This window comes from Hoyosella levis (assembly GCF_026008515.1).
Classification (GTDB): Bacteria; Actinomycetota; Actinomycetes; order Mycobacteriales; family Mycobacteriaceae; genus Lolliginicoccus; species Lolliginicoccus levis.
This window is the reverse complement of the sequence record NZ_BQYM01000001.1, coordinates 224450-281839: the sequence shown is the minus strand read 5'-3', so window position 1 is coordinate 281839 and position 57390 is coordinate 224450. Positions and strand designations below refer to the sequence as shown.

At 68.6% G+C, this 57390-nt stretch carries 54 protein-coding genes and 2 pseudogenes (2 of these 56 only partly in view); 31 read left to right on the top strand and 25 right to left on the bottom strand.

The window, feature by feature from the left end:
* Nucleotides 1-1340: the 3' portion of a succinic semialdehyde dehydrogenase gene (locus QC765_RS01335; protein WP_278312613.1), read on the top strand. Its footprint begins 214 nt before the window's first position; the window shows 1340 of its 1554 coding nt (coding positions 215-1554); the start codon falls outside the window, past its left edge; its stop codon occupies nt 1338-1340.
* A gap of 122 nt (nt 1341-1462) precedes the next feature.
* On the opposite strand, the gene QC765_RS01330 is transcribed toward QC765_RS01335, so the two are convergent.
* Nucleotides 1463-2122: a hypothetical protein gene (locus QC765_RS01330; RefSeq protein WP_278312612.1), complete on the bottom strand. Its 660-nt coding sequence runs from the start codon at nt 2120-2122 to the stop codon at nt 1463-1465.
* A 272-nt stretch (nt 2123-2394) separates the two neighbouring features.
* Between QC765_RS01330 and QC765_RS01325 the strand changes: the two genes are divergently transcribed.
* From QC765_RS01325 to QC765_RS01315, 3 genes are all read left to right on the top strand, one after another.
* Nucleotides 2395-2766 carry a hypothetical protein gene (locus QC765_RS01325; RefSeq protein ID WP_278312611.1) on the top strand — a complete coding sequence of 124 codons (372 nt, stop codon included), beginning with the start codon at nt 2395-2397 and terminating at the stop codon, nt 2764-2766.
* Between the two features lie 97 nt (nt 2767-2863).
* A complete protein-coding gene (locus QC765_RS01320) occupies nt 2864-3748 on the top strand; it encodes an NUDIX hydrolase (RefSeq protein WP_278312610.1) in 885 nt (294 codons plus the stop codon).
* Between the two features lie 140 nt (nt 3749-3888).
* The gene (locus tag QC765_RS01315) at nt 3889-4557 is read left to right on the top strand and encodes a hypothetical protein (protein WP_278312609.1); all 669 of its coding nucleotides are present in this window, start codon (nt 3889-3891) and stop codon (nt 4555-4557) included.
* Between the two features lie 11 nt (nt 4558-4568).
* On the opposite strand, the gene QC765_RS01310 is transcribed toward QC765_RS01315, so the two are convergent.
* Together QC765_RS01310 and QC765_RS01305 are read right to left on the bottom strand one after the other, a co-directional pair.
* Entirely contained in the window at nt 4569-6308 is a 1740-nt protein-coding gene (locus QC765_RS01310; protein ID WP_278312608.1) for a DUF2339 domain-containing protein, read from the bottom strand.
* A 46-nt stretch (nt 6309-6354) separates the two neighbouring features.
* Nucleotides 6355-7110: a hypothetical protein gene (locus QC765_RS01305; RefSeq protein ID WP_278312607.1), complete on the bottom strand. Its 756-nt coding sequence runs from the start codon at nt 7108-7110 to the stop codon at nt 6355-6357.
* 284 nt (nt 7111-7394) lie between these two features.
* Between QC765_RS01305 and QC765_RS01300 the strand changes: the two genes are divergently transcribed.
* The 4 genes from QC765_RS01300 (at nt 7395) to QC765_RS01285 (ending at nt 12260) form a co-directional block, all read left to right on the top strand.
* Nucleotides 7395-9527, top strand: a complete 2133-nt coding sequence (locus QC765_RS01300; RefSeq protein WP_278312606.1) for a transglycosylase domain-containing protein — start codon at nt 7395-7397, stop codon at nt 9525-9527.
* A gap of 67 nt (nt 9528-9594) precedes the next feature.
* Nucleotides 9595-11325, top strand: a complete 1731-nt coding sequence (locus QC765_RS01295) for a patatin-like phospholipase family protein (RefSeq protein ID WP_278312605.1) — start codon at nt 9595-9597, stop codon at nt 11323-11325.
* 75 nt (nt 11326-11400) lie between these two features.
* Complete coding sequence (locus QC765_RS01290) at nt 11401-11952, top strand: small multi-drug export protein (protein WP_278312604.1); 552 nt, start codon at nt 11401-11403, stop codon at nt 11950-11952.
* 128 nt (nt 11953-12080) lie between these two features.
* Complete coding sequence (locus QC765_RS01285) at nt 12081-12260, top strand: DUF5302 family protein (RefSeq protein WP_278312603.1); 180 nt, start codon at nt 12081-12083, stop codon at nt 12258-12260.
* Between the two features lie 72 nt (nt 12261-12332).
* Here the strand turns inward: QC765_RS01285 and QC765_RS01280 are convergent, their stop codons facing one another.
* Entirely contained in the window at nt 12333-12506 is a 174-nt protein-coding gene (locus QC765_RS01280) for a hypothetical protein (protein ID WP_278312601.1), read from the bottom strand.
* A 176-nt stretch (nt 12507-12682) separates the two neighbouring features.
* Here QC765_RS01280 and QC765_RS01275 point away from each other — a divergent pair, with 176 nt between their 5' ends.
* Complete coding sequence (locus tag QC765_RS01275) at nt 12683-13111, top strand: Rieske (2Fe-2S) protein (RefSeq protein WP_278312600.1); 429 nt, start codon at nt 12683-12685, stop codon at nt 13109-13111.
* A 17-nt stretch (nt 13112-13128) separates the two neighbouring features.
* Here the strand turns inward: QC765_RS01275 and QC765_RS01270 are convergent, their stop codons facing one another.
* Entirely contained in the window at nt 13129-14019 is an 891-nt protein-coding gene (locus QC765_RS01270) for a haloalkane dehalogenase (RefSeq protein ID WP_192039319.1), read from the bottom strand.
* A 257-nt stretch (nt 14020-14276) separates the two neighbouring features.
* Here QC765_RS01270 and QC765_RS01265 point away from each other — a divergent pair, with 257 nt between their 5' ends.
* The 3 genes from QC765_RS01265 to ppc all read left to right on the top strand — a co-directional run bounded on the left by QC765_RS01265 (nt 14277) and on the right by ppc (nt 17674).
* Entirely contained in the window at nt 14277-14474 is a 198-nt protein-coding gene (locus tag QC765_RS01265) for a hypothetical protein (protein WP_192039318.1), read from the top strand.
* Between the two features lie 145 nt (nt 14475-14619).
* The gene (locus tag QC765_RS01260; protein WP_278312599.1) at nt 14620-14838 is read left to right on the top strand and encodes an RNA-binding S4 domain-containing protein; all 219 of its coding nucleotides are present in this window, start codon (nt 14620-14622) and stop codon (nt 14836-14838) included.
* A 40-nt stretch (nt 14839-14878) separates the two neighbouring features.
* Complete coding sequence (ppc, locus tag QC765_RS01255; protein WP_278312598.1) at nt 14879-17674, top strand: phosphoenolpyruvate carboxylase; 2796 nt, start codon at nt 14879-14881, stop codon at nt 17672-17674.
* 97 nt (nt 17675-17771) lie between these two features.
* Here ppc and QC765_RS01250 read toward each other — a convergent pair whose 3' ends face one another.
* The 3 genes from QC765_RS01250 to QC765_RS01240 form a co-directional block, all read right to left on the bottom strand.
* On the bottom strand, nt 17772-18281 hold the full coding sequence (locus QC765_RS01250; protein WP_278312597.1) for a hypothetical protein: 510 nt from the start codon (nt 18279-18281) through the stop codon (nt 17772-17774).
* Between the two features lie 75 nt (nt 18282-18356).
* Entirely contained in the window at nt 18357-19412 is a 1056-nt protein-coding gene (locus tag QC765_RS01245) for a DNA polymerase III subunit beta family protein (protein WP_278312596.1), read from the bottom strand.
* A gap of 68 nt (nt 19413-19480) precedes the next feature.
* Entirely contained in the window at nt 19481-20125 is a 645-nt protein-coding gene (locus QC765_RS01240; RefSeq protein ID WP_278312595.1) for a class I SAM-dependent DNA methyltransferase, read from the bottom strand.
* 89 nt (nt 20126-20214) lie between these two features.
* On the opposite strand from QC765_RS01240, the gene QC765_RS01235 reads away from it, so the two are divergent.
* The 3 genes from QC765_RS01235 to QC765_RS01225 all read left to right on the top strand — a co-directional run bounded on the left by QC765_RS01235 (nt 20215) and on the right by QC765_RS01225 (nt 22002).
* Nucleotides 20215-20565, top strand: coding sequence for a hypothetical protein (locus QC765_RS01235; protein ID WP_278312594.1), 351 nt, complete (start codon nt 20215-20217; stop codon nt 20563-20565).
* Between the two features lie 283 nt (nt 20566-20848).
* The gene (locus QC765_RS01230) at nt 20849-21457 is read left to right on the top strand and encodes an FMN-binding negative transcriptional regulator (RefSeq protein WP_278312593.1); all 609 of its coding nucleotides are present in this window, start codon (nt 20849-20851) and stop codon (nt 21455-21457) included.
* 269 nt (nt 21458-21726) lie between these two features.
* Nucleotides 21727-22002 (top strand): hypothetical protein, encoded by a 276-nt coding sequence (locus tag QC765_RS01225; RefSeq protein WP_278312592.1) that lies wholly within the window; start codon nt 21727-21729, stop codon nt 22000-22002.
* A gap of 8 nt (nt 22003-22010) precedes the next feature.
* Here the strand turns inward: QC765_RS01225 and QC765_RS01220 are convergent, their stop codons facing one another.
* Together QC765_RS01220 and QC765_RS01215 are read right to left on the bottom strand one after the other, a co-directional pair.
* Nucleotides 22011-22859 carry an SAM-dependent methyltransferase gene (locus QC765_RS01220; RefSeq protein WP_278312591.1) on the bottom strand — a complete coding sequence of 283 codons (849 nt, stop codon included), beginning with the start codon at nt 22857-22859 and terminating at the stop codon, nt 22011-22013.
* Nucleotides 22860-22981: 122 nt separating this feature from the next.
* Nucleotides 22982-23308: a hypothetical protein gene (locus tag QC765_RS01215; RefSeq protein ID WP_278312590.1), complete on the bottom strand. Its 327-nt coding sequence runs from the start codon at nt 23306-23308 to the stop codon at nt 22982-22984.
* Between the two features lie 63 nt (nt 23309-23371).
* Between QC765_RS01215 and QC765_RS01210 the strand changes: the two genes are divergently transcribed.
* Nucleotides 23372-24856 carry an amidase gene (locus QC765_RS01210; RefSeq protein WP_278312589.1) on the top strand — a complete coding sequence of 495 codons (1485 nt, stop codon included), beginning with the start codon at nt 23372-23374 and terminating at the stop codon, nt 24854-24856.
* Here QC765_RS01210 and QC765_RS01205 read toward each other — a convergent pair.
* On the bottom strand, nt 24825-25298 hold the full coding sequence (locus tag QC765_RS01205; RefSeq protein ID WP_278312588.1) for a hypothetical protein: 474 nt from the start codon (nt 25296-25298) through the stop codon (nt 24825-24827). The genes QC765_RS01210 and QC765_RS01205 overlap by 32 nt on opposite strands.
* A gap of 198 nt (nt 25299-25496) precedes the next feature.
* Between QC765_RS01205 and QC765_RS01200 the strand changes: the two genes are divergently transcribed.
* The gene (locus QC765_RS01200; protein ID WP_278312587.1) at nt 25497-25808 is read left to right on the top strand and encodes a hypothetical protein; all 312 of its coding nucleotides are present in this window, start codon (nt 25497-25499) and stop codon (nt 25806-25808) included.
* A 178-nt stretch (nt 25809-25986) separates the two neighbouring features.
* On the opposite strand, the gene QC765_RS01195 is transcribed toward QC765_RS01200, so the two are convergent.
* Nucleotides 25987-26256, bottom strand: coding sequence for a hypothetical protein (locus tag QC765_RS01195; protein ID WP_278312586.1), 270 nt, complete (start codon nt 26254-26256; stop codon nt 25987-25989).
* A gap of 162 nt (nt 26257-26418) precedes the next feature.
* Between QC765_RS01195 and uraH the strand changes: the two genes are divergently transcribed.
* Complete coding sequence (uraH, locus tag QC765_RS01190; RefSeq protein ID WP_278312585.1) at nt 26419-26742, top strand: hydroxyisourate hydrolase; 324 nt, start codon at nt 26419-26421, stop codon at nt 26740-26742.
* A 62-nt stretch (nt 26743-26804) separates the two neighbouring features.
* On the opposite strand, the gene htpG is transcribed toward uraH, so the two are convergent.
* From htpG to QC765_RS01170, 4 genes are all read right to left on the bottom strand, one after another.
* The gene (gene htpG / locus QC765_RS01185) at nt 26805-28724 is read right to left on the bottom strand and encodes a molecular chaperone HtpG (RefSeq protein WP_278312584.1); all 1920 of its coding nucleotides are present in this window, start codon (nt 28722-28724) and stop codon (nt 26805-26807) included.
* Nucleotides 28725-28774: 50 nt separating this feature from the next.
* The gene (locus QC765_RS01180) at nt 28775-29269 is read right to left on the bottom strand and encodes a DUF6174 domain-containing protein (protein WP_278312583.1); all 495 of its coding nucleotides are present in this window, start codon (nt 29267-29269) and stop codon (nt 28775-28777) included.
* Between the two features lie 60 nt (nt 29270-29329).
* Nucleotides 29330-29563, bottom strand: a complete 234-nt coding sequence (locus QC765_RS01175) for a hypothetical protein (protein ID WP_278312582.1) — start codon at nt 29561-29563, stop codon at nt 29330-29332.
* A 116-nt stretch (nt 29564-29679) separates the two neighbouring features.
* Nucleotides 29680-31542: an ABC transporter ATP-binding protein/permease gene (locus QC765_RS01170; protein WP_278312581.1), complete on the bottom strand. Its 1863-nt coding sequence runs from the start codon at nt 31540-31542 to the stop codon at nt 29680-29682.
* 232 nt (nt 31543-31774) lie between these two features.
* On the opposite strand from QC765_RS01170, the gene QC765_RS01165 reads away from it, so the two are divergent.
* Nucleotides 31775-32521 carry a GNAT family N-acetyltransferase gene (locus QC765_RS01165; protein WP_278312580.1) on the top strand — a complete coding sequence of 249 codons (747 nt, stop codon included), beginning with the start codon at nt 31775-31777 and terminating at the stop codon, nt 32519-32521.
* Here QC765_RS01165 and QC765_RS01160 read toward each other — a convergent pair.
* Nucleotides 32518-32784: a DUF1876 domain-containing protein gene (locus QC765_RS01160; RefSeq protein ID WP_278312579.1), complete on the bottom strand. Its 267-nt coding sequence runs from the start codon at nt 32782-32784 to the stop codon at nt 32518-32520. The genes QC765_RS01165 and QC765_RS01160 overlap by 4 nt on opposite strands.
* Nucleotides 32785-32882: 98 nt before the next feature.
* Between QC765_RS01160 and QC765_RS01155 the strand changes: the two are divergent.
* Together QC765_RS01155 and QC765_RS01150 are read left to right on the top strand one after the other, a co-directional pair.
* A pseudogene (locus QC765_RS01155) lies at nt 32883-34628 on the top strand (cation:proton antiporter); the annotation flags it as partial.
* Nucleotides 34629-34787: 159 nt separating this feature from the next.
* The gene (locus QC765_RS01150; RefSeq protein WP_278312773.1) at nt 34788-35030 is read left to right on the top strand and encodes a UBP-type zinc finger domain-containing protein; all 243 of its coding nucleotides are present in this window, start codon (nt 34788-34790) and stop codon (nt 35028-35030) included.
* Between the two features lie 137 nt (nt 35031-35167).
* Here QC765_RS01150 and QC765_RS01145 read toward each other — a convergent pair whose 3' ends face one another.
* Nucleotides 35168-36835: a DUF7800 domain-containing protein gene (locus tag QC765_RS01145; RefSeq protein ID WP_278312578.1), complete on the bottom strand. Its 1668-nt coding sequence runs from the start codon at nt 36833-36835 to the stop codon at nt 35168-35170.
* A gap of 96 nt (nt 36836-36931) precedes the next feature.
* Between QC765_RS01145 and QC765_RS01140 the strand changes: the two are divergent.
* Nucleotides 36932-37357, top strand: a pseudogene (locus QC765_RS01140) (ribonuclease H family protein); the annotation flags it as partial.
* Between the two features lie 17 nt (nt 37358-37374).
* Here the strand turns inward: QC765_RS01140 and QC765_RS01135 are convergent.
* The 3 genes from QC765_RS01135 to cobG form a co-directional block, all read right to left on the bottom strand.
* Nucleotides 37375-38679, bottom strand: coding sequence for a TMEM143 family protein (locus QC765_RS01135; RefSeq protein WP_278312577.1), 1305 nt, complete (start codon nt 38677-38679; stop codon nt 37375-37377).
* Nucleotides 38680-38855: 176 nt separating this feature from the next.
* Nucleotides 38856-40265, bottom strand: coding sequence for a S8 family serine peptidase (locus tag QC765_RS01130; protein ID WP_278312576.1), 1410 nt, complete (start codon nt 40263-40265; stop codon nt 38856-38858).
* A 283-nt stretch (nt 40266-40548) separates the two neighbouring features.
* Nucleotides 40549-41697, bottom strand: a complete 1149-nt coding sequence (cobG, locus tag QC765_RS01125; RefSeq protein ID WP_278312575.1) for a precorrin-3B synthase — start codon at nt 41695-41697, stop codon at nt 40549-40551.
* 406 nt (nt 41698-42103) lie between these two features.
* Between cobG and cobN the strand changes: the two genes are divergently transcribed.
* The 4 genes from cobN to QC765_RS01105 all read left to right on the top strand — a co-directional run bounded on the left by cobN (nt 42104) and on the right by QC765_RS01105 (nt 48168).
* A complete protein-coding gene (gene cobN / locus QC765_RS01120) occupies nt 42104-45718 on the top strand; it encodes a cobaltochelatase subunit CobN (RefSeq protein WP_278312574.1) in 3615 nt (1204 codons plus the stop codon).
* Nucleotides 45711-46550, top strand: a complete 840-nt coding sequence (locus QC765_RS01115; RefSeq protein WP_278312573.1) for a shikimate 5-dehydrogenase — start codon at nt 45711-45713, stop codon at nt 46548-46550. Before cobN ends, QC765_RS01115 begins: the two co-directional genes overlap by 8 nt.
* Before the next feature lie 143 nt (nt 46551-46693).
* On the top strand, nt 46694-47770 hold the full coding sequence (locus tag QC765_RS01110) for an ABC transporter ATP-binding protein (RefSeq protein ID WP_278312572.1): 1077 nt from the start codon (nt 46694-46696) through the stop codon (nt 47768-47770).
* Between the two features lie 17 nt (nt 47771-47787).
* The gene (locus QC765_RS01105) at nt 47788-48168 is read left to right on the top strand and encodes a PPOX class F420-dependent oxidoreductase (protein WP_278312571.1); all 381 of its coding nucleotides are present in this window, start codon (nt 47788-47790) and stop codon (nt 48166-48168) included.
* Nucleotides 48169-48308: 140 nt separating this feature from the next.
* Here the strand turns inward: QC765_RS01105 and QC765_RS01100 are convergent, their stop codons facing one another.
* From QC765_RS01100 to QC765_RS01085, 4 genes are all read right to left on the bottom strand, one after another.
* Nucleotides 48309-48503 carry a hypothetical protein gene (locus tag QC765_RS01100; protein WP_278312570.1) on the bottom strand — a complete coding sequence of 65 codons (195 nt, stop codon included), beginning with the start codon at nt 48501-48503 and terminating at the stop codon, nt 48309-48311.
* A 261-nt stretch (nt 48504-48764) separates the two neighbouring features.
* On the bottom strand, nt 48765-50156 hold the full coding sequence (locus QC765_RS01095; protein WP_278312569.1) for a metallopeptidase TldD-related protein: 1392 nt from the start codon (nt 50154-50156) through the stop codon (nt 48765-48767).
* Nucleotides 50153-51670: a TldD/PmbA family protein gene (locus QC765_RS01090; RefSeq protein ID WP_278312568.1), complete on the bottom strand. Its 1518-nt coding sequence runs from the start codon at nt 51668-51670 to the stop codon at nt 50153-50155. Before QC765_RS01090 ends, QC765_RS01095 begins: the two co-directional genes overlap by 4 nt.
* A 235-nt stretch (nt 51671-51905) precedes the next feature.
* Nucleotides 51906-52235 (bottom strand): hypothetical protein, encoded by a 330-nt coding sequence (locus QC765_RS01085; protein WP_278312567.1) that lies wholly within the window; start codon nt 52233-52235, stop codon nt 51906-51908.
* A 49-nt stretch (nt 52236-52284) separates the two neighbouring features.
* Between QC765_RS01085 and QC765_RS01080 the strand changes: the two genes are divergently transcribed.
* The 5 genes from QC765_RS01080 to lnt form a co-directional block, all read left to right on the top strand.
* Nucleotides 52285-53442, top strand: coding sequence for a sensor histidine kinase (locus QC765_RS01080; RefSeq protein ID WP_278312566.1), 1158 nt, complete (start codon nt 52285-52287; stop codon nt 53440-53442).
* Between the two features lie 46 nt (nt 53443-53488).
* Nucleotides 53489-54148, top strand: a complete 660-nt coding sequence (locus QC765_RS01075; RefSeq protein WP_278312565.1) for a response regulator — start codon at nt 53489-53491, stop codon at nt 54146-54148.
* Between the two features lie 104 nt (nt 54149-54252).
* Nucleotides 54253-54837 (top strand): FxsA family protein, encoded by a 585-nt coding sequence (locus QC765_RS01070; RefSeq protein ID WP_278312564.1) that lies wholly within the window; start codon nt 54253-54255, stop codon nt 54835-54837.
* Nucleotides 54834-56444, top strand: a complete 1611-nt coding sequence (locus QC765_RS01065) for an amidohydrolase (protein WP_278312563.1) — start codon at nt 54834-54836, stop codon at nt 56442-56444. Before QC765_RS01070 ends, QC765_RS01065 begins: the two co-directional genes overlap by 4 nt.
* 56 nt (nt 56445-56500) lie before the next feature.
* Nucleotides 56501-57390 carry the 5' portion of an apolipoprotein N-acyltransferase gene (lnt, locus tag QC765_RS01060; protein WP_278312772.1) on the top strand. 652 nt of this gene lie beyond the right edge of the window, so the window shows 890 of its 1542 coding nt (coding positions 1-890); its start codon is at nt 56501-56503; the stop codon falls past the right edge of the window.

Sequence of the window (57390 nt, the reverse complement as noted above, 5' to 3'; positions counted from 1 at the left end):
CGGCGATCTTCCGCCGCTACCACCGGCTCGTGCTCGCCCATCGCGACGAGCTGATGGACATGGCCCAGGCCGAGACCGGAAAGGCGCGCGTCGCGGCGCAGGAGGAAGTGCTCGACATCGCGCTGAACGCCCGTTACTACGCCGTCCGCGCTCGCCGGCTGCTCGCCCCCCGTCGCGCGCAGGGACTGTTCCCCGGCCTGACCCGCACCATCGTCAACCACGTGCCCAAGGGGGTCGTGGGAATCATTTCGCCCTGGAACTACCCGATGACCCTCGCGGTCTCCGATGCGATTCCTGCCCTGATCGCGGGAAACGCGGTCGTGATCAAGCCGGACAGCAGCACCCCGTACTGCGCGCTGGCCTGCGTCGAGCTGCTCTACGAGGCAGGCGTGCCGCGCGAGCTCTTCGCGGTGGTGCCCGGTCCCGGTGCCGTGGTGGGTGGCGAGATCGTGCGCGGCTCGGACTACGTCATGTTCACCGGCTCCACCGCCACCGGCCGGACGCTCGCGACCCAGGCCGCCGAGCGGCTGATCGGCTTCTCCGCGGAGCTGGGCGGCAAGAACGCCATGATCGTCGCCGAGGGTGCTGATCTGCGTGCCGTGGCACAGGCCGCGACCCGCGCATGCTTCTCCAATGCCGGGCAGCTGTGCATCTCGATCGAGCGCATCTACGTCGAGCATGGCGTCGCCGACGAGTTCACCAAGGCATTCGCTGATGCGGTGGCGACGATGCGGCTCGGCGCGGGCTACGAGTTCGGCCCCGCCATGGGCAGCCTGGTCTCCCAGGCCCAGCTCGATACCGTGCAGGAGCACGTCCGCGACGCGCTCAACAAGGGCGCGACGGTGGTGGCTGGTGGCCAGCACCGCCCCGATCTCGGCCCGTTCTTCCATGAGCCCACTGTGCTCGCGGGCGTCACCGAGGACATGACCTGCTACGCCGAGGAGACCTTCGGGCCGCTCGTCTCCATCTATCCGGTGGCCAGCGTCGATGAGGCGATCGAGCGCGCCAACTCCACCGAGTATGGCCTCAACGCCAGCGTGTGGGCAGCGACGGCGAAGGAGGGCGAGGCCATCGCGCGCCGGGTCCACGCGGGCACCGTCAACGTCAACGAGGGCTACGGCCCGGCGTTCGGCAGCACCGATGCCCCTATGGGCGGCATGGGCTCCTCGGGCATGGGTCGCCGTCACGGCGCGGACGGATTGCTCAAGTACACCGAGGCGCAGACGGTGGCCACGCAGCGGCTGATCGACCTCGGTGGGCCATCCTGGTTGCCCGATAAGGCCTGGAACGCCGTGCTGCCCCACGCGGTGCGGGCGATGTCGCTGCTGCCCGGGCGGTAGGCGGGCTGCCGGAAAGCCGGCTAGAGAAAGGCAAGAGCACCGGAGAACGTCAAACGCGATAGAAGCCTTCCTGGATCTTCCACGGCTTCTATCGCGTTTGGCGTCTGCCTAGGTGACGCTGCCTAGTCGATGTTGTGCAGCGCGAAGTACCCGATCTTGTGATAGCGGCCGGAGACTCGGAACAGGATCTTGCCCAGGTAGACGCCGGGAACGAGCTCCACGAGCTCGTCGCGGACGCTACGGATGAGCAGCCTCGGGTTTGTCTCCACGGACTTGTAGTCGATGACCAGCACATCCTGCTCGCCACCGTCCTTGTCACGGCTCGCCTCGACGTGGGTGGTGAAGTCGAACGCGAGCTTGCCGTCCTCGGTCTGGGTCATCGAGTACAGCGGCCACAGCAGGCGCAGCGGCATCGAGGCGCGCGAGGCGATGCGGTTGGCGCCGGTGCCCTCAGCGTTGAACCGCTTGCCCTCCCAGGGCATCCACAGGTCGGTGACAGCCGTGACAGTGCGGTCGAGGATCGGCATGGTGGTGGTCATGACGAGCAGGCCCTCGGTCTGGCCCTCGAGCTTGCGCGGCGGCGCGCTGGCCCGGAAGAGCGACTCGAGGGTCGTCACCGCCTGGTCGTACTCGCGCAGCTCGCTATCGCGTAGTTCCTTCAGCCATGCCCAGGCCTGCGTGGCGGCGCCTGACGAATCCTTCTTCGACTGCGCGCGCAGCTCGTCGAGGCGTTCCGTGGGCGCCGAGGTCGTGGTGGTCGTGGGGTCCTCTGTGGGTGCCATGGGCGCTTCCGATCCTTCGTTGGTGAGCTTCGTCACTAGTCTACGGCCCGGATGCGACGGGCAGCAGGGTGTTTCCCCACGCGCGAACGGTGCGTCGCGGCTGGCACGATGCGAGCGGGCGCGGCCACTGCCGTCCTCGCCCCCGGCCGCGAGCGTGCGAGATACGACAGGCCCAGCGCGAGTACCTGTCGTTTTCTGCGCATTCACGGCGGATCATTCGCGGGAGCACCATTCGCGAGCCACGGATACGCGTTAGTGTGGTAAGCGTGCGTGTGACAGGAGTGTCAGATGATGCGCTCGCCGAGGCCGGCGAGACGCTGACCGACACCATCGACCGCTGTATCGACAAGCTCACCGCGCACGCGACTGGCTCGCCCGCTCCCGGCACGCCACGGTGGCACCGGCTATGGAATGCCCGCGACTCGGGGGAGGGCGCCGCGTGGTGGAGGCAGCAACTGCTCACGCGCATCGCCATCGCCGACATCGCCGGAGTGGATCCCGCGCCTTACATCACCCAGGCCCGCGAGCATGGGATCAGCACTGCCGAGATCCGCACCGCCCGCAAGGCCCGCATCGCCACCGGCCAGCGGCGCGACAGCGCGCGTGGCCGCACGATCAGCGTCGACCAGCTCGCGATCTTCTAGCGGCCGCGCCGCGCGGCGCGGCCCGGGTGGCGACACGCAGCGCCGCGAAGCACGGGTATCGTCGAGTTGACCGACAGCACCGCAGAAGGAGCCCCGCATGACCCCAGCTGCCCGGGACCAGAACGACATCCCGATCCGCGACGCCGCAACGATCATCCTCGTCCGTGATGCCCCCAGCGATGCCTCCAGGGTTGCGCCTGACCACGGTCCCGGCGGGATCGAGGTATTCCTGCAGCGCCGCACCCGGACCATGCCCTTCGCCCCCGGCATGACCGTGTTCCCCGGCGGCGGGGTGGACGCGACCGATCGCGCTGCGGCGCTCGCCTGGCATGGCCCCGCGCCCGAGTACTGGGCGAGCGCTTTCAGCACGAGCGCAGCGACGGCACGAGCACTGGTGGTCGCAGCGGTCCGCGAGCTCTACGAGGAATGCGGCGTTCTGCTCGCGGGCCACCTCGACGGCAGCATCGTCACGGGCGAGTGGATCGCCGGGACGCTAGGGGACTCCCGCGACCACCTCGTTGCCCGCTCCGTATCCTTCGCCGACCTCCTGCGCGAGCATGACCTCGCGCTTCGCGCCGACCTCCTTGTCCCCGTCGCCAACTGGATCACCCCGACCGGGAACGCGCGCCGGTACGACACCCGCTTCTTCCTCGCGCTGCTCCCGCCGGGCCAGGAAGCCGATGACCAGACACCGGAGGCCGACGAGTGCTTCTGGCGCGCGCCGCGGGCCGCGCTCGAGTCCTGGAGCCGCGGGGAGGCCATCCTGCTGCCACCGACGTGGAGCCAGTTGCGCGGGCTCGCTCACATCGCATCGAGCAGCGAGCTCCCGCTGCCAGCGGATCCCGGCGGGCAAGCGCTGCCCATCCCGCCGATCGAGTCCGCGCCGATGGACCATCCCGATGGCTGGCGGCTGGGCTTCCCCGATTGCGACGACTACTACGCGAGCGCGCCCCCAGGCCTCGGCCGCACGCTGCGACCCTAGAGCTGGCATGCCCCAGCCCATCCCTCCAACGGCATGCCCCTAGCCCTGGGGGCATGGACGGGGCGCTGGGACTGGTCAAGATCGCCAGGAAGAGGCATTATTAAGGCACGCGCCCCCGTGCGCGAGCCGGAGGAACAACCATGAGCACTATCACGATCGCGAGACTGCCGCGCGCCACCGTCCTTGTGGCGGCCGCCACGCTGATCTCTGTACCGCTCGCGGTGCCCGCCCACGCGCAGGACACCGCTGAGCTCCGTGTGTCCGCGTCCAGCGCCAGCGGATCGCCGGTCGCCGATGTCTCGGTGAGCATCACCAGTGGTTGTGGCGGCGCGGACCCGACCGTCAGCACCTACCGAGTGATCGACCTCGGCGACTCCGGCGCCGCGACGGTCCCGGTTGCCCCGGGCTGCTACACGGTGGCACCGGTCCGCCACCCCGTTGACTATGTGCCCGCTAGAGCGACTCCTGTCACCGCAGTGGTCGGCGAGTCAAGCGGAATCGCAACGGTGCGGTTCCGGCCCTTCATGGAGGGCTCCTATGATCTTGGCGCCGCCATGATCACCCTGGTCGGCGAGGACGGCACCACTCCGATCGCCAATCGCCCGATCGTGATCCGGCCCTGCGACGGCAGCGGCGCCGAGCTCGTCTCCCATCCCAGCGATCCCAGCGGGCGGATCGCTACCATGCTTCCGGCCGGATGCTGGAATGTCATCGAGCCGAGCCCGCTGGGCGGCCAGGCCGCAGGACCAGTCTCCTTCGAGGTGCTTCCCGGCCAGACCGCCCCCGTGCGCCTCGTGGTTGGCGCCTGAGCCTCGTCGGCCTATTCGGGCGAGGTCGCCCGGATCCGAGCGACCCGCGCCCCCGCGAGCAGGAGCAGGACGCCTACCACCAGGAATGCCAGCACGCGGTACAGCCCGTCGAGCGCGGCGAGGTCGAACACCATCAGCTTGGCAACCGTCGCGGCGGCCATGACCACCCCTGCCGCGAGCATCGCGTTCCGCCGCGCGCCAACCACCAGCAATGCGATCGCCACGGCCATCCACAGCACCGTCACCAGCGCATGGCCCGCCACGAAGCCCGTCCGGCCCCCGAACGCCAGGACTCCAAGGGCGACGATCGCGACCGCTGACCCATAGAGCGCCGCGGTCGTCGCGATCAGGCGAAGCAGCACGGGCATCCCCACGGCGCTGGCCACTAGTGCCGCCGCTGCCACCAGCAGCGCCCCTCCGGCCACGATCAGCATGCTCGCCCGCTCCGTAGTCACCGACGAGGACACCAGCAACCCAGGCGACGCGGCATCGGCGAGCAGGACGGCGCCCGCGAACCCGAGCAGAGCACCACCAGCCCCCGTCACCGGACCGCGGGCCCGCGACCAGCCCAGCAGCACCGCGCAGGCGACCCCCAGCACGATCACCTCCGCGCGGCTCCCCGGCGCCCACGCCGTGATGGCCAGGATCCCGGTGAGGACACCGATCCCACCGACGAGCAGGCGCGAGGCCACCGGAATGCCCGGGACGAGCGCGGCCACGGCCAGCAGCACGGCCCCGGCAACCACGCATACCAGCGCGTACGGACCCGCGGCGAGCAGTTCCCGGACGAACAACACCGGGAGGGAGGCGGCGGCGATCCCCAGCATCACTGCGCCCTGATCGACCCGGTCAGCCTCGCGCAGCATGACCACGCCGGACCCCACTGCGAGCACGAGCAGGACGGCCGCGAGAGCCACGGCCTGCCAGGCAACGGTCAGTCCCGCTTGATCACCAGGCGAATGCACAGCGACCAGGAGTGCCAGCACTGGCGGGCCCACTCGGGAGGCCATTAGCCAGGGCCATTGCCGGGCACGCTGCGCCGGGAAGGTCGCCGCCATCAGGGCGACGAGGAACGCCGCGACGGCCGGTGTGACACCCCCGGCCGCGAACGGTGCCAGCGCCGCGGCGCCAAGCACCACCATGTGCGCGAGCCAGCGGGAATCCCACCTCACCGCGAGCAAGGCTCCTGCGGATGCCACCCCGAACGCGACAGCCAGGCCCACCACCACGGGTGCTAGGTCATAGAGCGCGGTCGCGGCGACGATATCGAGATACAGCCCCGCGATGCCGGTCGCGGCCAGCGCCACGATCCCGGCGTTCACCTCATCGCGCCGCGATCGCCACAACGCCAGTCCCAGCAGGCTCGCCGCGAGCAGGGCTCCCGCGACAACGCGCCCAACGGGCCCGAGCAGCCCCGACTGGATGGCAAGCACTAGTAGCAGCGCCACGCCGATCAAGGTGATGGCGGTGCCTGCTGTGGCCAGCACCCTGCCGAGGGTGGCATCTTGCTCCCACCACGGCGTGCGGACCGGCTTGGCAGGGCGCGGGGGGAGCGGGCGCGCCGAAGGCTGGCCGGGCGCGCGATGGTCGGCTGCGGCCTGCGTTCGAGCAGTGGCAGGAGCCGCCCCTCGTGCACTACCGCGCAGCATCTCAAGCTCGTGGCGGGCATAGTCGAGCTGCGTGCTGATCTGGGCCAGCCTGGCCGCGAGGACATCCGCGACATCCCTGCCCGGCGAATCTCTGTGTTCCACGCCTACATCATCCGCGCATCCCAGTCGATCCGCGCGGGATGGTTGCCTAGAGCATCGCGCGGCGCGCCTCCGAGAACTGGTACACGCGCCGGGTGAGCACCTCCGCGAGCACGAACATCAGCAAGGCCGAGATCAGCACCTCGGGAGGCGCGACCGAGTCGAACGCGAGGCCGGCGGTGAGGTACATGCCCGCGATGGTGCGGTACGCGACGTAGAACGCAGCGCCGGGAAAGCGCAGCAGCGCCGCGCCGAGAAGACCGCCCAGCCCCACCGCGATTGCCCCAGCGACCACCGGCAGTGGCAGCAGCCCGATGATCGCGTCGCGCGCGTCCGGATCCATCCGAAGCAGGCCGACGATATGGAGCAGCTCAACGCCGAGCAGGCATCCGGCGAGCGTCCAGATGCGCAGCGCCTGCGCGGGATGCTCCGGGACGACCAGCGGAACCAGCTGCTCCCGTGCCCGTACCGCGAGCCTCGTGGCGAGGACCAGCACTGCCACCGAGATGGCGATGCCCATGATGCTGCCGTCGAGCAAATAGCACAGCACCAGGAACAGCCGGATCGCGACATACGCGTGCGCGGCCCAAAGCTGGTCGAACAGCACGCACAGCAGGGCCCCGAGGCCGAGCGCATAGGTGACGAGCTCGATGGGCACGAGCCACTGCGCGGCCTCCGCGGGCCAGGCGGTCAGCAGCCACATCGCGAGCGCCGCCTCGATGGCGAGCAGCAGCACCGCGAGCGCGGTGGGCCTGCTCCCCGGCGTGGCCGGGGGGTTCGAGCCAGCGGTGCTTCGTGCGGCCACGAGGGGATCTCCTTGGGACGTGCTGAGCGGGTGCTTCCTGCTGGAGGCGGGCCCCAGGCTATCAAGGGCGGGCTCGCCGGGCGTCACTGTGGAACACTATCCGGAGCACCCCGCCCGGGCCGCGCGCCAAGAATGCCGGCCCCGCATTCGCGCGGGCGTGTGATCTGGTGCGTACATGTGGTGGGGCTGGCGCGGTCGGCGCTACCCTTGGCGACGAGACAACGTAGTTGTTGCCGGACTATGAGGCTAGCGGCATACAGGCCGGGCTCCGAAGGAATGTGACTGTGGGTTCTGAGCACACTGGGTCGTCGCGGTCCGCGGCGGGACGAGGCAAGGCGCGACGCAAGCGGTCGCGCCTGCGATCCGTCCTGCTCGCAGCATTCGTCCTGCTTCTGGTCCTCATCATCGTCCCTGTCGGCTACTTCGCCTACAGCTACCGCAATGCCGAGGTGCCGCGGCCCGAGGCCCTGCGCAACGATCAGATCGCGACGATCGTCGCGGCGGACGATGCCAGCGTCATCGCTCAGGTGGTGCCACCCGAGGGCAATAGGGTCAACATCAGCCTCGACCAGGTCCCGCCGCACGTCCGTGACGCCGTGCTCGCCGCCGAGGACCGTAGCTTCTACGACAACCCGGGGTTCTCGGTGCGCGGCTTCACGCGCGCCGCGTGGGACAACCTCACCGGCAAGGAGGACGCGGGCGGCGGCTCGACCATCACCCAGCAGTTCGTCAAGAACACCGTGGTGGGGTCCGATCGCACATACACGCGGAAGTGGCGCGAGCTCGTGCTCGCGGCCCGGATGGCCCGCGAGTGGAGCAAGGACGACGTCCTCACCGCGTACCTCAACACCATCTACTTCGGGCGCGGGGCCTACGGTGTCGCCACCGCGGCCCAGGCGTACTTCGGCAAGCCGGTCGGCGAGCTCACCCTCGAGGAGGGCGCCCTGCTCGCCGCCGTCATCAATCGTCCCTCGAGCCTGGATTCCAGCAATGACAGCGAGCAGCTGCGCGAGCGCTGGAACTATGTGCTCGACGGCATGACCGCGATGAACGTGCTGCGCCCCTCCGAGCGCAGCGCCATGGAGTTCCCGCAGGTCATCCCGTTCGACCAGGTCCCCGACCCCAATGAGGCGCCCGGCCCCGAAGGCCTCATCCGCGCCCAGGTGCTCGACGAGCTCGAGCGCGTGGGCGTCGACCAGGAGCTCATCGATACGCGCGGCGTCCGGATCGTCACCACGATCGACCCGACCAAGCAGCAGGCCGCCATCGATTCCGTGGCGAACGTGATGGCCGGGGAGCCGGAGAACCTGCGCACGGCGGTCGTCTCCATCGATCCTCGATCGGGCGCCGTGCAGGCCTACTACGGCGGGCCCCAGGGACAGGGCTACGACTATGCCCAGGCTCCGCTCCAGGCAGGGTCTGCGTTCAAGGTGTTCGGCCTCCTCGCCGCGCTCGACCAGGGCATCCCGCTCTCGGCCCGCTATGACAGCTCCCCGGTGACCATCGGCAACCTGCGCATCACCAACGTCGATGGGGCCGCCTGCGGGGTCTGCAATATCGCCGAGGCGCTCAAGCGGTCGCTCAACACAAGCTTCTACCGGCTGACCCTCGCCATGGATGATGGCCCGCAGAGCATCGCTGATGCCGCCCACGCGGCGGGCATCCCCGAGAACATCCCCGGCGTGGAGGGCGTGTCCCTCACCGAGGACGGCGGGTCCCCGCAGACCGGCATCGTGCTCGGCCAGTACCTCGTCCGCCCCATTGATATGGCATCGGCCTACGCCACGATCGCCGCGTCCGGGGTGTACCACGAGCCCTACTTCGTGCAACGGGTGGTCGCTGCCGACGGCGAGGTCCTCTACGAGCGGCCCCAGAGCGAGGGCGAGCAGCGGATCGACAAGGCGGTGGCCGAGAACGCCACCCAGGCGATGCTGCCGATCGCCTCCTACTCGCGGGGCAATGGGCTTGCAGGTGGAAGGCCATCGGCCTCGAAGACGGGAACCACCCAGCTCGGCGATACCGGCCTGAACAAAGACGCCTGGATGGTCGGCTACACGCCATCGCTGTCCACCGCCGTGTGGCTCGGCACCAACGACTCCGAGCCGCTGCTGAACCTGTGGGGCGGCAGCATCTATGGATCGTCGTTGCCCGCCTCGATCTGGAAGCAGACGATGGACGCGTCCCTGTCGGGCACCGATGTCGAGACCTTCCCGTGGCCCGACCCCATCGCGGGCCAGTCCGGCGTGCCCGTCTACGTCGCGCCGCAGCCGTCGCGCCCCGCGCCGCAGCAGCAACAGCGCGGACAGGCCCCGGCCCCGGCCCCAGCGCCGATCCCCATCCCGGAGCTGCCTCCATTGCCGGAGCTGCGCGAGGTAGAGATCTTCCCGGGCATCCGCATCCCGTTGCCCGTCGGATAGCCGCGACCACTGCGGGATTCGTGGAACCCGGCCCCGCGGTGCCCGTGACTCCGACACACTGGTTCGCATGGCAATGCGCGGCATGGTGCAACGATTCATCGGCAGCAACGACGAGGCGTTCCCGCCACCCCTAGGCTTCGACCCGGACGGCCTCGACGACATCGTCGAGGCCCCCGAGGATGCCAGCCTGCCCAGCAAGAACCCGATCCTTGCGCTGCAGCACATGGAGACCGCGCTCGCCCGGGCGGACCTCGACCACCCCGAGGTGCTCACCCGTCGCGAGTTCCGGCGCCTGCGATACCTCATCTCGCTCGCCCGCCTGACGGTCTTCGAGCCCGGCGCGGCAGGCCCCGGCCGACGCTGCGGGCGTGGCGACGTCGATGTCACCGCGGACACCGAGGACCTGCGCGCCCGCGTGATCGCGGCCCTGCATGACCCGTTGCGCGCCGAGCCCGACACGATGAAGCGGCTCATCGCCGCCAAGCAGGTCCTGCCCGACCTCGTGCCCCACGTCGATCGCACCCGGGATGCCCTCATCGAGCGGAACGAGCAGCGCTTCAGCGCCAGCGAGCTCGATGCCGAGCTCGGCTACAAGGCGCTCGTCTGCATCATGGGCGGAGGCGGTGGCGCGGGCTATGTCTACCTCGGTGGGATGAAGCTGCTGGTCGAGAACGACCTCGCTCCCGACTACCTGATCACCACCTCGTTCGGCTCCATCGTGGGCAGCGTCGTCGCCCGCTCGCTTCCCGTCCCCGTCGAGGACTACATCGACTGGGCGAAGACCGTGACCTATCGCGGCATTCTCGGCCCAGCCCAGCTCCGGCGCCGCCACGGACTGACGGGACTGTTCTCGCTGAACTTCGACCGCTTCGCCGACGAGCTGTTCCGCCGCGAGGACGGCGAGCCCATGCGCCTGCGGGATCTCGACATCCCTTTCGAGACCGTGGTCGCGGGCGTGCGCAGGCAGTCCTTCGATCGGCTGCCTGCCCGCTTCCGCCGGACCGAGCTCGATGCGCTGCGAACCCGCACCCTGCCACGCTTCCGGCTCGGTGTCCGCAATTCCGTCGCCGGACGGATGTGGCAGGCCGCCGCGTTCATCGACTCCCGCGTCGTCAAGCCGATCGTGCTGGGCTCCGACGAGCTCACCGCCGACCTCAACGTCGCCGACGCCGCGAGCTTCTCCTCCGCGATCCCCGGCGTCCTCCACCACGAGACCTCCGACCCACGCATGGTGCCCATCCTGGACGAGCTCCTCGCCACCAAGGACGTCGGTGCGCTCATCGATGGGGTCGCCGCGAGCAACGTGCCCATCGAGCTGGCCTGGAAGCGAGTCCGCGACGGCAAGATCGGCACCCGCAACGCCTTCTTCTACGGCTGGGACTGCTTCCATCCGCAATGGAACCCCAAGCACCTCTGGCTCGCCCCCATCACGCAGTCGATCCAGCTGCAGATGGTGCGCAACGCCCCCTACGCCGACTGCCTCGTGCGATTCCGGCCCACGCTCTCCGCGCTCACCCTCGCCGCCTCCTCGAGCGCCATCGACCGCTCGATCGGCTGGGGCTCCGCCGCCATCGCTGCCACCCTGCCGCTCGCCAAGCACATGACCGAGCCCGTGTGGTGGGCCGGCGACGAGCCACCCGAGCTGATCCGCACCCCCATCACCCTCAGCGGCGCCCCGCCCGCGCCCGCGCGCCCCATGAGCGTCGTCCTCGAGCGCACCCGGTCCGTGGTGTCGTCCTTGTCCGAGCGTGCCCGCCGCAACCGCACCGACATGCTGGCGCCGCCGCCCCGCGCCTGAGCCCGCGGGTGACCAACGCCACCCGGCCCCGGCCTGCCCGGCACAGTACAGTCGGTCGGGTACGGGAGGCAGGAAATGGACTGGTCAGGCATAGCAACACTGCTCGGTGTCTTCATCGGCGGCGCGGCTCCATGGCTCGAGGCGATCATCGTCATCCCCGCCGGGATCGTCGCCGGGATGAACCCCGTGGTCGCGTTCCTCGCGGGCACGAGCGGCAACCTCATCACGGTCGCGATCGCGGCCTGGTTCGGCGAGCGCCTGCGCGACTGGTGGCGCGAGCGGCGCGATCGCAAGGCGGCGGCCCGGGCCAGTCACATCGCCGCCAGTGCCAGTGCCACTGGCGGGGCCACCGCCGGGATCGATGCCCCTGCTAGCGCGCAGCAGGAGCGCGAGGCCGCGAAGCGGGGCAAGCGGGCCGCCCGCATCGAATCCATCGTCACCCGCTGGGGGATGCCTGCCCTCGCGATCCTTGGACCACTCGGCCTCGGCACCCAGGCATCCGCGATCGTGGCTGTCGGCCTCGGCGTGAGCGCCCGCACCGCATTCGCCTGGATCGGTGGCGCCACCATCGCCTGGGGGCTGATCGCTGCGGTCCTCGCCTCGCAGGGCATGGCAATGCTCGGCTAGCTCATGCGGGCTCCTTGCTTGCCAGCCGCGCCTAGCACCGCGCCAAAACCAGTAGCGCGAGGGCTGTGAAGAGTGACACACTCATTCCAACGGCGGACTAATGCTCCGCCACGAGAGAGAAGGTCGCCATGGCAGATCAGAGCAGCAAGATCAGCGACGAGCAGCGCAAGCATTTCGCCGAGGCGCTCGCCCACAAGCAGTCCAGCAACAAGGACCCGCACCGGGGCAGCCCGAAGTCGAGCGGCAAGGCACATGGCCCGCACGCCGCCGAGGGCGGGCATTCGATGTTCCGCCGCAAGAGCGGATAGCCACGAGGAACGAAATAGCGAAGCGGCGTGGACCCGAGGAGGGTCCACGCCGCTTCGCTGTCCGGCAGGTGATCAGGGAAGCAGGTTGCCCAGCATCCCTGGGTCGAGATCGCCGATGAGCGGGAGGATGGCCTCGAGCAGCTGCGGACCGGCGACCGCGCCAGCGATACCGAGAGCGAGGCCACCAAGGCCGAGGGCAGTGCCGCCGAGGCTGCCAGCGAGGATCTGGGCGATGAATTCAGGCATGTGGGCTCCTGGGAGTTCGAGTTCGTGCAAGCTGCCGCGTGCGCGGCGGGTGAGGCAATTGAAACACACCTGACGTGGTGCGGCGCACTCGAGATGGCTAATGTGGGGCCCAGCACTACATCGTTTCGGACGGGCCGGAACGGCTCGATGGGCCCGACTCCTGAAGGGAGCGCGTCATGGACCGCAGGCAGGCGATCAAGGCAGGATGCGTGGCATGCGCGGGCACCGTTGTCGTGGCATGCGGGGGAGGCGGCACATCCGCGACGAACTCCACGAATGATCCAGCGCCGGGCCAGGACTCGCCGGACGGGCAATCCGTGCCCGTTGCGCTCGCCGATACCGCTGATGTGCCTGTCGGGGGCGGGCTCATCATCGCCGACCGCCAGTTCGTGGTGACGCAGCCGGTGGCGGGCGAGTTCCTCGCCTACTCGGCGGTGTGCCCGCACCGGAGCTGCCTCGTGCGCGAGGTGCGGGACGAGACGATCGTGTGCGGGTGCCACGGCAGCGAGTTCAAGCTCGATGGCGCGTTGCAGCGTGGCCCGGCCCTGAGTGGCCTCTCGCCCCGGGCGATCCGCATAGAGGGCACGTCGATCTTTCCCGCCTGAGGGGCGTCCCGCAGCGGCTAGCTCGTCGCGCGAATGAACTCGTCCATGCGGCGCGCGAGCTCGGGACCGTGGTCCTCCTGCAGGAAGTGGCCCGCGTTCAGCCGATCGTGTGGCTGGCCCTGCGCGCCGGGAACGTGCGCTTGGAGGGCCTTGTCCGCGTGCCCGAGGATGGGGTCCTTGGACCCGAACAGGGTGAGGAACGGCTTGCGCCACTCGCCGAGCTCGGCCCAGGCCGCCCTGTTCGCCGGGATCGCCACGTCGTGCTCGGTTATCGGCACGAGCCGGGGGAAGGCCCGCGCACCGGCCTTGTGACGGCTTGTGGGAAATGGCGCGTCGTAGGCGGCGCGCTCCGCCGCGGTCAGCTTGGTGACCGTCCCAATGTCGACGATGCGACCGATCGGGAAGACCGGTGACCATCGCGCGAACGCGCGCCACGCGCGGAAGGCGGCAGGCGGCGGGCGGTGCGCGGTCGGCAGGAATCCGTTGCCCACGACGATCCGAGCGAATCGGTCTGGCTGCTCAGCGGCGATCCGCAACCCGATCAGTGAACCCCAGTCCTGGCAGAACACCGTGATATCGCGGAGATCAAGGGCCGCGATCCAGTTGGTCACCCACTCGACATGCTGGGCGTAGCTGTAGTCGTTGATTGACTCAGGCTTGTCGGACCGCCCGAATCCGACCAGGTCAGGCACTACGACCCGGTGTCCCGAGGCCACCAGGGGCGGGATCATCTTCCGGTACAGGTAGCCCCACGTGGGCTCCCCGTGCAGCAGCAGTACAGGTGACGCGGTGCGTGGCCCCTCGTCGACGTAGGCCATCCGCACATCCCCAAGGTCCACGTACTGGGGGGTGTGCGGGAAACCGGGCAGATTCGCGAACCTGTCCTCCGGAGTTCTCAGGATGCGCATCGGGCTCCTCGGCGGACGCGTGCCACAGCACTGGAATGGCAGGGGGCAAGCCTGCTCGTGGATACCGTGCCACTAGCCAGGCTCCTATCCAGGCTAGTACCAGGTGTGCTGGCTGGGTCGCGCAATGACGAGACGATCATCGCGCCGCGGCCACGATCGGATCCCGCGAGCATCACAGGCCGCGCTTCCCGCCGTGCGGCCCCAGGAGCGATCGAATAGGGTATCGGGAGCCCACCGTCCTCACGAAGGAGCTCTCCATGGATGCACTGCCCCCCGAGTTCGCGATGCTCGACATGATGGGCATGATCCTCCCGATCTGGCTGGAACAGTTCTCCCAGCAGCAGATCGACCTGATCAACAGCCTGCTCGTGCCCTACGGCGCCGAGGCGATGCCGGATGCCGACTTCGGTCTCGACTACGACCTCGAGTCCCTCCCGAGCGCCAGCATCATCTAGCAGCTCCCGCTTCGTCGGTCCTGTTCCGCCCCGGCGCGACGAATCGCTCGACTGGCCGGGCAGGCAGCGAGGGGCAGCAGGATCCTGCTCCGCGCTCCCTGCCCGTTGCCGCTTCCGCACCACGACCCTTGAGAGGGGGAACGGGTTGAACGACGTGACCATTCGCGATGAGGTGATCCGGCTCGGGCAGTTCCTCAAGCTCGCCAACCTCATCGACTCCGGCGCGGACGCGAAGTCCGTGATCGCCGAGGGTCTCGTGCATGTCAACGGCGCGGTCGAGACGCGACGAGGCTGCCAGCTGCGCGACGGCGACATCGTTTCCTTCCAGGGCGCGGAGGCGCGCGTGCGTGCCGGGAAGCACTGAGAAGCAAGCAGATCCGCGCGGAGGCAGCGATACTGGGGGAATGGTGCCCACATCCAGCGAACTCGTGAACACCCCCGCAGCGCCGCGCACCGACGCGGACGAGGAACTGCTCCGCGAGGACATCCGCCTCCTCGGCGGGCTTCTCGGTGAGATCGTGCGGGAGCAATCCGGCAGCAGGGTGTTCGACCTCGTCGAGGAAGCCCGCACCGAGTCCTTCCGGCTGCGGCGCTCCGAGATCGAGCGCAGCGAGCTCGAGGCATTGTTCGACGGCATCGACACCGCCGACGCGATCCCGGTCATCCGCGCGTTCAGCCACTTCTCGCTGCTCGCCAACCTAGCCGAGGACCTGCACCGCGAGCGACGCCGCGCCACCCATCGGCGGGAGGGCGCCGGGCCACAGGACAGCACCCTCGCCGCGACCTACCGCAAGCTCGAGAACGCCAATCTCGATGCCCGCACGGTGGCCGAGCGGCTCGACGGCGCGCTCGTCTCGCCGGTCATCACCGCCCACCCCACCGAGACGCGGCGCCGCACCGTGTTCGAGGCGATCAAGCGCATCACCGACCTCATGCGGGAGCGCCACCGCCCCGATGTCGACGACGCCGACCTCGACCGCATCGATCTCGCGCTGCGCCGCCAGGTGCTCACGCTGTGGCAGACCGCCGTCATCCGGCTGACCCGCCCGCGCCTGGAGACCGAGATCGACGTGGGCCTGCGCTACTACGACATGTCGCTGTTCGAGGTGATCCCCGCGCTCAACGCAGAGATCCGCCGCGAGCTGCGCACCCGCTGGCCAAACAGCGAGCTGCTCGCCGAACCGATCCTGCGCACGGGCTCCTGGATCGGGGGCGACCGCGACGGCAATCCCTATGTCACCGCTGAAGTGGTGCGCACCGCCACGCGCCGCGCCGCCTACACCGCGATCGGCTACTACCTCGCCGAGCTCGGGCAGCTCAAGCAGGAGCTATCCATGTCCGACCGACTCGTGACCGTCAGCGACACCGTCAACGCGCTCGCCGATGCCTCCGGCGACGAGTCCCCGTTCCGGTCCGACGAGCCCTACCGCCGCGCGATCAACGGCATCATGGGCAGGCTCACCGCCACCGCCGCGCGTGTGCTCGACGAGATCCCGCCCGCGGCCCGCGAGGCCGGGCTCGATCCGTACATCCGGCCCGCCGAGCTGCTGGCCGACCTTGTCGCGATCAGTGATTCCCTGCGCGGCCACAGCGATGGAATCCTCGCCGACGATCGCCTCGCCACGCTCATCGAAGCCGTCCACGCCTTCGGCTTCCACCTCTCTGGTCTTGATATGCGGCAGAACTCCGACACCCACGAGAAGGTCATCGCGGAACTGCTCGCCTGGGCCGGTGTCCAGGAGGACTACGCGAGCCTCGACGAGGACGAGCGGGTGGCACTGCTCGCCCGCGAGCTCGGCACCCGGCGGCCCCTCCTGCGCCCCGACGCCACCCTCAGCGACCTCGCGAGCGGAGAGCTCGGCATCATCCGCGCCGCCGCGCAGGCGATAGAGGACCTCGGTGCTGATGCGGTGCCGCACTACATCGTCAGCATGTGCTCCTCGGTGAGTGACATGCTCGAGGCCGCTGTTCTGCTCAAGGAAGCAGGCATCCTCGACCCCGGAAACAACGACACCCCGCCCTCTAGCCCCGTGCGGGTGGTGCCGTTGTTCGAGACCATCGATGACCTGCGCCACGGAGCGGAAACCCTCCGCGCCACCCTCGACGTCCCTGCTTACCGTGAGCTCGTCCGCGCCCAGGGGGACCGGCACGAGGTAATGCTCGGCTACTCCGATTCCAACAAGGACGGCGGCTACCTCACCGCGAACTGGTCGCTCTACCGCGCTGAGCTCGAACTGGTAGCCGCGGCCCAGGAGTCGGGCATCCGGCTGCGCCTCTTCCACGGCCGCGGCGGCACCGTCGGTCGCGGCGGCGGACCCAGCTACGAGGCCATCCTGGCCCAGCCACCTGGCGCGGTCAATGGCTCGCTCCGCATCACCGAGCAGGGCGAGGTCATCTCCGCGAAGTACGCGGAGCCCGGCATGGCCCGCCGCAACCTCGAGAGCCTCCTCGCCGCCACCGTCGAATCCACCCTCCTCGACGTAGAGGGCCTCGGCGACAACGCCGAGCGCGCCTACGCCATCCTCGACGAGATCGCCGACCGCTCCCGCGATGCCTACACCGACCTCGTGCAACGCACGCCCGGCTTCCTCGAGTACTTCCGCACGTCCACCCCGCTCGCCGAGATCGGCGCCCTCAACATTGGCAGCCGCCCGTCGAGCCGCAAGCAAACCAGCTCGCTCGCCGACCTCCGCGCGATCCCCTGGGTGCTGTCGTGGACGCAGTCCCGCGTCATGCTGCCCGGCTGGTACGGCACCGGCACCGCTCTTCGTGAGTGGGTCGGCGACAACGACGAGCGCCTCGCCGAGCTCACTGACCTCTACCGCCGCTGGCCGTTCTTCCACTCCGTGCTGTCCAACATGGCGATGGTGCTCGCCAAGTCCGACATCGGCCTCGCCGCCCGCTACGCCAGCCTCGTCCCCGACACCGCCGTCCGCGACCTCGTCTACGGCAAGCTCCGCGACGAGCACGCCCGCACCATCGCCATGTACAAGGCCATCACGGGCTACGACGATCTCGCCGGCGACAACCCCGCCCTCCAGCGCTCCGTCCACAACCGGTTCCCCTACCTCGAGCCGCTCAACCACTTGCAGGTGGAACTGCTGCGCCGCTACCGGTCCGGCGACGATAGCCCACTGGTCCGCCGCGCCATCCACATGACGATGAATGGCCTCGCCACCGCGCTGCGCAACACGGGGTAGCCGTGGCGGGCGTCGGTGAACGGTTCGGTGCGAGCGCGCCGGGAGAATCCGTCGATCGCGGATCCGCCAACCGCCGCCAGCGGTGAGTTCTTGCGCGTCACTGGGCCGCACCGGGCGCGGACGCTCGGCGTGCGGTGTCGCGGTTGCCGATGGCCTGGCGAACCTCGCTGATGGCCGCGCGGATAGTGCGGCTGTAGGCATCGTCGGACAGCGCGGATGTGTGTTGCTCGGCGTGGTTGATGTGCTCGGCAGCCGCTTCAAACGCGCCCAGGCGACGGAGGTTGTCGGCGATGTTGAGGTACAGGCTCGGGTAGAACCCGGCCACGTGGAGGCTGGCGTGATGTTGCTGGGCGCGTTCATCGGTGAGAGCGTCGGCGGCGTCGAGGGCGCGGACGTCCCAGATGAGCGCCTCCGCCGGGGCCTCGTAGAGGTCAGCCAAGTAGTGAGCGAGCGTGCAGCGGTGCAACGGGTCGCCCGCAGGCCCGATCTGCTGCCAGACGCCGAGCAGGCCGCGCCGAGCCGACTCGGTGTCGCCCTCGCGTCCGAGGACCACGGCGTTGCCGATCGCCTCCATCGTCGGATCGGGAGTCGCGGCAGTGTCTGTCATGAGATCGGTCCAGTCCTTGTCGTCTTCGGTTGGCTGATGAGGCGGTCTAGCCGTGGTTCAAGGTGCGGTCGTCCGTCAGGACTGATTGGTCCGGCAGGGCATGACGAGCGTGGTGAGGTCGCCGTCGTCGGCTGACCGGACAGTAGCTGGCTGGTCAGGTCCGCGTAGATCGACGATTACGTCGTTGCCGAGCGCGTGGCTCAACGCGGGGTACAACGTGGTCAGCTCGAACCAGAGGGTCAGGTCGGGGCCCGTCGCGGTGCCGTTGAGAGCCACGGCGGCATCGGGTAGCAGGACAGTCGGCTGGCCGTCCGCGATCCTCAGGCCGATCTTTTCCGGCGCTTGCTCTAGCGCTTTGAGGAGCTGATGCGTCTCGATCGTCGCTCGATGGGTTACCGCGGGAAGCGACCCGATCAGGAGCCTGTAGTCAGGGAAGATCTCGGTCAGCAGGCGGCAGTGGGCCACGGTGCCGTCTTTCGTTCGGAGGTCCAGCGTCCGTTCGCCCGCTTCCAACGTCACGGTCGGACTGCGCCGGAGGCGGGAGGTGGTGCTCTGGAGGTCGTCTGCGGCCAGCGTTCCGGCCCACGAGGCCGCAGATGGCTGGCTGGGCACCAGCGTCCGCGTGGCAAGGCGGTAGCGATCGGTCGTGGTCAGTGAGATCGCGTCGGGGTCTACTTCCAGGCGGACACCGGCCAGGACCGGGATCTCGGGGTCGTGAATAGTCGTCGCCAGGACCTGATCGACCGCTGCGGCGAGGACCGGACCCGGTAGAACACACAGGGGGAGGCAGGTGCCCTCGTCGAGGGACGCTTTGAGCCTCGCAGCGGTCTGTCGAATCCCGGCAGCCTCTGCGGCGACCTTGGCCACCTGCTCGTCGATGAGCCGTGCGGCCCCCTCTGGTGTGGCAGCGAAGAACTGGCCGATCGTCGGCAGTGGCATCCCTATCTCGCGCAACTGACGCAACTGCACTGCACGCGCCAACTGCGACTCGCAGTAGAACCGGTAGCTCGTCAGCGGGTCGACCTGCTTGGGGCGAAGCAAGCCGGCGTCGCCGTAGAATCGCAACGCGCTCGCCGTCAGGCCGGCGACTTTGGCGAACGCGCCGATCGACATCAACTCTGGGTCAGCCACGCGAACATTGTGCGGCTTCAACCAGCTCGAAGGTCAACCCCGATAGCAGCCGTCAACAACGACTCGCCTTAGTCGGTCCTGCTACTCATCAGCAAATGGCCCCGGCGATAGCGCTCATCCTCGCGCGGCCCGCGCAGCATCCGACCTATCTCGACGAACCCAGCTTCGCTGGCTAGCTGCGCGAGGTCATCGATCGGCCACCGGTAGGCCGCTGTCACCTTGTGATCGAACATCGTGATCGGCCCATCCTCCGACTCGAAGAAGGCGAGCAAGAGACAGCCACCTGGCGCGAGCAGCCGGTGAAACTCGGCGAAGCACGAAGTCATCTCCTCGGGCGGGATGTGAATGATCGAGTACCAGGACACGATGCCGTGCAGCGTGCCTTCCGCAAGGTCCAGAGCATCCATGGAACCAACCTCGAACCGAAGCTCAGGGTGGGTCGCGCGAGCGAGGTCGATCATCACCGGCGATAGGTCGATGCCATAGATGTCCAGGCCCAGATCCCGCAGGTGCGCGGTTACCCGCCCCTCGCCGCAGCCCAGATCGGCGACCAGTCCGGGACCGCCGGCGCGAGCAAGCTCGGCGAACGCCGCCAGCACCGCGCGATCCAGCGGGAGGCCATCCAGCTCATCGCGAACCAGTTCGGCATAGCGCGTAGCGACGGCATCGTAGGCATCTGCCGTCGCACGAAGTTGCGGGGAATACTCGGTCACAAGCAGTGACGCTAGTGCCTCGCCATCGCGCGGGATACCAACGTTGGCGCCTGATCGAGCAACAGTCCCCGTCGTGGAATCATGCACTCATGAAACATAGTAAAGAGCTGGTCCGGGCGCTTGAGATGGTCCAGCAAGCGGCCCCCCAATCACAGGCGCTCTCTGAGCTTTTCACGCAGGTAGCGGAGCAGGTCCGGTACGTCGCGGAATCCCTGGAGCACGAGGCTCGAAACCTGCCCAACGTCGCGGGCGATTACGAGGCGCTTGGCAAGGCCCAGGTGTACAGGGAGGGGGCGGCGTGCGCGCTGCGCGAGGAATCCAGGCGCTGGCAGCGCGTGGCCAAGAGCTTTGCCGACGCTCCAGAAGATCGTGAAGCTAATCCCACCAATTACGCCTATGTGCGTATTGGCCGTGAAGATCCAGAGAATAGCGAAGAGTGATCGTTCAGCACGCGTGATTGTCCGAAAGCCACATTGATCGCATGGTTGTCCGCATGGCGAATCGATTGTTGGCGAGGCTGAGAATGACAGTTCGGGTGCCGCTGGATGAACTGCATTTGCAACCTGAGTCACTGCGTGGCGAGTTCAGGCCAAGTCTTGAAGTCGCAATACGCACATCTCGAACAAATCAGGCGTGCTCAGAATAATCACTGGCAAAGACTCGGTCGATCCGCCTACTGTTTGCTTCGGCCGCTTGGCCAAGCGCACAGGCGAAAGGAATCGCATGAGTCCCCGCTGGCACTGGAACGAACTGCTCGTGCAGTACCCGCTCTGCCAGATTGTCACCGTCAGCCTGGAATCCGGCAGGGTCGCGACCTCGCGGGTGCCGCTCTACTACACCCACCGCGACGGGACAGACTGCGTAGCAGGACACGTCGCGCGAGCGAACCCGCATTGGAAGCTCTGGGCCGAGCCGTCAGTCACTGTGTGCGTGATCGATGGCGCGCACGCTTATGTGAGTCCCGAGAGCTATGCGGTCAAGTCAGCCGTGCCCACCTGGAACTACTGCACAGCGACGCTGCACGGTGAGCCGCAGGTCATGGACGACACCGAAACCGTCGACAGCCTACTAGCCTCAGTGGAGGTCTTCGATCCACGGCTGCGCGCGAAGATCGGGCCCACGGACCTAGCCTTCTACGAGCGCGCGCGCCCCGCGATCGTTGCCTTCGAGATCGCGATCACACGTGCCGAACGGAAAGAAAAAGTCAGCGCGCAACGGTCCACGATCGATCAGGACGGCATTCGCGCAGACCTTGTCCGACGCGGGGGAGCAGATGAATACCTCGCCATGCTCGACTGGTTGTCCGGACTCCCCGCGGAACAACGGTCTTGATTCAGCGGCAGGTCGACGCTGCTCGATGCCGATCGGATAGTGAGCAGGTTGTCGCTGCTCGCGGTCAATCCGTAGGGCCTTGGGCCACGTCACTGCCGAGGGGTATTCGTCAGCAACGCCACAGCTAAGTCACGGGATATTGGCCCAGGTCATGCGTAGCGTGGAAAGGGACTATCAAGAAATGTCACCAGTGGCCCGGCGCGTACCGATGCGTGGCGGGGAAGGGGAGCGCAGTGGTTGGGGCACACATTGACACCAGGCATGGACACATGCCACTGGGCGTGGGTGTTTCCCGGAGCTCGGGGGCGCCCGTGCCCACTGGGCCGATCACGCGAGCGGTCCCCGTACTCGCCGGTGTCGTCCTGGCGGTGACGGTGGTGACCTTGCTGGGTGGCTGGGTGTCCGCGCTGCTGCTCCTGCTCGTCCTTGGCGTTCTCATGCTGCTGCGGGTGAGCGGCGCTGATCTGGCCTGGCAGCGGGTTCGGGCCTGGCGGGCGAGGATGGCGCTGCGGACCGCGTCGAAGCAGCGTCGCCCGGGCCCATAGCGGGCATGCTAGTTGTAGCTGGTACGGGTTGGGCGATGCGCGGTGTATAGCCATCCGAGCTCGGCGCCGGGTTGCTCGTTGTAGCCGAGGTCTCGTCCATGCCGTAAACCGAAGGTCTTGAGCGTTATGGCGGAGTCGCTTGCCCATCCGTGTCCTGCCAACCAGCTGGTGGGATCGGTGATGATCGACTGGAACCCGAAGCCCGCGTCAGCGACACGCTGCGCGACGACCTGGTGCTGGCCAGGCAGCAATGTTCCCTTCCCGCGATGGTCGCCGACCAGTCGGCTCCCCGGTGCCGAGGCGGAAGTGATCGTGTCAACAAGCTGATCAGATTCTTCCTGCGCCAGGTAGTAGAGGATTCCCTCGCAGATCCACAGCGCCGGTGTGGCGTCGTCGTATCCAGCATCACGCAGCGCTGCCACCCAATCCTCCCGGAGGTCTGCCTCGACAGGTTGCCACCGCTCCGCGCGGGGGTGGTCAGCAAGCAACCCGCGCTTCAGGTCCTGCACCGGCCCGAGATCGATATCGAAGACGCTCGTGCCCGCGGGCAGTTCCATCCGGAATGCTCGCGCATCTAGGCCACCAGCGACGATCACGATCTGGCGGATCCCCGCCTCGACCGCATCCTCGACGGCTTGATCGATGAAACGGGTACGCAGGGCGATGCCATCGATGACGCGGCGCATGTTCTCGTCCGGAAGCCCGATCAGGTGGGTTCCCAGACCGGTGGCCTCCACGAGCGGCCACGCGAACTCATCGCTGATCAGCGCATCAGCGCGGCCCGACTCCACATGCCGGAAATACGCCACCGCGACAGCGGTCGCGCTGATGTGGTCCTCGGAAAGCTGATCAGCCATTTCGCCCCAATCCTCGGCGGGACCTGCGCAGTCCGCAGGCGCACCGCGATAGCCGGTTGGGGATGCCCGCGCGCCGGAGTATTCAAACCTGGCCTTGCGGATCAGAGGCGGGGCCAGGCCGACTAAGCGATGCGGTCGCGGAGGATGGCGAGCACCTCGTCGGGGCGATCCGGGGTGATGACGGGCCGGATCAGCGCACCGGTTTCGAGGATGATCGCGGTGCGCTTGTTGCGTCGCCGGATATCGAGGGGCATCCAGGTATTGGTGCTGAAGGTCCCCCACACGCTGGCGCGGTTGATCGACCAGTCGAGCTTGCGTGTCCCGAACCTGATGATGCTGGCGTAGGGGACGTGCTTGTCGCCCCCTGTGGGGAAGTAGTAGCGGCGGATGGTGATACCGGTGTCGTCGAGGCGTACTTGCCCGTCGTCGTAGACGGTTTCTGCTGGCATGGTTCGAGCATAGGCGCGACCTGGCACGGTGGCATATCGTGGACACGATGCAGGAGGTGCGTGATGAGGCTTGATGAGTATCGCGAGCATGACGGCGTCGGACTGGCTGGGTTGGTCGCGGATGGGCAGGTCACAGCGTCGGAGTTGCTCGCGTGCGCGATCGGCGCCGCCGAGCAGATCGATCCGGTGCTCAATGCGATCGCTCGGCCGATGCTCGGCGAGGCGGCGCGCCAGGTGGCGGGCCCGCTGTCGGGGCCGTTCGCTGGGGTGCCGTTCTATATCAAGGACCTGATGCAGGACTACGCGGGCCTGCCGTCGGGATTCGGCTCACGGGCCCTGCAGCACGCTCGCGCGCCCGAGCATGATGAGGTGGTGCGCCGCTGGCTCGAAGCTGGCCTGGTGATCCTCGGCAAGACCAGCACCCCGGAATTCGGGCTCAAGGGCGTGACCGAGCCGCACGTGCATGGCCCCTGCCGGAATCCCTGGGATCCGGGCCGCACGCCCGGTGGCTCCTCGGGCGGCTCGGCGGCGCTGGTGGCGGCAGGCGTGGTCCCTGCGGCGGGCGCCAACGACGGTGGCGGCTCGATCCGCATCCCGGCGTCATTCTGCGGCTTGTTCGGCCTCAAGCCGGGCCGGGGCCTGGTTCCCGACGGACCGTCACACGAGTCGTACCTCTTCGGGGCGAGCGTAAATGGGGTGGTCTCACGGACGGTGCGGGATTCCGCGCTGATGCTCGATGTGATGGCGGACGGCCCCCGCGAGGGCAGGTTCACCGCGGCCACCCGGTCGCGGCCACGACGGTTGCGCATCGGATACTCGGCCGCGTCGCCGACCGGCAGCGACGTCTCGCCAGGGGCGGTCGACGCGGTGGAGCGGGCGGCTGCATTGTGCGAGGAGCTTGGCCACACCGTCGTGGAAGCATCCCTAGCGATCGATGGGCGCGCGCTGGCCGAGGACTTCATCACCGCGTTCTCCGTCTACGCCGCTGCGCAGATCGATGAGGCGAAGCGGGCGTGGGGCGCGACGGAGGGCCAGTTCGAGTTCGATACCCGCGTTCTCGCTGCCCTCGGACGGGCCACCACCGCGCCCGAGTTCTATGCCAGCCACGATCGCTGGCACGGATACGCGCGCGGTCTCGCAGAGTTCCACGACCGCTTCGATCTCTTCCTCACCCCCACCGTCGCGAGGCCCGCGCCCCGCATCGGCGAGCTCGACACACCTGGAGTTCTGGTCGCGGCAGTGCGCCCCCTCCTCAAGCTCGGGCTCGTCGAGCGACTGGCGGCACTGGATGTCTGGCGCCAGCACGTCCGCGAGAACCTCGAGGTGGTGCCGTTCACCCAGCTGGCCAACCTGACCGGTGCGCCGGCGATGTCAGTGCCGCTGCATCGCACCGCGCAAGGACTGCCCATGGGGGCGCAGTGGGTAGGCCCGCCCGGCGGGGAAGAAATGCTGCTCGCGCTGGCCGCCGAGCTCGAGGAAGCACAGCCGTGGGCCGGCCACTGGCCGGAGGTCTCGCTCACGACAGCAGCAGCCACGCTCCAGCGATGAGCGCGGCGATACTGGCGGCGCCGGCGGCGAGCATGTAGCCGCGCCCCGCGGTGGTGCGAGGTAGCTGGAATGCGACGGCGATACCGATGACGCCCAGCACCACGCCCGCGAGCGGCACGATCGCCGCGAACACCAGCGCCACGACGCCAAGGATGACAGCAAACTTCTGCGGGGCGTTGCGCGGCATCTCCCGGGCTGGCGCCGGCGTCGAGCCGACCGCCTCGTCCAGGCCATCCCGCACCCGGATCGCCCTGGCGACAGCACGGTCGTCGGAGAGATCCACCTCCGCGGCAGCCACGGCCTCGCATACCCGTTCCGCCTCGGCCATGAGCAGCCGGTCGCGTTCCTCGTCGTCCATGCCAGCGAGCGCGTTGCGCAAACGGCTCATGTGGGCTTGGACGACGGGGGAGAGCAGGATCGACTCGTTGTTGGCTTCGGTCATCGCGGAGCATTCCTCACGGTTTCGGCAACTCTGGGGAATCGGTGCTGGGAGGGGCCAGCGCTGGGGGCAGCGCCAGCAGATCGGGGCGGCAAGTTAGATGGTAGCGAGCCCAATACCATCCGGCTCTGGCTTTGGTCCCTACGAGGAAGGGACGAATGCCCCTGTCCCGCAACGTGCGAGCCATGCGGTAATGAGCGGGTGACGAAGACGAGCCACGAGATCTGCCAGGGTTGCGCGCGTGGCGTCGAGCGCCTCGATGAGGCCTATCAAGGGATGTTCCCGCGGCGGCTGATCGCGGCCATCCTCGGTGGCTGCGTCAACGATCTCGCAGGCACGCCCTCTGCGGATATTGCCGAGCTCAGCGAGCGCCTCGCGCGCTATCGACTCGACGATGCGCGCAGCAACCACCGGACCCATGCATCATGGCTGCGACAGATCGCCGAACCGTGCCCGCTGATGCTGCGAGGGATCGTTCCCAGCGATGAGGATTGCTTGCTGCGGCGGCGCTGATGCGATCGGCGCTGCCGAGCCTGGTCAGCTGGTCCACCGCTGTGCCGTGGGCGCAAACGCGATAGAAGTCACGGAAAACGCAGGATCGCTTCTATCGCGTTTGACGGTTTCCGGTGCTTTTGCCGTCGTGCGGAGGCCTCGGGGCAGCGTCGTGCGGAGGCCTAGGGGCGAGCCGAAACTACCAGGGCCACTGGACGCCGGGCGGCAGCATGAACCGGAAGTCGCCGAGCTGGGTGTGGCACTCGATCACCGCGGGCGGCGGCGGATAGATCAGGATCATCGGCAGGGGCTCGCAGTAGGGCAGTGGCATGCCGGGGGTGGTCTCGCCGGGCTGGTGGGCGGCAGCGGTAGCGGGCAGCGAGAGCGCGGCCACGGTGGCGATCCCAGCGAGGGTGGCAGCGCGGGCGACGCCGCGGCGACGTGCTTGGGTGGCTGGTGCTGGTTCCATATGTTCACGATGCCACAGGATCCCGCCGCCGAACAGATCGCGATGGCGGTGCGGAACCCGGTGCGCGGGCCGCGATCGTGGCGCAGGATCTACAGTAAGGCCATCAGGGCCTGCGAGGATTCGCGGTGGGGACCCTTCAAGCGGTCCCGGGAGGAGGAGCCAGTGGCAACGGTGAGCACTCATGTGCTGGATACCACCCGCGGCGAGCCCGCAACGGGGGTGACAGTGGTGCTGCAGGCGCAGGACGGGGCCGAGATCGCCTCGCTGGTGACCGACGGCGATGGCCGCATCAGCGACATCTCGGGCGAGGACCTGCCCACGGGGGTGTATCGGCTCGTGTTCGGGACCGGCCCGTACTTCTCGACGAAGGGCGTGCAGGCGTTCAACCCGGAGGTAGTGGTGTCGATGGTGCTCGGTGGGCACCGGCACTACCACGTGCCGCTGCTCGTCTCGCCGTTTTCCTACACGACCTACCGGGGCAGCTGACGGGGGCCGGGGCGAGGGATCTTGCTTCCCCCGCCCCGGCCGCCGTCGTCAAGCCTCTGGGATCAGAGGGTGCGGGCGAGCGCGTCAGCGAGCAGTGACGCGAACCTCGCCGGGTCGGTCAGCTCGCCACCCTCGGCGAGCAATGCCATCCCGTAGATCAGCTCCGCCGTCGGCTTCAGCGCCTCGGCGTCGGTGCCGCCTGACTGCTTGGCGCGCAGGGCTTCCACGAGCGGGTGGGTGGGATTGAGCTCGAGGGTCCGCTTGACCGTCGGCACTTCCTGCCCGGACGCGCGGTAGAGCTTCTCGAGGGTAGGAGTGATGTCGAAGTCCTCCCCGACCAGGCACGCGGGCGAGCTGGTGAGCCGGTGGGAGAGCCGCACGTCCTTCACCGAGTCGCTCAGAGCTTCCTTCAGCGAGGCGAGCAGCTCGGCGAACTCCTTGTCCTGCTCCTCGTTCTTCTCCTTGTCCTCGTCCGTGTCGAGGTCGATATCGCCCTTGGCGATGGAGCGGAACTGCTTGCCGTTGTACTCGTGCACCGAATCGACCCACATCTCGTCGACCGGATCGGTGAGGATGAGCACCTCGAGCCCCTTGGCCTTGAACGCCTCCATATGGGGGGAGTTCTCCACGAGCTGCCGGGACTCGCCAGTCATGTAGTAGATGTGCTCCTGGCCCTCCTGCATGCGCTCGACGTATCCGGCAAGGGTGGTCCAGGGCTCGTCGTCGTTGCCGACGGTGTGGGTGGAGACGAAGGACGAGATCTCGAGCAGGGTCTCGCGGTTGTCGAAGTCGAACAGCAGGCCTTCCTTGATGACGCGGCCGAACTCGCCCCAGAAGGCGCGGTACTTGTCGGCGCTGTTGGCCTGCAGGTCCTTGATGGTGGACAGGACCTTCTTGACGAGGCGCTTCTGGATGCGGCCGATCTGCCGGTCCTTCTGCAGGATCTCGCGGGAGACGTTGAGCGACAGGTCCTGCGCATCGACGACACCCTTGACGAACCGCAGGTACTCCGGCATCAGCTCCTCGCAGTTGTCCATGATGAACACGCGCTTGACGTAGAGCTGCACGCCGCGCTTGTGGTCGCGGGCGAACATGTCATGCGGGGCATGGGTCGGCAGGAACAGCAGCGCCTGGTACTCGAACGTGCCCTCGGCCCGCATCGAGATCACCTCGAGGGGCTCGTCCCAGGCATGCCCGATGTGCCGATAGAACTCGGTGTACTCCTCGTCGGTGACCTCGCTCTTGGGGCGCGCCCACAGGGCCTTGCGCGAGTTGAGGGTCACCGTCTCGGTGGTGGTCTCGCCGTCGACGGTGGATTCCTGCTCCATGCGGATGGGCCATGCGATGAAGTCGGAGTACCGCTTGACGATCTCCCGGATCTTCCACTCGGTGGTGTAGTCGTAGAGGTGATCCTCGTCGTCGGAATCCTTGAGATGCAGGGTGATCGCGGTGCCCTGCGGCGCCTCGGGAAACTCCTCGATGGTGTAGGTCCCGGTGCCCTCGGACTCCCATCGCGTGCCAGTGGCCTCGCCCGCCTTGCGGGTGACCATGGTGACCTTGTCGGCCACCATGAAGGTGGAGTAGAAGCCGACGCCGAACTGGCCGATCAGCTCGCTGGGGGCCTCGCCGCCATCGGCCTTGCGTGCCTCGGCGAGGGCGCGGCGCAGCTCGGCGGTGCCGGACTTGGCGAGCGTGCCGATCAAGCCCACGACCTCGTCGCGGGTCATGCCGATGCCGTTGTCGCGCACGGTGAGGGTGCGGGCATCCTTGTCCGCATCGATCTCGATGTGCAGGTCGTCGGTGTCGACCACGAGGTCCTTGTTCCGGAACGCCTCGATCCGGAGCTTGTCGAGCGCGTCGGAGGCATTCGAGATCAGCTCGCGCAGGAACGTGTCCTTGTTCGAGTACACCGAGTGGATCAGCAGCTCGAGCAGCTGTCGTGCCTCGGCCTGGAACTCGCGCTCCTCAACCTGGGTGCTCACCAATCATTCCTTTCGTTTCATGCTTGGACGGTCACGGGAACGCAGGCATTTTACTCCGCGATCGGTTCGAACAGCGTGATGGTGTATGCCATCTCGTCATCGAGGGCGTTCTTGCTGCTGTCGATCTCCACCGAGACAGGGAAGCCACGCTCGGCATCGAACGTGACCTCCACGGAATCAGCGGTCGCGATGACCTCCTCCAGGGAGTCGAGCAGCACATCGATGGTCGTGTCGCGCGGGTGGATGCTCCACCGCTCGTCCCAGGGCGGATCGATCACCGTCGCGGTATCGCCCTCCACGGTGATGGTGCGCGGCGCGATCATCTCGGCAGGGCAATAGCACGACGTGGACAAGGTGTATTGATAGTTGTCCGGGCGCCGCTCGGCCCACAGTGCCCGCGCCTGCTCGATCGTGGTGGGCTCGCCAGGAGGCGTTGACGCGTCCGCCTGCGCCTCGCTGTCCTCGGGGGAGCCGCACGAGGCAGCGATCAGGGTGGCGGCGACCACGCTGGCCGCGAGCGGGACGGCGGTCATCGGGATGCGCATGGTGCCCCAGGGTAGCCCAGCGATCCAGCTCGATCGGCCAGCGTGTTGCCTGCCTTGGGGCTACCAGGGGCGGGAGAACGTGACGTCACCAACAAACAGGTGGCAGATGATGATGGGGCCGAAGAACGGCAGGCTCGACTCCTCGCAGTACGGCAGAAGAGTCAGGTGCGCGGGGGTGGGCTCGGGCAGCAGATCGCGGGGGGACTGGGCCTGCGCGACGGGCGCGGCGAGCAGCGCCGACGACGCGAGAGCGGTTCCTGCGGCGATCGTGGCAATACGGCGTGCGACGGACATGACTGCCTCCATCAAGGTGTGTGGCGCTGGTCACATAAGCATGGCACACTGCCGGGCCCGCGTCGCGCGGAGCCCGGGCAGTTCTTGGCCGCCACCGGGCCCGGCGCTGCCGCCGGTCACTGCGGCGCCGCGACCATCCGATCCACCTGCCATCCGCCCTCGCCATCGAGCACGAGGCGATGCGTGTGATGCTGATCGACCGTGCTGCGGTGCGCCACGCTCACCACGATCGTCTCCGGCACTTCCGATCGCACGAGCTCATACAGCGAGAACTCCAGGCCCTCGTCGATCGCGGAGGTCGATTCGTCGAGAAAGACCACCGCCGGCCGGATCAGCAGTACCCGAGCGAAGCCGAGCCGTTGCTGCTCGCCCGGCGAGAGCACGGCCGACCAGTCGGCCTCGTCCTCGATCCGCTCAGCGAGATGGCCGAGATGCACCGCGCGCAGCACCGCGCGGATCCGCTCGTCGTCGATGCCTCCCGGATCCGCGGGATAGGCCACCGCGGAACGCAGGTCACCGAGGGGGAGGTAGGGCACCTGCGAGAGGAACAATGTCTGCTCGCCCTCGGGGCGGCGCACCTCGCCCGTGGCGAACGGCCAGATCCGGGCCAGCGCCCGTAGCAACGTGGTCTTGCCCGCGCCCGAGGGTCCCTTGATCACAAGGGCATCACCAGGCTCGAGATCCAGGTCGAGGCCTTCGATGAGGGTACGTCCATCCGGGGTCGAGACACTGACTCCGCGCACCGCGAGCACCGAGCCCGTCGCGCTCGCCGCGAGCCGCGGAAGCTCCCGCGATCGATCGTTGGCCATCCGCAGCCCATCGAGCCGGATCAGCGATGCCCGGTAGTCGGCAAAGATGTCATAAGCCTCACGGAAGAACGACAGCGAGTCATGGATCTCGCCGAACGCCCGCGCGGTCTGGGTCAGGTCGCCCAGCGTGATCTGCCCGGAGAAGAACCGCGGGGCCTGGATCACGATGGGAAAGATCACGGCCGTCTGGTTGACGGTCAGGTTCCAGCCATCGAACTTCAGCGTCCGGAAGACGATGTCCCAGTAGTTGCGGATCACCGCGGCGAACCGGGCGAGCAGCCCGCGCCGCTCCACCCCCTCGCCCCGGTAGAACGCCACGTTCTCGGCGGTATCGCGCAAGCGCACCAGCGAATAACGGAAGTTCGCCGAGAGCCGCTCGTTGATGAAGTTCAGCCGGATCAGCGGGCGGCCGATCCAGAACGCCACCACCGTCGTGACCAGCACATAGCCGAGCACCAGGAACATCATCGCCCGCGGGATGGTCACCCCGAGGATCGTCAGCGGCCCCGAGAGATCCCACAGGATCATCGTGAACGACACCACCGTCACCATCGACCCGATCGCCCCGATGGCGAGGGATCGCGAGGTCTGCACGAGCGCGGTGATGTCCTGCTGGATGCGCTGGTCCGGGTTGTCGATCGTGCGATCGACGAACCGGTTGCGATAGTAGGCGCCCCCCTCGAGCCAATGATCGATGGTGTGCTTGTTGAGCCACAACCGCCACCGGATATCGAACGCCTGGCCGATGTAGAAGTTGAGCAGTACCCGCACGACGTGGATCGTCGCGAGCACTCCGAACACGATGATCGAGTCCCAGAAGGCCTCGATCGCCGCATCGAGGCCTGCCTGGTCGCCACCGGCGAGCGCCGAGCCCGCGTTCTGCAGCGCGGTGTAGAGGTCATTGCCCTGGTAGGAGAACAGCACGGCCATGCGGACGCCGAAGACCATCATCAGGAGAAGCAGGGCCACGAACGGCAGGGTGCGGCGGGCTTCCCGGCCCGAGAAGTATGGGCCCGTGATCCGCCAGAACTGTCGGCCCCAGCGCGTGTAGCGAGCGAGCAGGAACGCCGCGATGCCAAAGGCCACCGACGAGATGGCGAACGCACGCAGGATCCAGATGATGCTGGTGACGAGCTCCTGGCCCCAATCGATACCCGATGCACCAACCATGCGCGAGCGCTCCCATTCCACCGCAGGATGAACCGGCGGTGAACACTACCGAGATCCGTGCAAAACCGGCGCCGAATTGACGGTTCGGCTCGCGTGCCGCCTCCCTCGCCAAGCAGTGCGCAGTCCATCAACGATGCAGGTGGGAGTGGGTGCGGCAAGTGCCGCGAAGCGACGCGAAAAAGGTCGCTGCGAAGGGGCGATTTTCGCCGCATCTTCTTGCATACTTGAGCGCATGATCCAGCCCTTCGTGCCGGTGGCCGATCCGCGGCCGACTGACACACCCTGGCCCACCATGCAGTGGCCCATCCCGGCAGGCACCACCCTCGCCGGAACGACTGTCTCGCTCAGTCCGCTCGACCCCGACACCGATGCCGAGGCGCTGTTCACGTGCCTCGACCACGATCAGGTCTGGGCGTTCGTGCCCGTCCAGCGGCCCCGCAGCGCCTCCGACCTCCACGCGCTGTTCTCCGCGCGCCGCACACTGTCCAACTGGCAGCAATGGACGGTGCGGCTCGCTCGCGAGTACAAGGGCCTGCCCGCGGGCTCCATCATCGGCACGACGTCCTACACCAACGTCTCGCCCGCCGACGCACGGCTCGAGATCGGTGGCACCTTCTACACGCCACAGATCTGGGGAAGCATCGTCAACCCGGAATGCAAGCTGCTGCTGATGCGGCTCGCGTTCGAGGCGCTCAACGTCGGGCGCGCCGAGATCCGCACCGACACCCGCAACACGCGCTCGCAGCTCGCCATCACCCGCCTCGGCGCGGTCTACGAGGGCACCCAGCGCCGCTATGCCCGCCGCCCCGACGGCACCGTCCGCGATACCGTGCTGTTCTCCATCATCGCCGAGGAATGGGCAACCGTGGAGCACAACCTCACCGAGCGCATCGCCCGCTCGCTCGCGAAGGAGCAGCTGGGCTCTCTCGCGCAGGACGGCAGGACGACGTGCTCGACGCCGCGGGTGGCCAGCGCCTAGGCGTTTGCCTGGACCTGTGTGTGGCTGACTGATTCGATGTCGGTAGCGGAGATCTCGACGAGGCTGTGAGCGATATCCTGCAAGGCTCGCGCGACAGCAAGCTCATCGCCGATCTTGGGCACGTCCGGATCAACCGGATTGCGCCGAGCCTCGCCGGTGGCGGTCAGCCGCAGCTCGCCGTTGGCGTGCAACCTGGCCTCGGCCCGGGTCTGGCTGCCACGCTCGTCGATCTTGATGTCGATCCACCATCGCTTGTCCTGCATGATTCCTCCTCGGATCGGTGCCGGACCCGCTCCATCTCCCACCCTGCGCCGATGGTGTGCGATTGTCTATAGGCACCGGGCTCCAAAACGGTGCGAGCATGGTTGGCCGGCGCCCACACGCCGCTAGGGGTGCGTGCTCGCCGCGAGAGTGCGATAAACGTCAGGTTTCCGCGCTGAGAGTGTCGTTCTTCGCACTCTCGCGGGGCGCGATCGGAGGAGGAACATCGATGATGGTGCTGGCCGCGGGTGAGAGCCCCGCATACCTGGGACCAGTGGTGGCGCTGCTCGTCGCCGCGGGGCTCGTGGGGTATGTGTCGATCCGCCTGCGCATCGTCCCCATCGTGGGCTTCCTGCTCGCCGGGGTGCTGATCGGCCCGCACCAGCTCGGGCTGGTCGACAACACCGAGACAGTGGAGGCCGCCGCCGACATCGGCGTGATGCTGCTGCTGTTCACCATCGGCGTGGAGTTCTCCCTGGGGCGGCTCGCCGAGATCAAGACGCTGGTCCTCGTCGGCGGCGGCCTGCAGGTGCTCCTGACAACCGGCATCACCGCGGCCCTGGTCATGGCGTTCGGCGGCGACTGGAACACTGCGTTGTTCACCGGCATGCTCGTGGCGCTGTCCTCCACCGCGATCGTGCTCAAGGTCCTCGCCGCCACCGGGCGCTCCACCCAGGCAGTGGGTCGATCCGCGCTAGGCGTGCTGATCTTCCAGGATCTCGCGGTGGTGCTCATGGTGCTCGTCGTCCCGCTGCTCGGCGCGGGCACCAACGAGGACGGCGGCAGCGCGCTCGGTGAGCTAGCGACCGCGCTCGGAACGGCTGCCCTCGTGCTCGTGCTGGTGCTGGTGATCGCGCGGAAGATCATGCCGCCCCTGCTCGAGCGAGTAGCCCGCACCTGCTCGCCCGAGGTGTTCCTGCTGACCGTCGTCGCGCTCGGGCTCGGCACCGCCTACCTGACCTCGCTGGCCGGGGTGAGCGTGGCGCTCGGCGCGTTCCTCGCGGGCCTGGTGGTCAGCGAGTCCCGGCACAGCGCGCACGCCCTCGGGGAGATCCTGCCGCTGCAGATCCTCTTCAGCGCGGTGTTCTTTGTATCCATCGGAATGCTGCTCGACCTCGGGGTGCTGCTGAGCCTGTGGTGGCTGGTCCTGGTGCTCGCGATCGCGGTGATCGTCATCAAGCTCATCGGCACCTACATCGCGCTGCGCGCCGTGCGTGTCGCGGCACCCTCGGCGCTCGCTGGCGCGTTCCTCCTCGCGCAGATCGGCGAGTTCTCCTTCGTCCTGCAACGCTCCGGCAGCGCGGCCGGGCTCGAGCCAGCGGGCCTCGGCGCGGATGGCGAGCAAGTCCTCATCGCGGTCACCGTGGCGCTCATGGTGATCACGCCGCTGCTCTCCACCGCGGGCGAACGGCTCGGCGCGCTGCTGCAGGCCCGGGCGCCGCGCGTAAAAGCACCAAGTGACGACGGGCTCGCGCGGGGCGGCCTCGCACGCGACGGCCTCGCGCATGGCGGGCGGGCGCTGATCCTCGGCTGGGGCCCCGTGGCTGCCGAGATCGCGGCCACCCTTGCCGCACGGCGCATCCCGGTCACCGTGACCACCCTCGGCCCGGACCTCGCCGAGCAGGCCGAGTCCGCCGGGCACCACGTGGTGCGGGGCGATCCGCATCGCCACACCGTGCTCGAGGAAGCCGGCCTCGATGCTGCCTGCCTGGTGGTGATCTGCGAGAACTCCAGCAGCGAGACCGGGCACCTCGCGACCGTCATCCGGCAGTTCGCGCCCGCCGCCGCGATCGTGCTGCGGCCCACCGATGCCGCCAACGCGAGGGAACTAGTACCCACCGGCGCGGACCGCATCATCGACACGCCCCGCGCGGCCGCAGCACCACTCGCCGCGGCGATCCTCGACCGCATGGGCATCACCGAGCCCATTGGTGGGTATCCCGACCCGACGATTCCTCTCGCCTTCGAGCCCGATCCCGCGACTCCCTGCCACCACACCAGCACCATCGCGCCAGTGCTGGCCTCGAGCGCGGGCTGCCTCGAATGCCTCCGGCTCGGCGAGCGTGACTGGGTGCACCTGCGCACCTGCCTTGCGTGCGGCCACGTCGGATGCTGCGACTCCTCGCCCGGCAAGCACGCCGCCGCGCACGCCGAGCAGCAGGACCACCCCATCGCGGCATCCGCCGAGCCCGGGGAGCAGTGGGCGTGGTGCTACCTCGACCAGACCGAGGTCACGCGCGCCCCGTGAGTGTGCGCGGGCGCCGCCTGCGAGAGTGCGATAAACGTCAGGTTTCCGCGCTGGAGGTGTCGTTTTGTGCACACTCGCTAGCGCTGGGGCCCGCACTCTCGCGGCCGGTGCCAGCGCCAGCCCCAGCGCCAGACCGCCTACGCAAGAGCCACGCTCCGCGTGCGGCGCAGCACGGCCTGGGCATCGCGGCCAGCAGGCGCGTGGTCGATGTGGGCGCGGGCGTGCTGCTCGTCGAGCTCCACGGTCATCACGCCGTTGTCGAACCACGGCCCGTGCGGGATCGTCCAGTCCATGCCCACATCGTCGACGCGGGCGCGACGGGCGACGCCATGCAGGGCCGCGGCGGTGAATCGCGAGCCGAGCATCTTCTTCGCCCACCGCACGCCGCGCGGCAGCGGATTGCGGAATGGCGACATCGTCAGCTGATGGATCGCGGTGGGCACCTCGGGATGATCGTCGAGCGTGGCGGTGGCGATGTAGGACGAGTGCACATCGCCGGAGAGCCATAGCACCGAGACCGGTGGGCGCGAACTGGTGGCTGCCTCGATGACGAGGTCGACCATGGCGAGGAAGGACCCCCGGAACGCGCCCCAGTGCTCGAGGTCGATCCTCCGGCGCAGCTTCTCGCCGCGATCCACCCAGCGCCGGCCCCATTGCCCGTCGCACACGGCCTCGTTCCAGCCCTCGAGCTGGTGGATTCCGGGCAGCATCAGCACGGGGAGCGAGGTGCCGATCAGGATGTGGCGGGCATCGGAGCCGAGTACTTGCTCGCGCGTCCACTGCCATTCGGCGTCGTCGATCAGTCGCCGCCGACCGGGCTCGAGGGATCGGGAGCAGCGTGTGTCGAGCATGAGCAGGCGCGCGGGGCCGATGTCGCGCACGAAGCTCCACCGCATTGTCGCCGGCTCGTTGTCCGCCCGCCGTGCCATGTCATCAAGGATCCGCGCGCGCTCCTCGGCGGTGGGGGCATCGAGCACGGCCCGCAGCACCGCATCCTCGTCGAGCTGCGCGGGGGAGAGGTTGCCGAGGTGCTGGTACACCCAGTAGGAGGACAGCGCGCCAGTGACGAGATCGTCCCACCCGGGCTGGGCGCTGGCCTCCTCGCGCCAGGACTGCGAGGTGTTCCAGTCGTCGCGCAGGTCGTGGTCGTCGAGGATCATGCAGGTGGCAACGGTGGAGAGCAGCCAGCGCACATCGGGCTGCGACCAGGCCGCCTCGTACAGCGCGGCATAGTCATCGAAGGTGCTGGCCCGCGGGAGGCCGTCCTCGCCCCGGGGCAGGGAGTCCGCGAGCGACTGCGGCGGCAGGTCGGCATATACCTGGTCGCCGAGCAGGCACAGCGCGTCGGGCCATTCCTCGTCGGGGGTGTCGCGCATGCGCCGGGCCAGCGCGACCAGGGCGTCCGGGCCGAGCGCCTTGATGCTGGCGGGATCATGCCCGCCGGTGCGGTAGCAGGAGCCGAACACGATCCTCACGGGCCGCGCAGTCCGATCACTGGGCGTCGTGCTCGGCAGGGTCCGGATGGTGCTGGGCGCCTCCTCGATCTGCTCGGGCCACACCGCGCTCTCGTCGAGCTGCACCCAGTAGGGATGCGCTCGGCCCGGAGCGAGTCCAGTGAGCCGTACGAGCGCGTAGTGGCGACCATGCACGGTCCACGTGGGCTCGGAGCATTCCTGCCCGTCGCACAGCACCGTGACCGTGCACGCCGCGCTGGCTTGAACCCAGATCGTCGCCTCGGTCGTGTTGACGTAGCGCACGATCGGACCGAGGACGATGCTCGCGGAACCCGCATTTGCTGATGTCACGTCTTCTATTGTGGCGTAACGCTCCCGCGCTGGCCTGTGGCATGGCTGAGCGTGGCATGAGGATTCACGCCGGGGCTATTGCTAGGGTGGCTGCTCGTGATGACGGTGAGCATGGACGGATCTTGCTTGAGGAACCCTGGTGGCGCGATCGGCTGGGCGTGGGTGAACCACACCGGCGATCGATCGTCGGGTGGCGCGTCGTCGGGGACGAACCAGATCGCGGAGCTGATGGCGCTGCTCGAGGCGATCCGCTCGCACCCCGGGCCGGATCCGCTGCTCGTGGAGTCGGACTCGCAGTACGCGATCAAGTGCGTGTCGGTGTGGCTCGCGGGCTGGAAGCGCAACGGCTGGCGCACCTCGGCGGGCTCGCCAGTGAAGAACGCCGAGCTGATCCGATCCATCGATGCTGCGATCACCGACCGGGAGGGCCCGGTGCGGTTCCAGTGGGTGCGCGGGCACGCGGGCAACGAGTTCAATGAGATCGCCGATGAGCTCGCGGGCACCGCTGCGCGCGCGGCAGCGGGAAAGTCCTAGGGTCGCTAAGCAGACGTGTTGTAGTCGAACACCTGGTCCCACCGCTCGTCGAGGCGTCGCTTCGCGGCGTCGAGCGGGATCGCGGCCAGCCGACCGTCGCGGTCCTCGACGAGATTGAGCTCGCGGAGCTTGCGCAGGCCATCGCGCACCTCGAAATCGAACCGCACGTTCCATCGCTTGGCGAACCAGCCCTCGATGCGCTGGTCCAGCTCCTTGGACGTGAGTGGCTCAGGTGCTGCCCGGAGGAAGTGATAGGCGAGGATAGCCTCCTTGGCCTCGGCCTCCTCGGCGATATCGAGCAGATGGTGGAAGACTCCGACCTCGTTGTCGAGGTTGCGGAAGTACAGGTTCTCCGACAGCGTGCTCATGAATTGGATCTTGCGATTCTTGAACTTGTTGAACTGGCGCACCAGGTAGCCACCGAACGCCGCGAGCCCGGCACCGATCGTCACCAGCGCGGCCTGGTCAAGCTCCACCGCCTGATCCCGGAAGCCCAGCCAGAATGCGATGAGCAGCAGCAGCACACCCAGCGAGGCAATCAGCTTCGTCACCACCACGATGATCCCGGAGATCACCGCGGGCACGCCGATCAGCAGCTTGTCGATGGGGCGCATCGCTACCCGGACGTTCGGGAAGAGCATCTCGAGGTCGTGGCGCGGAACGTTCTCGAACAGCTTCACCATCGTGGTGCCGGGGGTGAACGGCAGGTCCTCGATGTCACGATCGGCGAAATGCTCGACATCGCGGAACGTCACGTAGACCAGTACCTTCGCATAGCTGCGGAACGCGATCGTGCGACGTCGCAGCCCGAAGAAGGACTTGACCTCCCGCTCCCGCTCGAAGCTGCCGCGCCGGAAGAACATCGCGGTATCGATATCGCCCCGATCGACCTCGAGGCGCACCTTGATCAGCGATTCCTCCTCGAACGCCCGCTTCATCTCCTCTTCCGTCACGCGGGTGAAGTTGGCCCGCTCGGCGAGCTCGATGAGCTCCTCCTCGAGGGACTCCTGCGCGCGGACACGGTCCTGCCAGGCGGGCTCGGCGATGCGCTTGAGATCAGGCGGCGGGTCGAGGACGTGGTAGGAATCCTTGATCCGCTCGATGCGCGCATGGAAACGGTGGTGCAGCACGCTCGCTAGGATCGTCGCGAGCTCCCGGAATGACTCGCGCTCCTGCTCGGGCAACTCGTCGGCGCACATGGTGATCACCGCCGTCTTGCGGAACGGGATGAAATTCTCGAGCTCCGCGCCCGCTCGCTCTCCTTGCGATCGCGCTGGGTCGGATGCTTCCGGGTTGTCTTTCTGGACCACGATGACGCTCCCTCTGCCTGTCCTCGTCCGCCCCCGGCACGTCGCGCGGAGACAAAATCTGGCCGATTCCGACACCTCCAGCCTAGCCGCAGGGCCCCGGGCGGCGACCATTGCTGGTCATGCCCGGGGCCCTAGCGATCCTGGTGCAACGGTGGCGCTGGATCAGGAGGAACGGATCAGCACCCGCCGCTTCCCGAGGGGATGCAGGGCTCGGGCTCGGGCTCGGGCTCTGGTTCGGGATCCGGACCTGGCTCGCCCGTCGCGGTCACCTCGGCATCAACGAGGTAGCCATAGTGCTGGGTGCCCGGTGAGTTGCGCGGATCCCCGGTGAAGCCGTAGCTCGCCGCGCGTGCCTGCGCGTCAGCCCGCACCAGGTCAATGATCTGTGCCGGCGACAGGCCATCGCACGGTCCAGCCACTCCGCCACTTCCATGGCACAGCGCCACCACGCCTGCCACATGCGGCGCGGCCATCGACGTGCCCGAGAGGACTCGCGTGCCTCCGCCGAGCCTCGTGGAGGCGATGCATGCTCCCGGTGCTGCCACCACATGCGCCTTATCGATAGTGGAGACCGCATAGTTCGAGAACGTCGCGGGAGAGTCATCGGACTCGGAGAGATCGCACGATGGCCGCCCTCCATTGCCACCGGGAGCACCGTCGCTATCGGCCATGGCGGTGACGGTCAGGACCTCGGGATACGCCGCGGGAACCGAGCTGCCAAAGCCTGTGTCCTCGTTGCCCGCCGCCGCGACATACGTGATTCCTTGATCCGTGGAGCGGCAGATCGCGAGGTGCAGGGCATCATTGTTCGAGTTTCCGCAGTTGTTGTCATTGCTGCCCTCGCCCGAGAGCGAGAGGTTGGCGACCTTGATGCCGAGCGTGGCCGCGTTCGCGGTGATCCAGTCGATGCCACAGATCACCTGGGAGAACGATCCGACGCCATCCTGGTCGAGCACCTTGACCGAGAACAATGTCGTGCCGGGCGCGACGCCGATGGTGCCGCTGCCATTGTTTCGCGCGCCAATCGTGCCCGCTACGTGAGTGCCGTGCCCGTTCGCGTCCTGGGACGTGCCACCCGACGTGGTGCAATCCACCCCCGCCACCGACGTCAGGTCGGGATGCGCGAGATCGATGCCCGAGTCCACGACCGCGACGCCGACGGTGCTCGCCGGCATTGCCGCCGTGCTCGAGGCCGCCTCGATCCGCCGGGCGCCAGTGGGCACCGAGTCCCCGGGAACGATGGGCTCGCTCGCGGGGACGGCACGGACTTCCCGGTCGGGTGCAACGAATGCCACATCCGGATCCTTCGCCAGGCGATCGCGCACCGCCTCGGGCATGCGCGCCGAGAATCCGTCGAACACGCGGTTGAAGCGTCGCTCTGCTGCTATCCCGTGCTCGCGCTCGAGATCGACGGTCTTCGACTGCGACCGGACCCCGCCCTCGTACACCACGATGTACGACTCGGCGGCCGGAGTCGCGCCCGGCGGTGGGCCGTCCGGTGGCTGGGCGATGGACGGGCCACCCGCCGCCACCAAGCCAGCGGCCAGTACCCCGGCCGAGATCGCGCCCAACAATGGTCGACGCATGTGCAAGACCCTCCAGTCACCCGAGAAGACAAACGGCTATACCGGACGGATCGTATGTGTGCGGATCGTGCCGCGGCGTCCATCCGCGCGGCCCGACACGGCATCGTGACCACACCTTGAGTGGATCTTTACTGGGCGCGGCGGGGCTGGCCTGGAGAGGTGTGGCGTGCCGGTGGGAGGCGCCGGATCCGCCGTATCCGTCGCGAGTGTGCGAAAAGCGACAGCTTTCCGCGCTGGAGGTGTCGTATTTCGCACTATCGCGCCGTCGCGGCCAGCCCGCGGATCACCGAACGCGGTAGCTGCCGTCCTCCTGCGCGATGCGGATCGTTGCGCCGCGGGGCGCGCCGCAGGCCCGGTCGCAGCCCGCCCAGTGCTCGGCGCCCGCTGGTTCCAGGCCGCCCGCGAGCTCGCCGTCGGCGACCGCTTGCCGTACATCAGCGTGCACATCGGTGCGGGATGACGCGCATCCCGGCTGGCCGGTGCAGGCACTCGTGCGTGCCCAGGGCGATTCAGCGTCGAACACCAGGCCCATGGGCGCGAGGACGCGCACCACTTGCTCGGCGCGCCAGTCATCAAGACCGGTGAGGACGATGCCGCGCCACGGCGTGACCAGCAGGGGCCGCTCGATCGCTTCGAGGAACTCGGCGAGGCGGGTGCCCAGCCGCCCGAGGGGAACGGCCGCGCCGAGGGCGACATCACCATCTTCCTGCGCGAACCAGCCGATTGGGGGCTGGGGGCGCTCGCTCGGATGCACGGGCCCGGGGGATAGGTCCGGCTGGAGCCCGGCCTCGCTCAGCAGCCGGTCGCGCGCGGGGGCCGGCATGTCGCGGATCCGCCAAGCGCCCTCGGCGAGGTGGAGGAACGCGCGGGCGAGGGAATGAACTGCCTCGACGGCTTTATCGTGGGCGACTCTCACGCGGGTGTCCTCGCCGTGGAGAAGCAGCGCGGAGGTGGTCTCGTCGTAGGCCATGACGGTGATGTCGGCGTCGAGAGCAGCGACGTCGCCGCGGCCGTCATCGAAGGCCACGAGGAAACGGCCGGGAAGCTCCGCGAGGCGGGCATCGGAGCGCAGCAGCTCGTCCCACGTGGCGACGAGTGGACGGGAGTCGGTGAACCCGCCGATGAGGCCGCTGAGGGGCGAGGCGAGGATGTTGCGGACGCGGTCGTGCTCATCGGAAGGCAGCAGTCCGGCATCGCGCAGGAGGGCGGCCGCGGAGCTGGCTTCATTCTCGTCGAGACCACGGACCTGGATATTTCCGCGCGCCGTCAGCTCGAGGATGCCGTTGCCCAGCTCGTTCGCCATGCGCGCGAGCGTGCCCATCTGCTCGGCACTGATCGCCCCGCCCGGCAGCCGGATACGGGCGAGCCCGCCGTCGGCAGCGGCGTGCAGGCGCAGCGCGCCGGGGCAGCGGTCAGGGGGCGTGGTGCTCACCTGTCCCAGGATAGGCGTGCCCGCGCTAGCGGAGGCGCGCGTGCAGGTTGTCGCGCACGCGCGGCCGGTCCTCGGCGGTGATGGCGGGGCCCGAGCCGCGCGAAGGCGGAGCGGGACCGGGCGCTATCTGCTTGCCAATGTCACGCCCAGGCCAGGCGTGTCGCGGCGTGTCGGGTGACAATCACCAGCAGATCCTGGAGAGCAAGCGCGGCGGTGATCCGCATGGCTCATCGTTCACGCGCCGCGGACGGAATGGCTCACCCGTCAACGCGGCGATCGACGTTCCCGATGTCCCCAGGGAACGGCATCGAGCGCGCCGGTGGCGGGCCGTCACTTCGTCGGCGCTTCGGGGTAGCATGCGGGGCGTCCACCGGCTTGGGTGGATCCGTCTTGCGGAAGGGCTCGCGTGATACTGCTGCTATCGACCTCGGACACCGACCTATTGTCGGCTCGCGCGAGCGGGTCCGGGTTCCGGCTGGCGAATCCCGCGCGGCTCGACCTGGCGGAGGTGCCAGGCATGCTGGCGGGCGCGGACCTGGTGGTGCTTCGCATCTTGGGCGGCAAGCGCGCGTGGGAGGACGGCATCGACGCGGTGCTGGCCTCGGGCCTGCCGGTTGTGGTCGTGAGCGGCGAGATCGCGCCGGACGCGGAGCTCATGGAGCTGTCGACGGTCTCAGGCGGGGTGGCCGCGCAAGCGCACAACTACTTGGCGCAGGGCGGCCCGGCGAACCTGGCGCAGTTGCACAACTTCCTCTCCGACACGGTGCTACTGACCGGCCTGGGCTTCGAGGAGCCGCGAGCATTGCCGGACTGGGGCTACCTCGAGCGCAATCCTGCCGAGCTGCCCGCGGACGTGCCGACCGTGACGGTGCTGTACTACCGGGCCCAGCACCTCGCCGGAAACACCGGCTATGTGCATGCGTTGTGCGATGCGATCGAGGCCGCGGGGGCGCACGCGGTTCCGATCTATTGTGCGTCGCTGCGGGCGGCCTCCCCGGCGCTGCTCGATGCCCTCGGGCAGTCCGACGCGATGGTGGTGACGGTGCTCGCGGCCGGGGGCACCAAGCCAGCCTCGGCCGGGGCGGGCGGCGACGACGAGGCGTGGGACGTCACCGAGCTTGCCGCGCTCGATATCCCGATCCTGCAGGGCTTGTGCCTGACTTCTCCGCGCGCGCAGTGGGAGGCCAGCGATGACGGCCTGACCCCGCTGGATGTGGCCACGCAGGTGGCGGTGCCGGAGTTCGATGGGCGGATCATCACGGTGCCGTTCTCGTTCAAGGAGATCGACGACGACGGCCTCTCGACGTATGTGCCCGATCCCGAGCGCGCCGCGCGGGTGGCGGGCATCGCGGTCAACCATGCGCGGCTCGGCCGCATCAGCCCCCATCGCAAGCGCGTCGTGCTGATGCTGTCGGCCTACCCGACGAAGCATGCGCGGATCGGCAACGCCGTGGGGCTCGACACCCCCGCGAGCGCGATCTCCTTGTTGCAGGCCCTGCGCGAGGAAGGCTATGACATCGGGCCCGAGCATGGTGCCGATGCGGTTCCAGGCCTGGCCCAGCGGGACGGCGATGCCCTGATCCATGCGCTGATCGCGGCGGGCGGCCAGGATCCGGACTGGCTGACCGAGGAGCAGCTCGGTGCCAGGCCGGTGCGCGTTCCCGCGAAGCAGTACCGCAAGTGGTTCAAGACCCTGCCCGCGACGCTGCGCGAGGCGGTCGAGGAGCATTGGGGCCCAGCTCCCGGCGAGCTCTTCGTCGACCGCTCGCAGGACCCGAAGGGCGAGATCGTCGTCGCGGCCATGCAGTTCGGCAACCTCGTCATCATGGTGCAGCCCCCGCGCGGCTTCGGGGCCAATCCCGTGGCTATTTACCACGATCCCGATCTGCCGCCGAGCCACCACTACCTCGCTGCCTACCATTGGCTCGCCGCGAAAGAGGCGGATGGCGGGTTCGGCGCGCACGCGCTCATCCACCTCGGAAAGCACGGCAACCTCGAGTGGCTGCCCGGCAAGACGCTGGGGCTCTCCGCCGAGTGCGCCACCGACGCCGCGATCGGTGACATGCCAGTCATCTATCCGTTCCTCGTCAACGATCCCGGCGAGGGCACCCAGGCCAAGCGGCGCATCCACGCCACGCTCGTCGATCACCTCATCCCGCCGATGGCCCGCGCCGAGACCTACGGCGACATCCAGCGGCTCGAGCAGCTCCTCGACGAGCACTCGAACATCTCCGCGCTCGACCCGGCCAAGCTGCCCGCGATCCGCCAGCAGATCTGGACCCTCATGAAGGCCGCGCGCATGGACAGCGACCTCGGCCTCGAGCAGCGCCCCGATGACACCGAGTTCGATGACATGCTCATGCACGTCGACGGCTGGCTCTGCGAGATCAAGGACGTGCAGATCCGTGACGGCCTGCACATCCTGGGCCGTCGCCCGCGCGGCGACGAGGAGGTCGACCTCGTCCTCGCGATGCTGCGGGCCCGGCAGATGTGGGGCGGCGAGCAATCGGTGCCTGGCCTGCGCGAGACGCTCGGGCTCAGCGAGGATGGCGACGAGGCGCGCGCGCGGGTCGACGAGATCGAGCAGCAGGCCCGCGAGATGCTGCGCGAGCTCGCCGAGCGCAAGTGGAAGCCCAAGCACATCGGCAGGCTCACCGACGATGAGATGGTGGCGCGGATCCTGCAGTTCGCGTGCGAGGAGATCGTGCCGCGCCTGCGCGAGACCCGCGAGGAGATCCCCCGCATCCTCCATGCCCTCGCCGGTGGCTTCATACCCGCCGGACCGAGCGGCTCCCCGCTGCGGGGGCTGATCAACGTGCTGCCCACCGGGCGCAACTTCTACTCCGTCGATCCGAAGGCGATCCCCTCGCAGCTCGCCTGGGAGACCGGGCAGGCCATGGCGGAGTCGCTGCTGGCTCGCTACCAGGCCGATCACGGCGAGTGGCCACGCAACGTCGGCATCTCCGTGTGGGGAACCTCCGCGATGCGAACCTCCGGCGACGATATCGCCGAGGTCTTCGCGCTTCTCGGGGTGCGACCGGTGTGGGACGAGGCCTCGCGGCGGGTCCGGTCCCTCGAGGTCATCCCGCTCGAGGAGCTAGGCCGCCCGCGCATCGACGTCACTGTGCGCATCAGCGGGTTCTTCCGCGACGCCTTCCCCCACGTGCTCGCGCTGCTCGACGATGCGGTGCGCATGGTCGCCGACCTCGAGGAGCCACGCAAGAAGAACTATGTGCGCAAGCACGTGCAGGCCGACCTCGAGCGGCACGGCGATCATCGGCGCGCCACCACGCGCATCTTCGGTTCCAAGCCGGGCACCTACGGCGCGGGCCTGCTGCAGCTCATCGATGCCCGCAACTGGCGCACCGACGCCGACCTCGCCGAGGTCTACACTACTTGGGGCGGCTACGCCTACGGCCGCGGGCTCGACGGCATTCCCGCCGGGGATGACATGCGCGACGCCTACCGGCGCATCAGCGTGGCGGTGAAGAACATCGACACCCGCGAGCATGACATCGCGGACTCCGACGACTACTTCCAGTACCACGGCGGCATGGTCGCCACCGTCCGCGCCCTCACCGGCACCGACCCCGAGGCGTATGTCGGCGACAGCACTCGTCCAGAATCGGTGCGCACCCGCACCCTCAACGAGGAGACCCGGCGGGTATTCCGGGCGCGCGTGGTCAACCCCCGCTGGATGTCGGCGATGCGCCGCCACGGCTACAAGGGTGCCTTCGAGATGGCCGCCACCGTGGACTACCTGTTCGGGCTCGACGCCACCGCTGGCGTCATGGACGACTGGATGTACGAGCAGCTCACCAGCAACTATGTATTCGACGAGACGAACCGGGAGTTCTTCGACCAATCCAACCCGTGGGCGCTGCACGGCATCTCCGAGCGGCTGCTCGAGGCGGCGCAGCGCGGCCTGTGGGCCAAGCCGGACCCGGCCACGCTCGCCGCGCTCAAGGATGCCTACCTGCGCAGCGAGGGCAACCTCGAAGGGGACAGCGCCCATGCATGATGCCAGCACCGTCGAGGCATTCCTGCCCACCCGTGACACCACGCTATGCATCTCGCTCGCCGCGCGGCCCAGCAACATCGGCACCCGGTTCCATAACTTCCTGTACCGGCAGCTCGGTCTCGACTATGTGTACAAGGCTTTCACCACCGAGGACATCACCGCTGCCATCGGCGGCGTGCGGGCGCTCGGCATCCGCGGCTGCAGCATCTCCATGCCGTTCAAGGAGGCGGTGATCCCGCTGCTCGATGCGATCGATGATTCCGCCGCCGCGATCAGCTCCGTGAACACGATCGTCAATGACCACGGCACCCTCACCGGCTTCAACACCGACTACCTCGCCATCCGCGCGCTGCTCGCCAGCAACCAGATCCCCGCGAGCACCCCGGTCCTCGTGCGCGGCAGCGGGGGCATGGCCAAGGCCGTCACCGCCGCCCTGCGCGACAGCGGATTCGCCGACGTCACCATCGTGGCCCGCAACGAGTCCACCGGCGCTGCCCTCGCGAAGACCTACGGCTACGGCTGGGCCAGCACCTCCGGCCAGCAGGCAGGGCTGCTCATCAACGCCACGCCCATCGGCATGGACCACCAGCCGGGCCTGCCCTTCACCGCCGAGCAGGTCTCGGCCGCGGACTGGGTGCTGGACGTGATCGCGATGCCCGCCCGCACCGAGTTGCTCGAGCTCGCCGACACCCACGGCGTCACCGCCATCCCCGGCACCGAGGTGATCGCCCTGCAGGCTGCCGAGCAGTTCATCCGCTATACCGGCATCGAGCCGCCGCCCGAGCTGATCGCCGCGGCATCCCGCTTCTCCCGCGAGGAGCCCGACCAGTAGGTCCTGGGCACAGTAACGCTTGGGACACCCCGCGCGGCGAAAACCCCGGCATGGCCGCCAGGCTCGTCTAGTGTCGTCCACGACCATTCCCCGCACTCGGATCGTCCGGCACGTTCCTGCCGGTGAAGGGAACACCACAGCGCATGGCCCCGATCACCTTCGACAAGATCACCCGCATCTATCCCGGCTCCACCACCCCCGCTGTCGATCAGCTCGACCTGCACATCGAGGACGGCGAGTTCCTCGTCCTCGTCGGCCCGTCCGGCTGCGGGAAATCCACGAGCCTGCGGATGCTCGCCGGCCTCGAGGACGTCGATGGTGGCCACATCCGCATCGGCGAGAAGGATGTCACCCACCTCGACCCGAAGGACCGGGACATCGCCATGGTGTTCCAGAACTACGCCCTCTACCCGCACATGACGGTGGGCGAGAACATGGGCTTCTCCCTCAAGCTCGCCAAGACGCCCAAGGCGGAGATCCGCGAGCGCGTCGCCGCGGCCGCGGACCTGCTCGGCCTCGCCGATTTCCTCGACCGCAAGCCGAAGGCGCTCTCGGGCGGGCAGCGGCAGCGAGTCGCGATGGGCCGGGCGATCGTCCGCCAGCCGCAGGTCTTCCTGATGGACGAGCCGCTGTCGAACCTCGATGCGAAGCTGCGCGTGCAGACCCGCACGCAGATCGCCCAGCTGCAGCGGCGTCTCGGCACTACCACCGTGTATGTCACCCACGACCAGGTGGAGGCCATGACGATGGGGGACCGGGTGGCCGTTCTCAACCACGGCGTGCTGCAGCAATGCGACAACCCGCGCGAGCTCTACCGCAATCCTGCCAACGTGTTTGTCGCCGGGTTCATCGGATCGCCCGCCATGAACCTCTACACGGTCCCGCTCGAGGGGGATGCCGTGCGCATCGGGGATGCTGTGATCCAGCTCATCCGCGACGCTGCTGCCATAGCGGGCACGGAAGTCGTGGTCGGCATTCGGCCCGAGCACCTCGCTGTTGGCGACGAGGGGCTGAGCATGGAGGTCGATGTCGTCGAGGAGCTTGGTTCCGAGGCCTTCATCTACGGACGGGCCGAGATCGCGGGGGCGGAGCAGGACATCGTGGCGCGCGTGGACTGGCGGAGCCCGCCGCGCAAGGGCGAGACGATCCACGTCACGATCGATGCTGGCAACGTTCACTTGTTCGCCCCGCGCGGCGATGGCGAGCGACTGCCCCGGTAGCGGGATACGCTGTGCGCATGGCTCCGACGTTCGACGATCTCGCTGCGGCGAAGTATGTGCTGCTGAATAGCTTCCGCAAGGATGGCAATCCAGTGGGCACGCCCCTGTGGGTGGCTGCCGACGGCGACCGGCTGCTGGTGTGGACCGAGACCAGTTCCTACAAGGTCAAGCGCATCGGGCGGGACCCGCGCGTCACCATCGCGGTTTGCGGAGCGCGTGGCAAGCCCAGCGGCGACGCGGTCGAGGCGCGCGCCGAGATCCTTGACCAGGATGGCACCGAGCTTGCTCGCCGCCTCATCGCCGAGAAGTACGGGGTCCTCGGGAAGCTCCTCGTCAAGGGGAGCCTGCTGCGGCGCGGGCGGCGCGGCACGATCGGCATTGCCCTTGAGCTGGTCTAGCGCTGGGATCTGCTACCGCAAGCCAGTACCTGCCACCCATCCGCACCAGCTGCCACTGAGATTTTGGTGGCAGCTGCCGGTGATGGTGGCAGGAAGCAACTATGGGTGGCAGGAGCGGCATCGCTGAGCGCCCACTGGAGTTATCTGGTGCCCAGGTGGGCGCTGGCGACAGCACCGCCGGAATCAGCACCCGCAGCATTGGCTACCTGCGCATGGGCCGGGGGATCGGGCAGGCTGGCCTGGGTGCCGAGCGGGGTGAGCACGGCGGCCGCGAGGGCAACCGCGGAACCGGCGGCGACGGCGGCGTAGCGGAGCGCTGCTGCTGTCCCTGTCATGGCCACCTGCCTTTCCGGATCGTGGTGGTAGTAATCGTGGTGGTAGTAAAGGCCTGCAAAAAATGTATCGGGCCAAAGTGACATTCGAAAGGCATGCTTGTTACGAGCAATGTCTGGGCAAAGCGGGCGCGCGGCCGCAGGAGCAGGGGAGCGGTTGACCACCAACAGATCCCGGCGAGCAGCCCGGCTTCCGGGAACTTCCTGCTCGCACGCCCGCCTGTCCACTGAGCGGGACTGCTCCAGAAGGTCTTTGCTACACGATCAGGTGGCCTGGCTCACTGACGACATGTGGAAATCCGGGATGCGCAGCGGCGGCATGATCGCGCGGGTGAACCAGTCCGCCCATTCGCGCGGCAAGGTCCTCTCGCTCGCCCCCGCCTCGGCAGCACGCCCGAGCAGGCTGATCGGACTCTCGTTGAAGCGGAAGTTGTTCACCTCGCCCACGATCTCGCCATCCTCGATCAGGTAGACACCATCGCGGGTCAGGCCGGTGAGCAGCACCGTCGCCGGATCGACCTCCCGGATGTACCACAAGCAGGTCAGCAGCAGCCCTCGCTTGGTGGCGCGCACCATGTCCTCGATCGTCGCCTCCGAGCCCCCAGAGAGCTCGAGGTTGTGCGCGGCCTGCGCCGGCAAGGCGACATGCTGTGCCGCTCCGGCCCGGCTATAGGGCAGTGCCGCGAGCTTGCCGTCGGCAATCCACTCGACCGCCTCGATGGGCAACCCATTGTCGAACACCGACACGTCCTCGGATGACGATGAGGTCGCCACGAACGGGATGGCCTCGATTCCCTCGGCGCGCGGATCGGTGCGCAGCGCCAGCGGCAGTGCCGCGATCTGCTCGCCGACGCGAGTGCCGCCGCCTGGACGGGAGAACGCAGAGCGGCCCTCGTGCGCGCTGCGGCCGCTCAAGGACCACAGCAGCGGGATCATCAGGTCCGCCGCCGCGGAGGGCGGCAGGATCACCTCGTAGCGCCCCGCGGGCAGCTCCACGCGGTGACGCGCCCAGCCGAGCCGCCGGTCAAGCTCGCGCAGCAACGCATCGGCATCGACGTCGCGGAAATCGGTCGTCCCGGCGCCCGCCCAGGCACTGGCCACATGCGTGCCATGATCGCGCTTGCCATTGATCTCGATGGACCCGGTGTGCTGCACCCAGCGGCGGTGCAGGCCCGCGCTGGTGCCCAGCCAGGTAGTGCGTACCACGTGATGCGCGAACCCGAACAACCGGTCGGGACCATCGAATGCAGCGGAGAGGGGAGCGACGAGGCCACCGAACACCTCGATCGAGGTAGTCGCGGCAGGCTTGGTCCAGTCGGCGCTATCGGTTTCGCCATCAGGCTGCTCGCCGGGCACCAGCGGCATCGCCTCGGTCGAGGGCGCGGCCGCGCGCGCTGTCTCCTCGCTTGCCCGCACCACATCGGCGATATCGCCCGCGTCCACGCTCGCGCTATCGACCACGCCCACCGAGACGCCCCCGGTGCCCGCGATGAACGACACCACCGACCACTCCCGGTATAGCGAGGAGCCATTGGTGGTCATCGAGCTGTTCGCCCACCGCAGCGAAGCCTCGGAGACGTCCGAGACGATCACGGCCACATCGTCGGCCATCGAGACGGCAAGCACCTGCTCGATCAACTCCTGCGCGGCGATCATGCCTCGCCCTCCTGTCGCGTGTTGAGCACGTTGACCTGCCGGAACAACGCTGACGGGCAACCATGGCTGACCGCCGCGACCTGGCCGGGCTGGGCCTTGCCGCAGTTGAAGGCGCCCGCGAGCTGCCAGGTGCCACGTCCACCGACCGCCTCCATCGAGCCCCAGAAATCGGTCGTGGTGGACTGGTAAGCCACATCGCGCACCTGCCCGGCGAGCTTGCCATCGCGGATGCGGAAGAACCGTTGCCCGGTGAACTGGAAGTTGTAGCGCTGCATATCGATCGACCAGGACCGATCACCCACCACGTACAGGCCATCGTCGACCATGCCGATCAGTTCCTCGGTGGTGCGGTCCACCTCCGGGTCCGGCTGCAGGGACACGTTCGGCATCCGCTGGATCGGCACATGATGCGGCGAATCGGCGTACGAGCAGCCATTGGAGCGCTCCAGGCCCAGCCGGGGCGCGAACGTGCGATCCACCTGGTAGCCGACCAGCACGCCATCGCGCACCAGGTCCCAGGATTGCCCCGCGACGCCCTCGTCATCGAACCCCACGGTCGCCAGGCCATGCTCCACCGTGCGATCCGCGGTGACGTGCATGATCGGCGTGCCATAGCGCAGCGTGCCCAGCTTGTCCGGAGTGGCGAAGGACGTGCCCGCGTAGGCGGCCTCGTAGCCGATGGCGCGGTCGTACTCCGTGGCATGCCCGATCGACTCGTGGATGGTCAGCCACAGGTTCGTCGGATCGATCACCAGGTCCGTCGGCCCGGCCACAACCGACGGCGCGACGGCCTTCTCGGCGAGCCAGTCGGGGATGCGGGCGAGCTCGGTGTCCCAGTCCCAATCGGCGCCCGTCACGTACTCCCACCCGCGGCCCGTCGGCGGGGCCAGCGTGCGCATCGACTCGAACGCGCCCGAGACCTCATCAACGGTGACCGCCTCGAGCTGCGGATGCACCCGCACCCGCTGCTGGGTGATCGACGAGCCCGCCGAGTCCGCGTAGTAGACCTGCTCCTTGACCGCCAGGCACGACGCCGTCGCATGATCCACCCCCGGCGCGCGCAGCAGCCGCTCCGAGTAGGCGGCGAGCACATCGACCTGCTCGCGCACCGGCAGCTCGAACGGATCCACCTCGTACGACGACACCCACGACGCATCCTTGTACACAGGCTCCGGCGCGAGCTCCACCTGCTCCCGGTTCAGCGCCCGCATCGCCCGCGCCACCGCGACCGCCTCGCGCGCTACCTGCGCCCCGATATCCGGACTGAGCAGCGCGTGCGAGGCGAACCCCCACGTGCCGTCAACGATCACCCGCACCGCCAGCCCCACCGTCGAGGAATCATTCGCCGACTCCACCGCGCCATCGCGCAGGCGCAACGATCGCGACCGCAGCCGGTGCACCCGCACATCCGCGTGCGAGGCACCCGCCTCCCGCGCAGCGTCGAGCACCGCGTCGGTCAGCAAACGGGTTGGCAGGTCCAGGAAGTCAGCATCGATCGATCGGGTCAGGCTCACCCCTGCGAGGCTAGCCGCAGTGTGGGTGCGCTACCAGTGGCGCGGCGGGGAGGGGGTGCGGGGCGTGTGTTCAGCCGGCCTCGCGAGTGTGCTGCGTGGCGGGGCCGCGAGTGTGCGAAAAACGACACGATTTCGCCCTGGGTCTGTCGTTTTGTGCACACTCGCGGGGCCCCGTGCGGCTTGTGCACACTCGCGGGGCCCCGTGCGGCAAGCGCCCCGAAACCCCCCACCCCACCTACACCACCGCGAGAACAACCGTCCCCGTGCCCCAGATCGCGAGCGCCACGGCGAATCCCACCCACACGGAGTTGCAGATCAGTCCACGGCGGCGCGCGATGGCCCGTGCCCAGGTGCCCGCGCCGAGGCCGATGTAGCCGATCGCGGAGGTCAGGGTCCCTACAGTGGTCTCGCCGCCCAGCCAGCCAACATTCCGGAGCGCCACCATCGCCCCGAGGACGACCAGAGCGATCGCCACGAGGCCCAGGAACTTCTGCTCGGTGCGCGTGAACCGCTCTGGCGACGGCACGGCGGGGCATGCGACGGGGGAGAGGCGAGCGGCATCCATGACGCCCAGTATGGCGACCGCACGGCATGGGCGCCTAGGCTGTCTGACCGTGGAGCGCATCACTCGCTGGATCCGGGACGAGCCGAGGTTCGCCGACGGGCTGCTCGCACTCGTGTTCGTGATGTTCGAGGCGCTCGCCGCGCAGCGCAGCGACGATCCGGCCGTGTTCCTCGCACTCGGTGTGCTGCTGTGCGCGCCGACCGTGCTGCGCCGCACGGCGCCCACTGCCTCCGCCTACGCGATCCTGCTTGTCTCCATCGTCTCGTCGTTGGTGCTCGCGCGGTTCGACAATGACTGGGTGGGCCATCCCGCGGGCCTGCTGCTGATCGTGGCGCTGTACTCGCTGGTGGTGCATTCCCGCCGCTGGATCGCCGCGATCTACCTGCTGTGCCTCGGCGCGGATACCGCCGTGAAGATCATCTGGCTCGGCTACGAGATGCCGGAGACCGTTTTCTACCTCGCTGGCTTCTACCTGCTGGCCTGGGCTGTCGCGGAGATCGTCTCGGTCCGCCACCGCCACCACGAGGAGATCGCGGCGCGCCTGGAGATCGCCGAGACGGATCGGGACCGGCGCGCGGAGGATGCCGTCGCTGCCGAGCGCACCCGCATCGCCCGCGAGCTGCATGATGTGGTTGCTCATTCGGTGAGCGTGATGATCGTGCAGGCCGAGGGCGCCTCCTATGCGGTGCGCAGCAATCCCGATGTAGCGGAGAAAGCGTTGCGCACCGTCGCCTCGACGGGGCGGGAAGCGCTCACCGAGCTGCGCCGCACCCTGGCCCTGCTGCGCGACGAGACCACCACCAACGAGGTCCTCGACTACGGCACCGCTGGCCTCGCTCGCACCGCCGCCTTGATGCGCGACGCTGGCCTGCCTGTCGAGCTCGAGATCACCGGGGATGTCGACGCGCTCGCCCCCGCGCTCGGACTCGGCATCAAGCGGATCGTGCAGGAATCGCTGACCAACGTCCTCCGCCACGCCGGGGACGGCGCCAGGGCCACCGTTGTCGTCGAGCGCGCCCACGAGGAGGTCACTGTCTCGGTCACCGATCAAGGTGGCAATGGCATCGCGCGCCAGGGGCACGGCAGCGGCAACGGCATCGTGGGCATGCGCGAGCGCGTCGCGGTCCTCGGCGGGAAGCTGTGCACCGAGGAGCTGCCGGGCGATGGATGGCGCGTCACCGCGACGCTGCCCGCCGCACCGGAGTAGGAAGCGACGAACTGCTACTGCTCTGCCCGCCTACTAGTCTGGGCTGGTGCCGATATCCGTTCTTCTCGTCGACGACCAGGAACTCATGCGCATGGGCCTGCGCATGATCATCGATGCCCACCCGGGCCTGACCGTGGTGTGCGAGGCCGGTGATGGTGCCGAGGCCGTGCGGCAGGCCGAGATTCACTGCCCCGATGTGGTGCTGATGGACGTGCGCATGCCGGTGATGGACGGCGTGACGGCGACGGCGCGGATCACCGAGCGATGCGCCTCCACGCGCGTTCTCGTGATGACGACGTTCGACCTCGACGAGCACGTGCTCGGGGCGCTGAACGCCGGCGCGAGCGGGTTCCTGCTCAAGGACACCCCGCCCGAGGAGCTCGTCTCGGCGATCCGTTCCGTAGCCGCCGGGGATGCCGTCGTCTCGCCGAAGGTGACCCGGCGCCTGCTCGACCGGATGCTGACAGGCACCACCGGCCCGGCCACCCCGCCCGCGGTGGTGTCCGAGCTCACCGAGCGGGAGCGGGAAGTGCTCGGGCTGATCGCGGCAGGCATGTCCAATGCCGAGATCGGCGCCACCTTGCACCTGACGGAGGCGACCGTGAAGACGCACGTCGGACGCGTGCTCGCGAAGCTCGGTGTGCGCGACCGCGTGCAGGCCGTGGTGTTCGCCTACGAGAACGGGCTTGTCACGCCCGGAGCCTGAGCCCCTCGTCATCGTTGCCACCCATCCTGCCCGCGCATTAGCCCGCAGCGGCAGGATAGGGAACACTGGGAGGGCACGAACGCACCACTGGAAAGGGCTGACGCGTGCCACTGCTGATCCTGCTCGTCTACATCATCGTCGAGGTCGCCGCGATCGCGGGCCTGGTCTCGCTGGTCGGTTTCTGGTGGACCCTCGCAATCATCCTGGGCAGCATCGTGGCCGGCTCGGTGCTGTTCGCCTCCCAGACCCGGTCGTCGATGCGGCAGGTCTCCGCCGCGATGCACGGCGAGGGTTCCCCGGCGAGTGCTCTCGCGGATACCGCCACCCTGGGCATCGCCGGGATCCTGCTGACCATTCCCGGCATCGTCACCAGCGCGATGGGCCTGCTGCTGCTGTTCCCGCCCACCCGGGTCCTGCTGCGCCCGGTGGTGCCCTACCTGTTCTTCCGCCAGCAGCAGAAGGCCGCCGAAAGGATGGGCTACCGCGGGATGGGCTTCCCGGGCATGGGCCAGGGGCCCGGGGGGTCGCGCCGGGGCGGCACCATCGTCGACGGCGAGGTCGTCGACACCAGCACCCGGCCCACGGCCGAGGATGGCACGATCATCGAGGGCGAGATCGCCCCGCCGCCCCCGGCCGGACCACAGCCCGGGGACATCCAGGACCCGAACGAGGAGGATCCGCGCCAGTGAGCACCCAGCTGCTCGTCGGCGGGCGCATCTATAGCCCCACCAATCCCGACGCCACGACCATGGCCGTCACCGACGGCACCATCGTGTGGCTCGGCGAGGAACGCCCCGGCCGCGCCCTGCACCCCGATGCCGAGATCATCGACCTCGAGGGCGCGTTCATCACGCCCGGCTTCGTGGACCCGCACGTGCATGTCACTGCGGCGGGGCTGCAGCTCACCAGCCTCGATCTCACCGATTGCGCCAGCCGCGACGAGCTGATCGAGCGACTGGGCGCGCATGCGGCGGTCCACCCGGGCGACGTGATCTGGGCGACCGGCTGGGACGAGACCACCTGGGCCGGGCAGCAGCCCCCCACCACGAGCGATCTCGACGCGGCAGCACCCGGCCTCGCCGTGTACGCGGTGCGCATCGACGCCCATTCCGCTGCCGCGTCCACCGCGCTGCGCGAGGCCACCGCGGGCCTGACGGGCGCGCCCGGGTTCGCCCCCGACGGGCCCCTGACGGCCGAGGCGCACCACCTCGTGCGGCATCGCGCCAGCGAGCTGCTCAGCCCCGTGCAGCGTGCCGCCGCCCGGACCGCCGTGCTGGATCGCGCCGCGTCGCGGGGCGTGGTGTGCGTGCACGAGTGCGGTGGCCCCGACATCTCCGGGCTCGACGATTTCCTCGACCTGCTCGGCACCGAGCACGGGGTGCAGGTGCGCGGCTACTGGGGGCAAGCCGTCGCCACCGCCGCGGAGGCCAAGGACCTGCTCGCGGCAACCGGCGCCCAGTCCCTCGGTGGCGACCTGTTCGCCGATGGCGCGATCGGCTCGCGCACCGCCTGGCTCACCGATCCCTATGCCGAGCCAGCCATAGGCTGCCAGCACCAGTACGGGCGCACCTACCTCGACGCCGACACGATGGCCGCCCACCTCATCGCCTGCACCGAGGCCGGGATCCAGTCCGGGTTCCACGTCATCGGCGATGCCGCCGTCACGGCCGCGATCGATGCGCTCGAGCGCGCCGAGCAGCAATGCGGCGTGCGCGCCGTCGCCGCCTGCGGCCACCGCCTCGAGCACGTGGAGATGATCACGCGCGAGCAGGCCGGCGTGCTCGCCCGCCTCGGCGTGATCGCCAGCATGCAGCCGATGTTCGACGCGCTGTGGGGCGGCCCGGATGGCATGTACGCGCAGCGCCTCGGTGCCGATCGCGCCGCCACGCTCAACCCGTTCGCCATGCTCGCCGCCACCGGAGTTTCCCTCGCGTTCGGCTCCGATAGCCCCGTCACGCCGATCGATCCGTGGCCGATGATCCGCGCCGCGGTGCAGCACCAGACCCCGGGCAGCGGCATCTCGCCGCGCGCCGCGTTCTCCGCCGCCACCCGTGGCGCATGGCGCGCCGGAGGTGTCCGTGACGGTGTCGCGGGCACGCTCGTGCCGGGAGCGCCCGCCTCCTACGCGGTGTGGGAAGCCGGTGACCTCGTCATCTCCGCGCCCCGCGATGCGGTGCAGCGATGGTCGACCGATCCCCGGTCGCGCGTGCCACCGCTGCCCGACCTCGATGCGCCGCTGCCCGTGTGCCTGCGCACGGTGCGCGACGGCGTCACGATCTACGAGCGCGGCCAGTGACCGCTGTCGCGGAACCGGTGATTGACAGGCCGGTGGTGGCGCGGCAGGCCGCCCGGATGGCCCTCTCGGTGCTCGCGGGCGTCCTGCTGTACCTGAGCTTCCCGCCGAGCCCGCACTGGTACGCCGCCCCGCTGGGCATCGCGCTGCTGGTGGGCGTGCTCACCGGTTGGGCGGGTCGCCCCATCAGCGCGCGGGCGGGCTTCGGCCACGGCTTCCTCGCCGGGGCTGGGTTCCTCATCCCGCTGCTGCCCTGGGTGGGCATGTATGTCGGCCCCGTGCCGTGGCTCGCCCTGGCACTGGTGTGCGCTCTGTACATGGGACTGTTCGGTGCAGGCGCGGTCGTGGCGTGGCGGCTGCCCCGCTATGTGGCGGTGGCCGTGATCCCCGCATTATGGGCGGCGACCGAGTGGCTGCGATCGAGCTTCCCGTTCGGCGGCTTCCCCTGGGGCAGGCTGGCTTTCGGGCAATCGGAATCCCCGTTGCTACCGATCGCTGCGCTCGGCGGCGCCCCGCTGCTCAGCACGGTCGTGGCCCTGCTCGGGATGGCCGTGCTGCTGCTGGGCACCGCGATCGCGCACCGCGACCTCCGCGACGCCGGAGCAACGGTGGTGAGCCTGCTTCTCGTGGTCGGCACCGCCGCCGCGATGGCGCCCACTGTCTCGCCCGCCCCTGCTGGGTCGTCGACGCTGACCGTTGCCGCGGTCCAGGGGAACGTGCCACGCCTGGGCCTGGCTTTCAACGCCCAGCGCCGCGCCGTGCTCACCAACCACGTCGAAGCGACCCTGGAGCTCGCGGCGGCGGTCGAGCGGGGCGAGCAGCCCCAGCCCGATCTCGTCATCTGGCCCGAGAACTCCTCCGATGTGGACCCCCTGCGCGATTCCGAGGCGTCAAGCCTCATCACGGCCGCGGCCCGGCGGATCGGCGTGCCCATCGTGGTGGGCGCGGT

Coding starts and splice junctions, on each gene's coding strand:
- QC765_RS01130 (WP_278312576.1), bottom strand. CDS start 40,265: ATGCGTCGACCATTGTTGGGCGCGATCTCGGCCGGGGTACTGGCCGCT.
- QC765_RS01095 (WP_278312569.1), bottom strand. CDS start 50,156: ATGATCGCCGCGCAGGAGTTGATCGAGCAGGTGCTTGCCGTCTCGATG.
- QC765_RS01110 (WP_278312572.1), top strand. CDS start 46,694: ATGGCCCCGATCACCTTCGACAAGATCACCCGCATCTATCCCGGCTCC.
- QC765_RS01105 (WP_278312571.1), top strand. CDS start 47,788: ATGGCTCCGACGTTCGACGATCTCGCTGCGGCGAAGTATGTGCTGCTG.
- ppc (WP_278312598.1), top strand. CDS start 14,879: ATGGTGCCCACATCCAGCGAACTCGTGAACACCCCCGCAGCGCCGCGC.
- QC765_RS01225 (WP_278312592.1), top strand. CDS start 21,727: ATGCCACTGGGCGTGGGTGTTTCCCGGAGCTCGGGGGCGCCCGTGCCC.
- QC765_RS01175 (WP_278312582.1), bottom strand. CDS start 29,563: ATGTCCGTCGCACGCCGTATTGCCACGATCGCCGCAGGAACCGCTCTC.
- QC765_RS01195 (WP_278312586.1), bottom strand. CDS start 26,256: ATGGAACCAGCACCAGCCACCCAAGCACGTCGCCGCGGCGTCGCCCGC.
- QC765_RS01315 (WP_278312609.1), top strand. CDS start 3,889: ATGAGCACTATCACGATCGCGAGACTGCCGCGCGCCACCGTCCTTGTG.
- QC765_RS01230 (WP_278312593.1), top strand. CDS start 20,849: ATGAGTCCCCGCTGGCACTGGAACGAACTGCTCGTGCAGTACCCGCTC.
- QC765_RS01280 (WP_278312601.1), bottom strand. CDS start 12,506: ATGCCTGAATTCATCGCCCAGATCCTCGCTGGCAGCCTCGGCGGCACT.
- QC765_RS01285 (WP_278312603.1), top strand. CDS start 12,081: ATGGCAGATCAGAGCAGCAAGATCAGCGACGAGCAGCGCAAGCATTTC.
- QC765_RS01170 (WP_278312581.1), bottom strand. CDS start 31,542: ATGGTTGGTGCATCGGGTATCGATTGGGGCCAGGAGCTCGTCACCAGC.
- QC765_RS01165 (WP_278312580.1), top strand. CDS start 31,775: ATGATCCAGCCCTTCGTGCCGGTGGCCGATCCGCGGCCGACTGACACA.
- QC765_RS01265 (WP_192039318.1), top strand. CDS start 14,277: ATGGATGCACTGCCCCCCGAGTTCGCGATGCTCGACATGATGGGCATG.
- QC765_RS01275 (WP_278312600.1), top strand. CDS start 12,683: ATGGACCGCAGGCAGGCGATCAAGGCAGGATGCGTGGCATGCGCGGGC.
- QC765_RS01290 (WP_278312604.1), top strand. CDS start 11,401: ATGGACTGGTCAGGCATAGCAACACTGCTCGGTGTCTTCATCGGCGGC.
- QC765_RS01220 (WP_278312591.1), bottom strand. CDS start 22,859: ATGGCTGATCAGCTTTCCGAGGACCACATCAGCGCGACCGCTGTCGCG.
- QC765_RS01160 (WP_278312579.1), bottom strand. CDS start 32,784: ATGCAGGACAAGCGATGGTGGATCGACATCAAGATCGACGAGCGTGGC.
- QC765_RS01205 (WP_278312588.1), bottom strand. CDS start 25,298: ATGACCGAAGCCAACAACGAGTCGATCCTGCTCTCCCCCGTCGTCCAA.
- QC765_RS01100 (WP_278312570.1), bottom strand. CDS start 48,503: ATGACAGGGACAGCAGCAGCGCTCCGCTACGCCGCCGTCGCCGCCGGT.
- QC765_RS01320 (WP_278312610.1), top strand. CDS start 2,864: ATGACCCCAGCTGCCCGGGACCAGAACGACATCCCGATCCGCGACGCC.
- QC765_RS01235 (WP_278312594.1), top strand. CDS start 20,215: ATGAAACATAGTAAAGAGCTGGTCCGGGCGCTTGAGATGGTCCAGCAA.
- QC765_RS01270 (WP_192039319.1), bottom strand. CDS start 14,019: ATGCGCATCCTGAGAACTCCGGAGGACAGGTTCGCGAATCTGCCCGGT.
- QC765_RS01210 (WP_278312589.1), top strand. CDS start 23,372: ATGAGGCTTGATGAGTATCGCGAGCATGACGGCGTCGGACTGGCTGGG.
- QC765_RS01085 (WP_278312567.1), bottom strand. CDS start 52,235: ATGGATGCCGCTCGCCTCTCCCCCGTCGCATGCCCCGCCGTGCCGTCG.
- QC765_RS01215 (WP_278312590.1), bottom strand. CDS start 23,308: ATGCCAGCAGAAACCGTCTACGACGACGGGCAAGTACGCCTCGACGAC.
- QC765_RS01295 (WP_278312605.1), top strand. CDS start 9,595: ATGGCAATGCGCGGCATGGTGCAACGATTCATCGGCAGCAACGACGAG.
- QC765_RS01250 (WP_278312597.1), bottom strand. CDS start 18,281: ATGACAGACACTGCCGCGACTCCCGATCCGACGATGGAGGCGATCGGC.
- QC765_RS01330 (WP_278312612.1), bottom strand. CDS start 2,122: ATGGCACCCACAGAGGACCCCACGACCACCACGACCTCGGCGCCCACG.
- QC765_RS01115 (WP_278312573.1), top strand. CDS start 45,711: ATGCATGATGCCAGCACCGTCGAGGCATTCCTGCCCACCCGTGACACC.
- QC765_RS01180 (WP_278312583.1), bottom strand. CDS start 29,269: ATGCGCATCCCGATGACCGCCGTCCCGCTCGCGGCCAGCGTGGTCGCC.